Source organism: Intestinirhabdus alba, from assembly GCF_009711095.1.
Lineage (GTDB): Bacteria > Pseudomonadota > Gammaproteobacteria > Enterobacterales > Enterobacteriaceae > Intestinirhabdus > Intestinirhabdus alba.
This window is the reverse complement of record NZ_WMJZ01000033.1, coordinates 1-41,038: the sequence shown is the minus strand read 5'-3', so window position 1 is coordinate 41,038 and position 41,038 is coordinate 1. Positions and strand designations below refer to the sequence as shown.

29 protein-coding genes, 2 tRNA genes and 7 pseudogenes are annotated in these 41,038 nt (G+C 45.6%); 25 read left to right on the top strand and 13 right to left on the bottom strand.

The window, feature by feature from the left end; all coding sequences use genetic code 11:
• Nucleotides 1-101 precede the first annotated feature (101 nt).
• Nucleotides 102-178 (top strand) — tRNA-Asp (locus tag GJV78_RS18940).
• A 264-nt stretch (nucleotides 179-442) separates the two neighbouring features.
• Nucleotides 443-1,312, top strand: a complete 870-nt coding sequence (locus tag GJV78_RS23755) for a phage integrase central domain-containing protein (RefSeq protein ID WP_155109770.1) — start codon at nucleotides 443-445, stop codon at nucleotides 1,310-1,312.
• Here the strand turns inward: GJV78_RS23755 and GJV78_RS18930 are convergent.
• The 4 genes and pseudogenes from GJV78_RS18930 to GJV78_RS18915 form a co-directional block, all read right to left on the bottom strand.
• Nucleotides 1,297-3,555 (bottom strand): annotated as a pseudogene (locus tag GJV78_RS18930) (conjugative transfer ATPase); the annotation flags it as partial. The gene GJV78_RS23755 and the pseudogene GJV78_RS18930 sit on opposite strands and share 16 nt — an antisense overlap.
• A complete protein-coding gene (locus GJV78_RS18925) occupies nucleotides 3,555-3,956 on the bottom strand; it encodes a TIGR03751 family conjugal transfer lipoprotein (RefSeq protein WP_155109772.1) in 402 nt (133 codons plus the stop codon). The gene GJV78_RS18925 and the pseudogene GJV78_RS18930, both read right to left, overlap by 1 nt.
• A 115-nt stretch (nucleotides 3,957-4,071) precedes the next feature.
• Nucleotides 4,072-4,953 (bottom strand): hypothetical protein, encoded by an 882-nt coding sequence (locus tag GJV78_RS18920; protein WP_155109769.1) that lies wholly within the window; start codon nucleotides 4,951-4,953, stop codon nucleotides 4,072-4,074.
• 767 nt (nucleotides 4,954-5,720) lie between these two features.
• On the bottom strand, nucleotides 5,721-6,932 hold the full coding sequence (locus tag GJV78_RS18915; RefSeq protein WP_155109768.1) for an alpha/beta hydrolase family protein: 1,212 nt from the start codon (nucleotides 6,930-6,932) through the stop codon (nucleotides 5,721-5,723).
• Between the two features lie 355 nt (nucleotides 6,933-7,287).
• Between GJV78_RS18915 and GJV78_RS18910 the strand changes: the two are divergent.
• Both GJV78_RS18910 and GJV78_RS18905 read left to right on the top strand, forming a co-directional pair.
• A pseudogene (locus tag GJV78_RS18910) lies at nucleotides 7,288-7,512 on the top strand (helix-turn-helix domain-containing protein); the annotation flags it as partial.
• A pseudogene (locus GJV78_RS18905) lies at nucleotides 7,512-7,739 on the top strand (transposase); the annotation flags it as partial. The pseudogenes GJV78_RS18910 and GJV78_RS18905, both read left to right, overlap by 1 nt.
• Here GJV78_RS18905 and GJV78_RS18900 read toward each other — a convergent pair.
• Complete coding sequence (locus tag GJV78_RS18900; protein WP_004139060.1) at nucleotides 7,736-8,539, bottom strand: helix-turn-helix transcriptional regulator; 804 nt, start codon at nucleotides 8,537-8,539, stop codon at nucleotides 7,736-7,738. The pseudogene GJV78_RS18905 and the gene GJV78_RS18900 sit on opposite strands and share 4 nt — an antisense overlap.
• Nucleotides 8,540-8,641: 102 nt before the next feature.
• Between GJV78_RS18900 and GJV78_RS18895 the strand changes: the two genes are divergently transcribed.
• Entirely contained in the window at nucleotides 8,642-10,096 is a 1,455-nt protein-coding gene (locus tag GJV78_RS18895) for an MFS transporter (RefSeq protein WP_064371724.1), read from the top strand.
• A 317-nt stretch (nucleotides 10,097-10,413) separates the two neighbouring features.
• Here GJV78_RS18895 and GJV78_RS18890 read toward each other — a convergent pair.
• Both GJV78_RS18890 and GJV78_RS23750 read right to left on the bottom strand, forming a co-directional pair.
• Nucleotides 10,414-10,637: pseudogene (locus tag GJV78_RS18890) on the bottom strand (integrase core domain-containing protein); the annotation flags it as partial.
• Nucleotides 10,638-10,652: 15 nt separating this feature from the next.
• Nucleotides 10,653-10,931, bottom strand: a pseudogene (locus tag GJV78_RS23750) (F-type conjugative transfer protein TrbC); the annotation flags it as partial.
• A 152-nt stretch (nucleotides 10,932-11,083) separates the two neighbouring features.
• Between GJV78_RS23750 and GJV78_RS18885 the strand changes: the two are divergent.
• From GJV78_RS18885 to GJV78_RS18835, 11 genes are all read left to right on the top strand, one after another.
• Nucleotides 11,084-12,142, top strand: coding sequence for a radical SAM protein (locus tag GJV78_RS18885; RefSeq protein WP_155109767.1), 1,059 nt, complete (start codon nucleotides 11,084-11,086; stop codon nucleotides 12,140-12,142).
• Nucleotides 12,139-13,149: a hypothetical protein gene (locus GJV78_RS18880; protein WP_155109766.1), complete on the top strand. Its 1,011-nt coding sequence runs from the start codon at nucleotides 12,139-12,141 to the stop codon at nucleotides 13,147-13,149. Before GJV78_RS18885 ends, GJV78_RS18880 begins: the two co-directional genes overlap by 4 nt.
• The gene (locus GJV78_RS18875) at nucleotides 13,146-13,658 is read left to right on the top strand and encodes a hypothetical protein (RefSeq protein WP_155109765.1); all 513 of its coding nucleotides are present in this window, start codon (nucleotides 13,146-13,148) and stop codon (nucleotides 13,656-13,658) included. Before GJV78_RS18880 ends, GJV78_RS18875 begins: the two co-directional genes overlap by 4 nt.
• Nucleotides 13,645-13,959, top strand: a complete 315-nt coding sequence (locus GJV78_RS18870) for a hypothetical protein (RefSeq protein WP_155109764.1) — start codon at nucleotides 13,645-13,647, stop codon at nucleotides 13,957-13,959. Before GJV78_RS18875 ends, GJV78_RS18870 begins: the two co-directional genes overlap by 14 nt.
• A 155-nt stretch (nucleotides 13,960-14,114) precedes the next feature.
• Nucleotides 14,115-14,903: a hypothetical protein gene (locus GJV78_RS18865; RefSeq protein WP_155109763.1), complete on the top strand. Its 789-nt coding sequence runs from the start codon at nucleotides 14,115-14,117 to the stop codon at nucleotides 14,901-14,903.
• 26 nt (nucleotides 14,904-14,929) lie between these two features.
• Nucleotides 14,930-17,965 (top strand): AMP-binding protein, encoded by a 3,036-nt coding sequence (locus GJV78_RS18860; RefSeq protein ID WP_155109762.1) that lies wholly within the window; start codon nucleotides 14,930-14,932, stop codon nucleotides 17,963-17,965.
• Entirely contained in the window at nucleotides 17,965-19,089 is a 1,125-nt protein-coding gene (locus tag GJV78_RS18855; RefSeq protein ID WP_155109761.1) for an efflux RND transporter periplasmic adaptor subunit, read from the top strand. The genes GJV78_RS18860 and GJV78_RS18855 overlap by 1 nt, the downstream gene beginning before the upstream one ends.
• A gap of 2 nt (nucleotides 19,090-19,091) precedes the next feature.
• Nucleotides 19,092-19,757: an ABC transporter ATP-binding protein gene (locus GJV78_RS18850; protein ID WP_155109760.1), complete on the top strand. Its 666-nt coding sequence runs from the start codon at nucleotides 19,092-19,094 to the stop codon at nucleotides 19,755-19,757.
• Nucleotides 19,758-19,767: 10 nt separating this feature from the next.
• The gene (locus tag GJV78_RS18845) at nucleotides 19,768-20,982 is read left to right on the top strand and encodes an ABC transporter permease (RefSeq protein WP_155109759.1); all 1,215 of its coding nucleotides are present in this window, start codon (nucleotides 19,768-19,770) and stop codon (nucleotides 20,980-20,982) included.
• Between the two features lie 358 nt (nucleotides 20,983-21,340).
• Nucleotides 21,341-21,745 (top strand): hypothetical protein, encoded by a 405-nt coding sequence (locus GJV78_RS18840; protein ID WP_155109758.1) that lies wholly within the window; start codon nucleotides 21,341-21,343, stop codon nucleotides 21,743-21,745.
• A 96-nt stretch (nucleotides 21,746-21,841) separates the two neighbouring features.
• Nucleotides 21,842-22,516 (top strand): hypothetical protein, encoded by a 675-nt coding sequence (locus GJV78_RS18835; RefSeq protein WP_155109757.1) that lies wholly within the window; start codon nucleotides 21,842-21,844, stop codon nucleotides 22,514-22,516.
• Between the two features lie 962 nt (nucleotides 22,517-23,478).
• Here the strand turns inward: GJV78_RS18835 and GJV78_RS18830 are convergent.
• From GJV78_RS18830 to yafC, 3 genes are all read right to left on the bottom strand, one after another.
• Nucleotides 23,479-25,638, bottom strand: a complete 2,160-nt coding sequence (locus GJV78_RS18830; protein WP_155109756.1) for a TonB-dependent siderophore receptor — start codon at nucleotides 25,636-25,638, stop codon at nucleotides 23,479-23,481.
• A gap of 327 nt (nucleotides 25,639-25,965) precedes the next feature.
• Nucleotides 25,966-27,546 (bottom strand): alpha/beta hydrolase-fold protein, encoded by a 1,581-nt coding sequence (locus tag GJV78_RS18825; RefSeq protein WP_155109755.1) that lies wholly within the window; start codon nucleotides 27,544-27,546, stop codon nucleotides 25,966-25,968.
• Nucleotides 27,547-28,331: 785 nt separating this feature from the next.
• Nucleotides 28,332-29,225: a DNA-binding transcriptional regulator YafC gene (gene yafC, locus GJV78_RS18820; RefSeq protein ID WP_167519649.1), complete on the bottom strand. Its 894-nt coding sequence runs from the start codon at nucleotides 29,223-29,225 to the stop codon at nucleotides 28,332-28,334.
• A 239-nt stretch (nucleotides 29,226-29,464) separates the two neighbouring features.
• On the opposite strand from yafC, the gene GJV78_RS18815 reads away from it, so the two are divergent.
• The 3 genes and pseudogenes from GJV78_RS18815 to GJV78_RS23960 form a co-directional block, all read left to right on the top strand.
• Complete coding sequence (locus GJV78_RS18815) at nucleotides 29,465-30,265, top strand: endonuclease/exonuclease/phosphatase family protein (protein ID WP_167519648.1); 801 nt, start codon at nucleotides 29,465-29,467, stop codon at nucleotides 30,263-30,265.
• A 74-nt stretch (nucleotides 30,266-30,339) separates the two neighbouring features.
• Nucleotides 30,340-30,474: pseudogene (locus tag GJV78_RS23745) on the top strand (SAM-dependent methyltransferase); the annotation flags it as partial.
• Nucleotides 30,475-30,479: 5 nt separating this feature from the next.
• Nucleotides 30,480-30,605, top strand: a pseudogene (locus GJV78_RS23960) (SAM-dependent methyltransferase); the annotation flags it as partial.
• Nucleotides 30,606-30,667: 62 nt separating this feature from the next.
• On the opposite strand, the gene mltD reads toward GJV78_RS23960, so the two are convergent.
• Together mltD and gloB are read right to left on the bottom strand one after the other, a co-directional pair.
• Nucleotides 30,668-32,035 (bottom strand): murein transglycosylase D, encoded by a 1,368-nt coding sequence (gene mltD / locus GJV78_RS18800; RefSeq protein ID WP_155109754.1) that lies wholly within the window; start codon nucleotides 32,033-32,035, stop codon nucleotides 30,668-30,670.
• A gap of 68 nt (nucleotides 32,036-32,103) precedes the next feature.
• Nucleotides 32,104-32,862, bottom strand: a complete 759-nt coding sequence (gene gloB / locus GJV78_RS18795) for a hydroxyacylglutathione hydrolase (protein WP_155109753.1) — start codon at nucleotides 32,860-32,862, stop codon at nucleotides 32,104-32,106.
• A gap of 32 nt (nucleotides 32,863-32,894) precedes the next feature.
• Here gloB and GJV78_RS18790 point away from each other — a divergent pair, with 32 nt between their 5' ends.
• Nucleotides 32,895-33,617 carry a class I SAM-dependent methyltransferase gene (locus GJV78_RS18790; protein WP_155109752.1) on the top strand — a complete coding sequence of 241 codons (723 nt, stop codon included), beginning with the start codon at nucleotides 32,895-32,897 and terminating at the stop codon, nucleotides 33,615-33,617.
• Here GJV78_RS18790 and rnhA read toward each other — a convergent pair.
• Nucleotides 33,614-34,081, bottom strand: coding sequence for a ribonuclease HI (gene rnhA / locus GJV78_RS18785; RefSeq protein WP_155109751.1), 468 nt, complete (start codon nucleotides 34,079-34,081; stop codon nucleotides 33,614-33,616). The genes GJV78_RS18790 and rnhA overlap by 4 nt on opposite strands.
• A gap of 66 nt (nucleotides 34,082-34,147) precedes the next feature.
• Between rnhA and dnaQ the strand changes: the two genes are divergently transcribed.
• The 5 genes from dnaQ (at nucleotide 34,148) to GJV78_RS18760 (ending at nucleotide 40,801) form a co-directional block, all read left to right on the top strand.
• Nucleotides 34,148-34,879 carry a DNA polymerase III subunit epsilon gene (gene dnaQ, locus GJV78_RS18780; protein WP_155109750.1) on the top strand — a complete coding sequence of 244 codons (732 nt, stop codon included), beginning with the start codon at nucleotides 34,148-34,150 and terminating at the stop codon, nucleotides 34,877-34,879.
• A 133-nt stretch (nucleotides 34,880-35,012) separates the two neighbouring features.
• Nucleotides 35,013-35,089, top strand: a tRNA-Asp gene (locus tag GJV78_RS18775).
• 1,207 nt (nucleotides 35,090-36,296) lie between these two features.
• The gene (locus GJV78_RS18770; RefSeq protein ID WP_155109749.1) at nucleotides 36,297-38,801 is read left to right on the top strand and encodes a type VI secretion system Vgr family protein; all 2,505 of its coding nucleotides are present in this window, start codon (nucleotides 36,297-36,299) and stop codon (nucleotides 38,799-38,801) included.
• A gap of 94 nt (nucleotides 38,802-38,895) precedes the next feature.
• A complete protein-coding gene (locus GJV78_RS18765; protein WP_155109748.1) occupies nucleotides 38,896-39,747 on the top strand; it encodes a hypothetical protein in 852 nt (283 codons plus the stop codon).
• Nucleotides 39,680-40,801: an SEL1-like repeat protein gene (locus GJV78_RS18760; protein WP_209439269.1), complete on the top strand. Its 1,122-nt coding sequence runs from the start codon at nucleotides 39,680-39,682 to the stop codon at nucleotides 40,799-40,801. Before GJV78_RS18765 ends, GJV78_RS18760 begins: the two co-directional genes overlap by 68 nt.
• The last annotated feature ends 237 nt before the right edge of the window (nucleotides 40,802-41,038 follow it).

The window sequence follows — 41,038 nt, the reverse complement described above, 5'->3', positions numbered from 1 at the left end:
AGACCGGTGGCAGTGAGCCGCGCCCCGTGCGGGACCAGGGACTGCCAGGCATCAAATTAAGCAGTAAGCTGGTGAAAATCAGCGTTGTAGAAAAATTCGGTGGAGCGGTAGTTCAGTTGGTTAGAATACCTGCCTGTCACGCAGGGGGTCGCGGGTTCGAGTCCCGTCCGTTCCGCCACTATACAGTTTTCGGGTGTTTCAGTACGTCCGATAAAGTAAAAAAACCGTATCACTGTCAACAGGATACGGTTTTTTTTCGTCTGTATGTGTTCTCCCCGATATCGGGGAATCCAGAGCAAATGGGCCTATGAATGGGCCTACGCGCTGGCGGCGGAGATTTCGTAGGCCCATTTTGGGTTTTATGCGGAAAAACTCTCATAAAAACAGAATATTGTTCACTTCGTCACTGTCATTTTCCACTGACATTTAAGGAGTGATTTTTATGGCTGTTCTTACCCGTCCGTTATCGGCTTCCGAAGTTCAGAAAGCAAAAATCGCAGAAAAGGATTATGAACTTTTTGACGGTCAGGGGCTGACCCTGATGGTGAAAACCACCGGCAAAAAAATCTGGCGCTTTCGCTACAAACGCCCCGGTTCGACTTCCCGAACCACAATTACCCTCGGATATTTCCCGGCTATGACACTGGCCAGTGCAAGAACCGTTCACGCAGAGCATCTTTCTCTGTTGGTTAAAGGCATTGACCCACAAAAGCTGGAGCAGGAAGAAGCTGAACGGGAAAAAATGGCGATTGATGGCCTGTTTATCAATGTGGCGACGAAGTGGTTTGCTGTGAAGAGAATCAGCGGTATTTCAGAAGTTCATGCTGCCGATATCTGGAAATCTCTGGAGCGAGACGTTTTCCCGGCCCTCGGCCAGACGCCTGTTACAGAACTTAAAGCACATATTCTTATTGCTGCGCTGGAGCCGGTCCGGGCGCGAGGCGCACTGGAAACCCTGCGCCGTCTGACCCAGAGAATTAATGAAATACTAAAATTCGCCATCAATTCCGGTCTGCTGGATGCCAACCCTGCATCAACGATTGGGGATGTTTTTGAGAAGCCAAAAAAACAGCATATGGCGACTATCCGTCCGGAGCGTCTGCCGGAGCTGGTACAGCGTATTGAAACCACCAATCTGTCGCTGATGACCCGTTACCTGATTAAGTGGCAGTTGCTGACGTTGGTGCGTCCCGGAGAGGCGTCAGGCACAATGTGGTGTGAGATTGACACAGATAAAAAGCTCTGGACTATCCCGCCTGAACGTATGAAAAAACGTCGTGAGCATATCGTGCCTCTGACCGTGATGATGTGACTTTCGTCAGTAATATTGACGATGGGACGGGATAAATGCTGGTCGCGTTCGCCGAGATTGTTAATATGATTAATCAGCGAAATATAAGCGATGGCGAGTTGGGCCTCATACCCCTCGCGGGCAAAGGTCGCCAGATCCACCAGCGTGATATCGGCATCCGGCCAGCTTTCGCCCTCCCGGTTAAACAGTTCGCCCTCAAAGCCGCTACAAAACATATTCATGGATTCGGCCATTTCATATGCTCTGCTGCGACGATTCTCTGGCAGGGTCTGATCTTTCGCCAGTGTGAACAGCGCATCGCGGACATCCTGCGTCAGCGTCTGGCGCCCGGCGTGATGGCAGGTTGTCGCCGCGTCAATAATGGCCTGACGGATCATTGCCCTGTCGGGGCGGGTAAGACGTGCATCTTCTTTCGCTTCCCCGCCCGTTATCATCAACTGGGCGGTGATCTCCATTTCGCCTAAAATATCGCGCTGGTCGTCGCCCTCCTGTTCGGGTTTATCCTCGTCATCGGGAATATCCGCGCTGACTGGCTGCTCCACCAGCCGCCAGGCATCGGCAAATAAAGGCAATGTGACGCCGGAGCCGGGTTTGAGGCTGATTTTGTTGACACTCAGACCGTGGCGTTTCGCATAGTCAGTCGTGAGGCCGAAGGAATTTCCTGCTTCAACAATAAACAGACGCGGACGGTGCAGAGCCATCAGCTGTGCGATTTTGCCGTTGAGCGTGGCGGATTTCCCGGCGCCTGTCGGTCCCAGCAGTAACAGGTGTCCGTTCTTGGCGCGGTCATCCTTGTTAAGCGGATCAAAATCCAGTGGCGAGCCGCCCCGGTTGAAATAGGAAATGCCGGGGTGTCCGGTGCCGGTCTCCCGTCCGAAAACAGGCAGTAGATTTGCAATATGCTGGACGAAATTAAACCGTGTATAGAGATTGCGTTTGTCCCGCGATGGGTCAAAACTAGCGGGCAACCAGCGCAGATAACTGCTGAGAGGGGCCACTTCGTCGCTGTCCTGTACCGGCACCAGACCGCTGTTTAGCAGAACGCTGTTAAGTTCGCGCTGTTGTTTGTTCAGCGCCGGAATATCCTGAGCGGACAGGTAAAAGGCCAGCGTGCTGCGATACATCTTATGGCCGTCTTTCAGCCACGCCTTCACGTCCCGGCAGTCAGACTTTGTGTATTCCGACTCGATGTTTTCACCGATGGCCCGGTCAGACAACCGGTTGAGGTGCGCCTCCAGTAGATCCTGCGGATGCACCACCATTGTGAGCGACATGATGACGGACTCAGGTAGCAGGTCGAACAGGGCATTCACCGCGTCGCCGCGTCGATTCTCCCCCGTCAGGTGTCCGGGCTGCGGCGCACGGCGCAGGCGGTCAACCACCACCACTTTGTGCGGCAAATTATCGAAATACCATATCCCTTTTTCTGCATCAGACACCGGTTCACGAAACAGCAGATTTTCAGCAAAATCGTTCAGTACCGGCGGTGTTCCCGCTTCCGGCTCATCCGGCGCGGTTACGGTGTTATAAAACGCCTGACGGTCGTCGCACTGCGGGGCAGGATTCAGCCAGCGCACCAGCCAGCGTGAGATATCCGTGCCGTTCTGGCGCTGCGCCATGAGTCCCGCGCCAGCCAGAGCCGAGACAACTCGCTCGCAGGTGTTATTCAGCGATTGTTCGGGAGTCTGATCGCCATGCGCCGCTTTGGCAGGTAGCCAGCGATAAACGACCATTCGTGTGCGACGGATTTGGCCGCGCCATGGCGTACGGGTGACCACGTCATCAAAAAATAATCCACCACTGCGGGTGATACCGTTCAGATGACGCTCCATTTCGGCCAATCACACCTCGCTAAACGCCGAGCCTTTCGCGGCAGGCGTGACGTAATCCCGCAACTGCTGCATATAGCCGGAAAAATCATCCTCGTTCTGGCAGAAAAACTGTACTACCCACGGATAGCTGTCTGACTCATCGAAACTGTCCTGCAGCGCGTCTTTTACAACGTCGCGTATTTCCGCCAGATGCTGCTGTGAGCGGCCTTCCGTTCCCACCGGGGTAATATCGTACACGGCGGCGACCGAACGACCGTCTTCGAGCAACAGCGTCTGCGAGTCCTGCTGAAACTCGACCCACGGTAACAGGTCGGCGAATGAGGGGCCTTTGTCATACGCCGCGCTGGCTTTCTGTTCTGTCAGACTGCCAGTGCGTGGACGTGCTGCGGTTGCTTCACAGCTTGCTGTCATTACAGTGCCTCCGTGCGTTCACCGGGCAGGGCGTATTGCACCTGCGTGTGCAGCGGGAAGACGGTGGTATATCCCGGCACCGGAACGCCTTCACCTTCGGTGAGGTGCGGGTATACATACATGACCAGATCAGGATTGGGCAGACGTTTGAATCGTGTCTGAATTTCGTTTGCAGCAGTGCGGGTATAGTTCTGCTGTTCCTGCGCAGAAATCTCCGTCAGCGGACGGCGTAACTGGCTGCGCTGGTCGTGGAGCAGAGCGTTGCCACCGGTCTGGCGTCCCCAGAGTGAAAGCATAGTGGTGTTTTCGTCCACCGGCAGCAGGGTTTCCTGAGAGGTGCTGCATCCAGTCGCAACCAGTGTCAGCAACAGGGAAAAGGCCGGGATAACATGATTTATCATTTTCATCAGTCAAGTTTCCTTTTACTGGCAGATGTCTGCGCGTATCTGGGGATAAAAGAGAAGAATCAGAACCCGCGTTGCGGATTTCTATACCCGCAACGCGGATTTTTCATAACTATGGTCTGCCTCGTTTCAACGCTTTTTTCAGTGTGTCTCCACTCAGCCTGTCAGTAATACCCTCAGATGCAGCCCACTGTTCAAAAACGGATATCAGCTTATAGGGATGATCAATGAGCGAGCTGATAAGATTATTATTTTTGCAGGCAAGCCATAGCAGACGTGACAGGGGAGTAGTAATTTTGGGGGAAGTATGTGTTGTTGAAGGGAAATAGCTATCAATAAATTTTTCCAGGATGCTTTGTCTGATGACAAAACAAGCATCGTCAGGAAAATGGTATACTGGGAAATAACGCATTTCTGTATTCAATGCGTTGTTGTTAATAAGTTTTTCATGTATATGTAGTGCAGTGTCTACCGGGAGGTTTTTAAGCTTTCTGGAAATTCTGTTTTTCCATGTTGTCAGTTCAAAGACCTGATATATATTATTTTCATCCTTCACAAGTACGCCGTGATGAATATTATACAGACCCGTGACGGGGTCGGGAAAGCCCAGGCTACGGGCCAGAAGTTTTTGTAATATGGCATATTCGTGGCCATGTAAAGACGCATCGAGAATATTATGCGAGGGTGATATGTATTCCCCCTCTGTTTTTAAGACGAGGTTGTCATTATTGATAAAACATTTGTGGCATAAATAGCAGAGACGTTCAGTGATATTTTCACTGACTTCGATATATTCAGCTGTGTTATTAACAATTGCAATCCTGCGAAGCTTGACGGGAGACTGAAAATAAATAGAAAATGTCAGGTTGCCATAAAGTGCATAACGATATAAATCACTGGATTTTATTAGCGATTCATTTTTTTTACGTGAATTGATGATATTGACAGCTTCATCGATGGTAACCCAGGCTGGCATTTCTGAAGTAGTATTCATAAAGGACAATCCTATGTAAAAAAACAATTCATGCTGTATATGATTGCAGCTACGTCCGTAACTGTACGTAATATGATAAGTTAATTTCCATTGTTAAATGTTCTTGTGATAAAAAATAATTATTACCTGTCAGGTATGAACAGAAGGAGCATTAGACATATCTGAGCAAAAACTGAAGGAGGATGCATACCTTAAAAATTCATCGTGTTTAACTAAATGAGATCAGGGTATTTTTTTTAATGGCGATATAATGACTATGAGGTTATGTCATTTTTCTGATAAATCAACTACAGGGGATATTCACTATATAAAAGTTAAAAACCTGGCGACTTTAATCATTATTTCAGTGTTACGATGGAATTCTCCCATTCCGGTAAACCAACAGATAGCTTGTTTATTGAGTCATTTTACGGCAGCCATTCGGAACGAATGTCTGACATTTACTGGTTTTTATCGTTGGAAGATGCGAAGGGTTAATTCGACAACCGGCACAGGGAATACCATCACGAGAAAAAGAATTCATCATTGAATGACATGATTTCTGCTGAATTTATCCTAAGTATAGAGAAATACCAAGGTCTCAGAGTAAGCACAGCACTGAATTTGGGTCTGCGTCAGAGTTCAACGATGTTTCACATTGAAACTCTGCTGGGAGCGGTTTTATGACGCCCAAGGGAGCGATAATCAATATTTTGAACCAGATGACCCAATAGGCATGCTGGAGAGCTACAGATCGCGTGATCATCTAATTGCCAACCTAATCGAATTTATTTGACAAATGTGTCAAGATTATTTTTTAAAATCCATTTGCCGATGTCTTCAATTAACGCTTTGGATACTTCTCCTTTTTTTAGGTATTGCTCTGCGGCATTGAATTCAGGATTTATTTTTGTTAATATATGGTTAATGTCTTTGTATAATTGGAACTTTGCATTTTCTCTTTTTATTAATTCTGACTCCCATTGATTGAAATCTTTTTCAACATCAATTTGGATATCCTGATCACCTTGTGCAATAAATAGTGGTATTTTATTCATCTTTTTTATATAGTTTAGAGGGTGACTATTGTTTAGCTCTTTAAAATATTTTTTTTCAATATTTTTTAGTAATAAAGAGTGTTGTTTTTTTATATTTTCAGTCATATGATGGTTAGAATTATCTAGTTTAGATAATTGATCCTTTAACAATACATCTATCCTTCTATAAGGCATTGATAACAGAATTAATCCTATAGGTCTTAAATTTAGCTTTATCATTATTTGATGGCTGATCATTGGTGTTAAATATGCACCAAGGCTATGCCCTGCTATAAAAAACGGAGTGTTTTTATACATTTCATTACTTGTTACTAATTGAATGATATTAATTGCGTCGTCAATTATTTCATTCTTCAGATTAACTAAACTATAATCCAAAAAATCTACTTTTTTGTAAAATCTTTTATTAAATCTTACTGTGCTTATACCAAATTTTGTTAAGCCATGGGCTATTTCTTTAAATATAGCATTGTTTCCAATGCGGTAATCCATATCCTGCGGCCCAGAACCTGATAAGAGAAATAATAGTGCGCGAGGTTGAGTTCCTGCAGGGTTGCATATTTTCCCCTCAGGAGTTTCAAGGAAATTCAGTTCGGAAAAAGATTTCTCATAAAATACATTTTTTTTGTATTCAGTAACTGGGGATGGAGATGGGGTTAAATTTAAATAATTAACTATATTATTATTTGATTTTACAACAAAATCCACTCCACCATTGTATGTCCCCAGTTGGATATAATATTTGTCTTTATCTATTTTTGAGTCTATAATGCAAGAACATTGAAGGACTTCTGATAAATGTTTAATTATTGTTATATCTATTTTTTCTTGTAACTTGGTTGACGATAAAGATAGTAGCTTATCTAGATCTTCTTTTAAAAGATACTCGATATAATTTGGTATTATACCTTCGTTATTTAAAAGGAATTCTGTTATAAACATATCGCCTCCCGATTATATTTATTCCCTATTCTTAAGAATAGCATAATTCAAAGTTATGATTAATAATATCAGCAACTCTGATTAAATGGAATGATAATCCCTAAAAAATAATCTGTTAATAAGTTCAATTTTCTCGTATTCCGAACCAGGAAGACCTTTATGAGGACTAACTGCGAGATTATGGCCATTCGGAAGCAAGCCGAGACTGGAACGTCAGTAGATTAACTGTATCGCGAGTATGGTATGAACAACACTAAATAGCTGCGCGGAATAGTAGATCACGTTGAGGGAACTCAGCCCGGATTGTGCGATCTGATCAATCGCCAAAAATCACAAACCACCTGCCGGACTAGCGATGCCGATCATAGCACCCATTCCCTGTGACGAACGACGTCTGATGCGAAAATCAATCCATAAAACACGCGATAAAAATCATGTCCGCAGGCTGACTGCCATGCTGATGCTGCATAGGGGGATTCGCGTTAGTGATGTTGCCAGAACGCTCTGTTGTGCCCGTTCCTCCGTCGGGCGCTGGATTAACTGGTTCACGCTGTCGGGTGTTGAAGGACTGAAGTCATTATCCGTAAGGTCATTTACACCACGAATGCGATTGAATCAGTCCATCGTCAGTTCAGGAAACTGACCAAAACCAAAGGCGCTTTCCCGAATGAAAACAGCCTGCTGAAGCTGCTTTACCTGGGACTGATGAATGCACAGGAAAAATGGACAATGCCCATCCGGAGCTGGAATTTGACATTGTCGCAGTTAGCCATTACGCGAGAATTTTTGTCCCTGTTTAATGGCTAATCAGGACGTTCAGCGTCTTCTTCTTGTCGCGCATACACTACCAACCTCAAATGTCGGTCTTCATCCACAGTTAGTGATGTGAATTCAAAAGGCACAGGCTGTTCCTCTATCATTAAATGACGGATTCCATTGCATGGCGCGTGAACCTGATGTTGTCGCCACCAGACTTTGAACTCTGGCGAGACATGTTCCAACTCATTTACCAGTTCAGGTATATCCGTACTTTGGCTGGCTCGAGTGAAATCACGGCGAAAGCTTGACAGCATCAAGGGAGCCTGTTCATGCCAGGCAACGACACGTTTCTGAAGAGTGCAATCGGTGAAAAGTAGCCAGAGAAGGTTACGCCGCTCGGGTACATGACTACCAAAATTAAACAGTTCGTCGGCTAATGCATTAAAACCCAGAACGTCCCAGCGCAGATTGAGCACAAAAGCAGGGTGCGGAAGATCGTGCATCAGGCGCCGCACAAGGGGCGGCAGTACGCACCAGGTTTTTCCTGGTTCGGCCGGAGGACGCTCATGTGCGAGCATAAACAGGTGTCGGCGTTCAGCGGCATCCAGTTTCAGTACCCGTGCCAGATTATCCAGAAAGGTGGACGACACGCCAATATCCCGGCCCTGCTCAAGCCATGTGTACCAGGTAAGGCCGACGCCTGCAAGTGCCGCGACTTCTTCACGTCGAAGGCCTGGCGTCCGACGCCGGGTTCCGCTGGGAAGCCCTGCCTCGGCAGGTGAAAGGCGTTCCCGATGCGCCCGCAGGAAGGCTGCCAGGTCAGTACGTGATCGATTCAGGGTCCGCATCGTTTATCTCATTGCTTAAAGTAATAGTATAAACTGTTAAATTGTAATGGTTTAATGAAAAGAAGAGAATCTTTGCATACTTTCTTACATTGGATATGCAATATGAGTTCATCTCCCGGTCTTACCCTGTCTTCCAGACATGTTTCTTGTAAAACGCCTCCCTGGGCCGGTTTGTCCGTATTACTCCTTGCAGGATTCGTTACCATCTTTGATCTGTTTGTTGTTAACGTCGCCATCCCCAGTATCCAGACCGGGCTGGGCGCGAATTTTGCGCAGATTGGGTTTATTGTCGCCGGATATGAACTCGCCTTTGGCGTTTTGTTGATTACTGGTGGACGACTGGGGGACATGTTTGGTCGCCGTCGATTATTCATTGTTGGTATGGCTGGCTTTACGCTGGCCTCGGCTTTTTGTGGTCTGGCACCAGGGACAGATTATCTTATCTGCGCCCGGATTTTGCAGGGGCTGGCTGCAGCATTATTGTTCCCGCAGGTTTATGCCTCTATTCGCGTTAACTTTGAGGATAATGACCGGCGCAAAGCTTTTGGCTTGCTGGGGATGACGCTAGGGCTGGCCGCTATTGCCGGTCAGGTGCTGGGCGGATGGCTGGTACATGCTGACTTGTTCGGTCTTAGCTGGCGCATCATTTTTCTTATTAATCTGCCAGTTGGAGTCTTCGCCATTCTTGCAGCACGGTCAATTCCCGAATCCCGTGCCCCGCAGAGACCGCTACTGGACTGGACAGGCGTCCTGCTGGTCAGCTGCGGACTGGTGCTAGTATTGGTTCCGTTAATAGAAGGGCCAGTTCAGGGCTGGCCTGAATGGAGCCGCTGGGCACCAGGTCTAGCACTGGCTTTACTGGTGCTCTTTTATCGGCAACAGGAGCAACGTCGAAAGGCAGGCAAGTGGCCACTGGTAGATATGCGGCTGATGGCGAATGGCAATTTCTCGCTGGGAACAATGCTGGTGCTGTTGGTTTACTCTACCTCAAGTTCATTCTTTCTCTGTTTTGCTTTACTGGTACAGACGGGGATCGGTCTGGATGCCTTCGAGGCAGGAAGTATCTTTGCGCCCTGTAGCGTCGGTTTTGTTCTTGCATCCTTGGCTGCGCCACGACTGGTTGCTAGATGGGGAACATCTACGCTTTTTTTTGGCGCGTTAATCTATGCGGTCTTCATTGCAATAATGATTTTTCAGGTATGGACGTCAGGATCAGAATTGAAACCAGTGCAGTTAATTCCGGCACTTATTATGGTCGGTGCTGGCCAAGGTTATATTATGACGCCATTACTGAACCTGGTATTGGGTTTTGTTGAAGAAGCGAAATCTGGCATGGCAGCTGGAGTTATCTCAACAGTTCAGCAAATCGGGGCTGCCCTGGGCGTAGCCGTCGTTGGCATTCTGTTTAATGGTGCTCTTTCAAAAGCGACTGACCTGTCACAAGCTGGGCAGTATACTTCTGCGTTTGTTGCCGGGATGCTGTACAACCTCGCTGCGGCAGCATTAATCTGCCTGTTATTGATGATTTTAAAAAAAATGCAACGGACAGAAAATTGACCTGATTTCATCAGCGGCCTCCTGAGGCTGGCAGAAACGGATCGATTGGTCAGGTCTTCATAAGAATGATGTCCGCTTCACGCCCTGAGACATTTGACATGACCTACTCCCCGTTGATTGACACACGGTATTGTTAGCAAGATTCATGGCAACTCAATTACGAACGTCTGCTGATCGCTCAAAGCAGACTGTCAGATTTAATAGTCTGCTGCCAGATAAAACTGTCAGGTCAAGTCTGAGTTAATACACCTGAGTACAGTTTTCTCTTCGCTGATCACGCGTTCGGCAAATTTGTCACTGATGTAATTATCTCAGCTTTAGTTCCACGTACTTTTTGATAATTCCGTTTTTTCAGCCATCAGCCGGTACTCTTCCTCCGTCAGATTATTCAGGGATTCATGAGGTTGTTCACTGCAACATTCGCCCAGCCAGCATTCTGTGATTCCCGTGCTTCATTCAGTGTTCTGAACAGGTAAATATCAAGAATTTCTGTCCGGCACATCCGGTTGAACCGTTCGATAAAAGCATTTTGAGCGGGCTTAAGCAGGATGCTTACACCGACGTTCTGCATCAGCATGGTCACACTCGATGCTTGCGCCATCATTATTAATGCGAATTCAAGGAAGCGGACCTTGGTGATCTCCACATACCTATGGCTGGTGTAATACTCCCCGACTTTATCCAGAAAGCAGATGTACAGATAACGTCCTTTGTGTTTTTTGTCTTTCAGCGTTTCACTATCTGTGCCTTCCAGCCCGTAGCTCAAATCCTTAGCGAGGATCATACTCTGCTGCGTAACAAACATATGACCCTGCGCAGAGGTATTGTGTAAGGAGCATCACAGTATTTAAGAATAGAAATTTCAAATCGCAGATGAGATTGGTAATGAGAATGATATTTACTCTTAATTACTAGAAGGTTGATTTTGATCAATAAAATGTTTCCATTTGTAAGTAGCCTAAAAAATAGACAAAGAGGGGAGAGGCAATGATGATTTGTCCACCAAGGTTTTGGGATGAGTATCCACATACCGCAACAATAATCACAACGTACACATGTACGGCCTCTTGCAAGGACTGTTGTTTTGAATGCAGCCCGGCTTCAAAAGCTCGATTAAAGTATGACGAGATCATCAATTTCCTGGATACATTAAATAAGAACTTTAAGCCTATTAAATTAGTAGTGTTTACGGGAGGTGAGTGTTTTTTGTTAGGGAAAAGTCTTTTTGATGCGATTAACTATGCAACAAATTTAGGTTTTATGACACGCTGTGTGACCAATGGTTATTGGGGTAAAGAGAAAAATAGCGCCAGACAAATTGCTAAAAGATTAGCCTCGACTAATTTGACAGAAATAAATATCAGTACTGGTAAAGATCACGCCGAATGGGTTCCACTAGAATGCATTATAAATGCTGTAGAAGCTCTCAGTGAGTACAAAATTAAAACCTTGATAGTTGTGGAGCAAGATACTAATGAATCGAAAATACTTAATGAACTGATTAGTAATGAACGAATATCTGCTCTCATAAATAGTGAAAAAATTAAAATCCAAAAAAATATTTGGGTGCCGTTTCATAAGGATAGTATAAAGAGAAAAGAAACTAACTTTGTTGCTAACACAGTGGATAAACCTTGTGAGCAAATTTTTGAAAATATTGTCCTTACTCCTAATAATGAAATATCTTCGTGCTGTGGCTTGACTATGGAGCATATCCCGGAGATGAAATTAGGATACCATAACGGAAAACTTACTCCATTAGTATTCAAACAACAGATAAATGATTTTTTAAAGATTTGGATAAGAACCGAAGGTCCATATAAAGTTTTAAAAGAACATTTACATGGAAGTGAAATTAAAATTGATGAAATTATACATCCGTGTCAAGCATGTGTCCATTTGTATCAAAACAAGGTAATAAGAGAAAATGTTAAAAATAAATATATAGAAAATATTGGTAGGGTCATCAAACAATTTAATATAAATGAAAGATTGAAACTTGAATTAATTTCAATTGATAAACAAAAAAATAAGGATGATATATGAAAAGAAGAACCTTCCTTGGAGTTGCTACTGGTGCTGCTTTGAGTGGATTTATACCTACGGCTAGCTCAAAAGAGAACCGACTATATGGTGTTCCGCACTCAATAAACTCCCGTAGTTCTGTTTCGGAAAATGAATTTAGACTTTCTATGTCAAAAGCAAATGTGCCGATTGGCGTGTGGGAGGATATAATTGCTTTTAACAGACTCTGGGAGGATATAAAAAATGATCCTAGTTTGGCTAAAGATTATCATCAGGATAATGAGAGGATATTGAATAAATATCATATTGAAGAAAATATTGTGGAGAAGAATTCAATAGAAGAAACATTACTTCTCATCACTTATGATAAATCTTTTGTAAGTTTAGTAAATGACAATGATTATGAAGGGGTTTTTTATAAACTTAAAGATTATGGTTTTAAAAATAAAAAGTCAACCTTAAGGGAAAGAATAAGATTTTATGAGTCTCAAGATGAAAACTTGGTTGATTTTTTTAAAGGCATTACTCCCAATAACTTGGAAAATATTGGAGACGATTTTACGCATAAGAGATTGCTGGAGTTGTTTTCTAGAGATTATACGAAGGAAGGTAACTATTTAGCTGGTAATGATATAGCTCTCGCAAATGCTGTCGCTGTCGTTAATGTCGCAGCAGCCACAAGGGTTGTAGCCGCTGTAAATGTCGGTGCAGCGGTAAATGTTGTAACACAAATTAGTATAGCAACAAATTTATCAGTTTTTGTTTCAGGTGCATGTTATGCATATTTACTACCAAAGCTGAATCCATACGAGATATCATTAGGACAGGCTACTCTACATCTGGCAAGTATATACAATAACCAACAAATGGTAGATGAAGTAATTAAAGAAAGCGTTAGGCGAGAAGTTACCGCATGTATGTTTGCCGCGCACAAATGTGGGTTTCTCAAACTGCCATCCAAAAAAGAGGATAGAAAGGAAGTGATGAAAATACTAACTGATATTACCTTATCGGTAGGAATCGCATGAAAGAAGTAGTGTATTTGAATCCATGCTTTAAGATTATTATATTTAATGTCAGCTTATTTGGAATGTTGGCTGTCTTTTTCATTATGATGTCAGTGAAATTAACACATGGCAGGGTTGATTTCATTTTATCATTTATTGTTATTGGCATTTTATCAGTTGTTGTTTTTTTTATGTTTTATAATAAAGCAATAATTGATAGGGATAAAATAATTATAATATCAGGTTTCTATAGATACGAACATTCCTATGTTATATTAAATAACCCAGTTAAGCTCAAAGGCGAAAAGCTCCAAAGAACCAATGGAGTCTCCTTGCCTTTTTATATGTCAGGATATTTTCGTATGGGGAGTAAGAAATTATTTATAATCAAGTTAAGCAGTGGTGATTTACTCTGCTTTAATGATAGCGATGGAGTATCCTTGTGTATGGATGAAATATCATATAGGAAAATTCACTTAATATTGCAGCGTTCAAATGAAATAATCTGGAGGCAAAATGGAGATGAATGATATACAAAAAAGTTTTGCATTAGCAAATGAATTAGTAAATGATGCGTCTATATTCAACATAGGTGAAATGATTTATATTGAAAAAATTAAAGATATAATTGCTTTTATCAGGTCAATAAATTATGTAATGAATAGAAGTGACGATTTTAAAAGGGCATATAATCCTTTAAATGGTAAATACAGGTACATTTCAAACAGCGAGGTTGTTGTTGAAGTTAACAAACTAAACGTAAACGCTGATAAAATATTAAAAACGGCCTTTTTAAAATTTAAAAAAAAATCAATATCCCACTTGATATAAAAAAGGGAGAGGTCATAAAACATTATATATATTATAATTCCAATGGAGAATGTGTTTGGGGCATTATTGCGCATCATATAGCTATTGATTATAACGGATTAAGTAATTTAATTATTGATATTTTGGATTATTATCAGATGAAAGGCGAGCTTAATATGGAAGCTCCGTTGGAATCTTCAAAAACAATAAAAAATAGGTTGCCAACTATATTTTTTATTAACAAAGAGAATAAGGCAATTACATATTGGGATGATTATTTTAATAAAATAACTAATGAAGTATATTTTATGGTGAAGTTACCAAAGAAAGCATTGAAAATTAGCAGAAGCGTTAATCTAAAACACAGGTCTTTTGATTTTGAAGACAAAATATATTTTATATTGGCATTTGCTATTCTTGAATATCTACAAATGCATCATTTTATAAATGATCCTGTAATCAATATTCCTTTTTCCAACAGATTATATGGAAAGACTCATAAATATGAAGCAACTATAAGTATATTTCCACTAATTGTTAAAATTAACCTTCACGCTAAAATTGAAAACCTGCTTAAGCCAATTATCGATGATTTACATAGACATAGCCGTTATAGTTCTGTAAAGGTATCAAAACTTACGGGGCCGACTCAGTTAAAAATAAAAAAATTATCAACTGTACCATATATAAATATTGTTCATGAGATAAATAAAATTTATCCTGAGATGGGTGTTATAAAACAATCATGTATATCATCGGGGGCAATTAATAATTATGGAATGACTGTAAGAATAAATGATAGTTATAATATGGTCATTATAGAAATGGATTATGCAGAAGAGTTTTTTGTTAAAGGGAGAGCTATAAGCCTATTAGATACGTTTATAGATACGTATCTGTGGTTGCTTGATAATAAAACATGCAGTTTACAAGATTTTCTTGATAATACGGATTATTTTAAATAACGATGGTTTAAATATTGAGGTAATTAATGAATAAGATGATCTATAATATAATTAAATTAACTGCTGAAACGCAACCTGATAAAAAAGCAATCATTTATCTCGATGAGGATAGATGTTTCGATATTAACGCTGTATTGGAAGTTAATTATAAAGAGTTATTCATATTATTAGAACGTTATATTTATTTTATAAAAAAAACAATAAGATCCTCAAACGGTATTGGCATGTATTTGGACAGAGGAGTAGATTCCGTATTAACTTCTCTTTCAATTTACTCTGTAGGGGGATGCTTCATACCTATAAATACGGCTTATAAAAGTGGTAAGTTGCAAAGAGTAATTGACGATATAAATGTTAAGGTCATGATTTCAAGTAGGAAATTCTCTAAGGTTCTTAATGGTCTGAGTAATATTACTGTATATTATATAGAAGATATCTATTCTATTGTTCATGAGGATGAGCAAGAACATAATGATGAACATGAAGATAGAGATGAAAATGATTATGCTTATATACTATACACTTCGGGCTCAACAGGTATACCTAAGGCTGTGCCGATTAAATATAGAGCAATAAATAGTTTTATTCCTGCGATGATAAAGGCTTATGATTTAAAGAAAAATGATGTGATTTTAAATTTTAATCTTCCTTTATTTGATTCATATATTGAAGAAATATTTGGTTGTTTTTTTAGTGGAGCTACATTGGTAATTGCACATGACTTTGTTGTGAGCGATTTTGATTTGCTATTCCAGTATTGTTCATTAAATAAAGTTACAGTGTTAGATATTCCTACTAATTATTGGCATCAAATGGTATTTACAATTAACAGTAAGCTGAAAAATAAAATATCATCATTAGAAAAAGTAATTATAGGTGGTGATTTGGCAATTGATCGCGCTATAGAGTTATGGATAGCACAAATAGGTTGTGATATCGTGCTGATTAATTCTTATGGTCCAACCGAATGCTGTATAGTATCAACGTGTCAAGTAATCTCTAATGATTACATTTCAGGGAATATTGTCGGTTCTCCTCTCGAACACGTTAATCTTCTGATAGTCGATGAGAATAATAATGAGCTTCATGATAAAAAGATAGGAGAAGTTTGTATTGGTGGCAAAGCATTATTTTCCGATTATTTAAACATGTCAAGCAAAAGAGAAAGATACCTAATCAAAAATAATGGGAATTATTATTATCGAACAGGTGATAAAGGGTTTATAGATGAATTCGGGAGGTTGGTATTTTGTGGGCGCATTAAAAAGTCTAAAAAAATCAATGGGAATATGGTCGATTTTGATTTTATGAAAAGAATTTTGAATAGCTTAACTGGTCTGGATGAAATAGATATCTTTGTCAAAGAACCAAATCAGGGTTATCAATGCTTATATATATCATTGGATTTAAAATTAAGTAGTATTAATCGACATGAAATATTAAGAGAGTTAAGGGTTTTGTATCCAAAGGCTGAAATTCCCTTTATCATTTGTGATGAATCTAATGCGCGAGGAGATTCAAAACATTACCAAGACAGTTCAATATATAATGATGGTGCTTATATGCGCATTATTAACATATGGAATAACGTATTTGGAGATATTGGTGCGAATATAATTGCAGATACCAACTTTTTTGATATCGGTGGGACGTCTTTAAATGCACTAATGCTAATAAATATGATATATCATGAATTCCGTTGTAAAGTATTATTGGAGGATTTTTATAAAAAGCCTACGCCGCTTTATTTGTTTGATTTGGTAAAAAAAAGCAATGATGATGGCATAGCGTTTGAACATTCAAGGACAGAGTTAACCGATGATCATGACCAATACTATTGGATCATGGACGCTATCATTAATAATTCGCCGATTTACAATATCCCTATATATTTCTTTATCACTGGAGAACTGGATCAATCAAAACTGCATGCTGTTATCAATTTAATTGTGCGTAAATATCCTGCATTGCATTTCTCAGTAGAAATAAATGATAAGCAGAATCGTATACGAAATTGCATATCTACAGAAGAATCTTTAGAATTAAATACTATTACTCTTATAGAGGTCCAGGAACAATATAAGAGTACTAAAATAGCAAAAATAATCAACCAAATGCCATTTGAGTCTTTATTATTAAATAAAAAAAAGCCGGTTAGCGTAAAATTGATAGTTGAAAGCTGCGAGAAGTATCATTTATTAATTAATTTCCATCATGCTTTTGTTGATGGATTGTCTATTAGTACGCTCATAGATGAAATATCAATGAACTATAATAATGCTACTATGCGGGAAGATACAGAACAACCTTTAAATGATAATTGCATTTATATAGATAATCCCGGAGATGAAAAAATTCTTGCCTATTGGTATGATAATTTAATTCCATATGTCCATTCAGAAAGCAAAATTAATGGTATGGATAGTGTTAATTTGTCCTCTATAGTAGGAAAAAGAAAAAGTACATTGATTACAAAGGAGGAGCTACTTAATATTAGAAATATACAGGGTTTATTATCAATAACAATTGAACATGCTTTAATTGCTGTGTTCTTAAGGACTCTATCTGAAATGGTAGAGGAAGTTTTTTTGCTAGGGATTCCCAGTGCTAACAGGGGGATTCATAACGATTTTTCAAAAATCGGAAGCTTCGCTACTACTTTAATCATGCCTTATAAAAAAAATGATTGCTCGATAATTGATGATGTTTTAAATGTAAAGAGCTTCTTACATAGCTCTACTCCATTTACTAATTTCTCGTTTACGGCTTTAAATAAATATTTCTATGAGAAAAACAAATTACGTATACCTAATATAAAGTATTATTTCTCTTCGCAGCTTTCTTTTTCATATGCAATGGATTTAGATAATTTAACCTGCGAACTTAGAAAAATTCCTGTTGTTGTACCTAAAGGTGATTTAGCATTAGAGATATTCCGAAACGAAAATGGTATTATGCTGGATTGGTTATATAATCCGCTATATTTTAATGATGAGCAAATTGAAGTAATCATAGATTGCTTCAATAAAAATCTTGAGATTTTATTAAATGGAAATATATAATGAATAAAATAAAAATTAAGTATATTCTTTTCGTGATCATTGGATTTATATCGATTGTTTCTTATATGTTATTTAATCAACGTGAGTTACATAAAAACAACGCTAACCATAATGTAATCAAGGCTCAACAAATTGACCTTTATTTTAAAATTCAAGCGGTAGGTACTATTCAGCCGAATAAACATGTTAAAATAGGCAGTCAAATTTCAGGTCTGATAAATCATATTCATCGTGATGTTGGTGATGTAGTTAAAAAAGATGAATTAATAGTTAGTATCGATAACACATTATATAAATCACGAGTTGATGCTGCTAAGTCATATTTGTTTAAGTTACAATCCCAATTAAATGAAGAGCATTTAAATTATAAGCACTCAAAAATTAAATTAACAAGAATTAAACAACTAAAAGAACAAGGTGCGATAAGTTTAGATGGTTTTGATGAGGCTCACTATAATCTTCTAAAGATTAATGAAAAAAAAGCAGCGTTAATTCATGAGATAAATCAGTATAAACATGTTTTGCATAGCGAGGAAGTTAATCTAGGGTATACAAATATATTCTCGCCAATGGATGGGATAGTCACTGCAATTTATGTTAACGAAGGGCAGACATTAAATATAAATCAACAAGCACCTATTTTGATGGAAATTGCCGATTTGAGTAAGATGCTTGTTTACATTAAAGTATCAGAGGCGGATATTAATAAAGTGTCAATAGGTCAAAATGTTACCTTTAGAATATACTCAGATAGCTCTATTTTTGATACCGGAGTAATTGAAAAGATAGCATTTAACCCTGAAATAATAAATAATTCTGTTTATTATACCGTAATTACTAGTGTTGATAATAAATTAGGTTTGCTGAGTCCGGGCATGAGCGCCGATGTTGATGTTATTGTATATAAAAAAGAAAATGCCACAGTTATTCCTAGTGATGCTTTATTTGGTATAAAGAATAAGAAATCTTCAAATGATAGAAAAACTTATTTTTTCCGGCAGCTTCTTAATGACAGTTATGTTGTTAAGAAATTAATTATTGGGTATGATAATGGTATTAATGCTGAAGTGCTAGAGGGGTTATTACCTGGGGAAGAGATTACTGTAATGTCTAAAGGTGAATAGATATGTTATTATTAAGAAACATTCATAAAGTTTATTCCGAAGACCCCTTGAAAAGAAGTATTTTAAAAGGATTAGACTTTACTATAAATACTGGAGACTTTATTTCAATAAAAGGGGCTTCCGGTGCGGGGAAAAGTACATTGCTTAATATTATTGCCTTATTGGATGATATATCTGATGGTGAATATTATATTAATGGAGATAAGGTTATATACGAACATTCGAATGTGTTAAATGATATAAGGCGCACAACCTTTGGTTTCATTTTTCAAAATTACAATTTACTTGATAATTTATCTGTTCGGGACAATATCCTTTTACCTCTTTATTATCTACAAGGTAATTTTCGTAATAGTCAACATAAATTGCTAAATCTCTGTTCTATTTTAAATATTAAATGCTTTTTAAATAGCTATCCTAAGACTTTATCAGGTGGAGAAAAACAGAGAGTCGCCATTGCTAGAGCTTTAATCAATAACCCCTCTTATATTTTGGCTGATGAGCCTACTGGAGCCCTGGATACAACTTCCGCGATAGAGTTTATGAAGTTACTTATTGATATAAATAAATCCGGAACTGGGATAATACTTGTAACTCATGATGATAATGTTTCTAAATACGCTGATAAATCTTTTTTTTTAAATGATGGTATGATCATGACGTTATAAAGAGGTTTGTATGTTAAACTTTTTACGTGATTTTTTTGGGGTTGTTTTATTTAATTTACTTATTGTAAAACAATCTCTTGCAATGCAGAAAATTCGTGTTTTATTGACTGTTACCTGCATTGGTTTTGGCGGTGCAACAGTAATTATTATGGAAGGATTAGGAAATCAAACACAAAAAAATATCATGAACAACGTTGCATCTTTAGGAAGTAATATTATTTCTATCAAATTCGCTCCCAAAGAAATAAGTAATGGGTATAACAATGGTGAATTTTTTTCTTATAATGAACTACAATATTTAGCGAAGCGTGTTAATGTTAAGCATATTTCTCCGTATATAATTAAATCTACTTATGTAACATATAGGAACCACTCGGTTTCAGCCCAAATAATGGGGGCTAATAGTCAAATATTTAGAATCCGAAACATGTCGCTACATGCAGGTGAGTTTTTCGATGAAAATCATGAGGTTAATTCCAGTAACATAGTTGTACTAGGGTATTCTATTGCTGAGAGTCTATTTGGTAAAGGCGCTTATGCTGTAAATAATTTTATTAGAATAAATGGTTCTTCGATGCGAGTAATTGGAGTTATTGCGAGTAAGGGGGATGGTCTTGGTATCGCTGTTGATGATATGGTTTTTACGCCATTAAATTCATTTAATATCAGACTGTTCGGTTTTTCTCTACCTTCTGGTGTTCTTATTGAATCTAAAAATAGCAGTGCGATAAAAAGTATCACTAGAGATATTGTCAATGTTTTGGATAAAAGAAGTAAAAATTTTGATTATAAAATTAGAACAACAGATGAGATATTGCGAGCTTTGAGTAAAACACAATCAAATATTAATCTATTCTTATTGTTTGTTTCTTTTTTGTCATTATTTATGGCCGGAGTTAATGTTATGAATATTCTTCTGGCAAATTTGAATCAACGCCAATTTGAAGTGGGTTTGAGAATAGCTTTAGGTGCACGTTATTCAGATATTTTTATTCAATTTTTGAGTGAGTCGATTTTAATTTCTGCTCTGGGCGCATTTCTCGGCTTGTTTTTTTCATTAGTTTCTTTTTATATACTGGATGTTAATTCTATTCACGTTTCTATTTCACTTGGAAGAGTGGCTGTAATAATGTTAATAATAACCTTGATAACTGTGTGTTTTGGATTATATCCTGCTCATATTGCTGCTAAGATGAAACCAATTGATTGCCTTCGTTCCTTATAATATAAGGATCTCACTATAACTGTGTGTACCTTTAATCTTTGGAAACTAAAAATTAGAAATGGAGCTATTGTAAGCATCTCATTTAAACCGTCAGTTCGTTTCCCTCCGGCGCTGTGAGTGTAAGGTTCAGCCCAAGATCTGCCCCCAGATCTTGGGCTGGACAGTCCTACTTATAGAGCAGCATTACAGAACACTATCTATAGCAGATATTGCAACACGTCCAGGGCGAACGCCGGGGGCTGTAGCGCTGATAGCATATAAGCTGGGATGTCGCAGGGAATCATGTCCTCCCTGGACAACACAGGAAAAAGAAATTATCCGTGTACATTATGCCGGAGGTGCAGGGATATCAAGCGTCATGAAGCTATTGCCTACGAGAAGTGAGAAAGCCATATTCTCGATGGCGGAAGCTATAGGGGGAGTCAGTGGAAAACGCTGGCGTAAAGACGAACTTCGGACTCTGGAAAAATACTACCCTGAGTATGGTACAGACCGGGTTGCCCGCTTACTTAACAGAAGTCCGGAATCTGTGAAACTCAAGCCAAGCCGTATGGGGATCAGGTATCGTGGTTGTGCGATTGATGATGGTGTATTTCGCATCTGGAGTCAGGAAGAATGGACGCTGCTGGAAAAAACTATGCATTTAAGCGTTGCAGAGCAGATGGTATTGCTGCCAGGACGAACCCGCTTATCAGTTGAGAAAGCTCGTGAGTGGTTGAAAAAACGTAATGATAAAATTAAACAGATGAAGTATACCGTTTAGAACGTGTGATTCAGAGACATAACGATGGCTTTTTATGTGACGCTACAGACTGCGCCCTCACTCGCATGGATAGCGACAATACAACGTTCAGAGTGAGTGGCCTGTCATTTCATTGATGAAAAGACTCATGAAAAAAATGCAATATCAAGAAATCACCGCGCTGCATGGACGATCGCCGAACTGCGGCTCGTGGAACAACATTATGGCATTACAGGAACTGCACAAATTGCGGAAGCGCTGGGTCGTACCATTGATGCAATCCGGTGGGTTGTGCGTAATCATAAGTTCAACCTGATGGAGCCGTATCAGCCCTGGACGGAGGAAGAGAAAGATATTATCCGAACCCGTTTTGCCGCAGGCGATAGTATTACGCGCATTATGCCGTTGTTGTCGGGACGTACTCGTGGGGCTATTTATCTTATGAAAGATAAACTGAATGCCCACAGTACCCGGCGATGGAGCGAGCAGGAACATCAGATACTGGCGCAGTATTATCCGGTAGAAGGCATGACCGTGGCTGACCGATTACCGGGTAGAACGCGGGTAGCTATAAGACAGGCAGTTTATGCGATGGGGCTTCGCCTGTTGGGCAGTGAAATCAAAACCGTTCAGGCGTGGCGTCGGGAAGAACAGCAGAGGCTGGAAACGCACCAGCATCTGTCATTGGCAGAACTGGCTGCGCTGTTTCCTGAGAGAACGCAGGTCGCGGTGCGCAAGGTGCGCAAGGCGCTGGTTCGAATGCGAAACCGCCAGAAGATTCGGGTGAAGTGACGCTTTTTTTGGCAAACCGCACGTTCATTATAGATGTTGGCTGTTCAGGCATCATGCTTAACCCGCAGTGTATTGAGTTCTCTCCTGAAAAGAAGACTGGGTTGTCACGATGCTGCATCACGATCACTTTTCATCCTGTAGCGAAATAAGCTCTGCCGATGATTAATTCATCACAGAGAGTGGAGCCGTTATGGTTGGAAACGGTAAAGGTGAGTGTTTGTTTTTAGCTGTATGGAAAAAAGTCTTCACATAACGCACGAGGCGGGGCGAAAATCGTGTTGTTAGTATCAAGCGTCATCTTTCATGAAAAACGCCGTAAAGAGCGATACAGCGCATTTTTGACGTTTATCTACATAACTTAAGCGTAAGATAAGTTGTTTTAGGTTAAATAATCGCCATTCTGATGTTCGGTCCACTTTCAGCCATAGCTGTACGGGAAAGAAGTGTTTCCTTTATATAGATGAAGGATGAGGTTGAAATTGCCTGTGATTGCCTTGCTTTTGATAAGGTGAAGTTACGCGCCGTAGAATGGGATGATCGCGAGTAACGTCTAAAAATCGCCCGGTTGAACGCGGATAATAAAAACCTGCTTGCAGGTTTTGAAAATGGGCCTATAATTGGGCCTACAGTGAAGGTGAGATGAACGGTATCATTAGTTTTTTCAGAGAGTTAGACATTGAGTTCTAATTCCGTCCGTTCCGCCACTACATTATTCGAGGGTGTCTCAGCACATCCGGGAAAGAAAGCCGTATCACTTTTAAAGGTGGTACGGCTTTTTTCGTTTCAGGAAAACTGAAAGAATCTCAGAAGATCGCAGGAAAATGGGCGTAGACGCAGGTGGCAGAAATTTTACAGGCCCATCTGGCGCGCCTTGCTGAGAAGGGCAAGCCACTCTTTCATGGCTTACCCTGCTGATGGCCCATCTATGGTTTACGACAGAAACCCGCCGGACAGTGACAAAACTACCACTCATAGTTAATGGTTGCCGTAATCGTACGCCCCACGCCGTAGAAGCAGGCGGTTTCAGAAGCGCAGGACGCAACGTATTTTGTATCTGCGATATTATTGACGTTGAGCTGGACGGTGGCTCCCTTCAACGACGGGGATAGACGATCCAGCGTATAGCTCAGGCTGGTATCGTATAAATCTACCGCCGAAACCTTATAGGTATTTCTGGCATTGCCATAGCTGGTACCGAGATACCGGAAGCCAAGGCCGACGCCGAGGCCTTCGGCGGGGCCGGACCGAATTTTATATTCTCCCCACACCGAGGCGGTATGGGCCGGAATTCGCGCCGGGGTTTTACCTTGCGTGCCAACAACCGTGGTCTGTACGGTTTCTGAATCCACATAGCTGTAAGACGCGATCAGGTTAATTGATTCACTTAACGCCGAGTGTGCTTCGACTTCCAGACCCCGGTTACGAATTTCCCCGATTGGCTCAAACCAGCCAAGGCTGCTGTTATAGGTGGAAACGTTCTGCTGACGCAAATCGTAGAGCGACAGGCTTAATAAAGTATTTCCCCCCTCCGGCTGATACTTAACGCCGACTTCGGTTTGTTTCCCTGTGGTTGGGGCGAAAGGTGCAGTTCCGGGGGCCCGGGTGGTCTGCAGGTTCGGTTGGAAAGAGGTGCTATAGCTCACATAGGGAGAAATACCGTTATCAAATGCGTACAGCAGCGCCGCGCGCCCGGTAAATTTATTGTCGTTTTGCTGCACGATGGTATCTGAAAGATAATCACGGGTGCGCACTTCGGACCAGTCGTGCCGTCCCGATAGCACCAGATTCCAGTTGTTCCACTCCATCTGGTCCTGTACATAGATGCCCACCTGCTCCAGCTCCTGTAACTCGCTGGTAGATAAGGCTAGTTTACTCTTATCCACCGTCAGGCCGTAAACGGGGGCACTCCAGTCGAGCTGATAATCCGGGCTGCTGTGCCGCCAGAGCTTTGAACGGGCTTTACTCCACTTATAATCCAGCCCGGCAAGGAGCTGGTGATCCAGCGCGCCGGTGAAGAACTGTGCTTTTAACTGGTTATCCAGCACCAGTTCAGTGGTCTTATGGTCTTCCTTGTTGGCGCGCCGGTTCAATAGCCAGGTGCTGGCTGAGTCCTGATAGGTGAAATGTTTATACTGCTCATCAATATTTGTATAGCGTGCGTTCTGCCTGAACGTCAGCGTATCGTTAAAGATATGCTCAAATTCATAGCCAATGCTGTATTGCTCGCGATCTGACTGATGAAATGACGGGTCGCTGACGTTGAAATCGCGTGAAATAGAGCCGCGTTCAGTAGAGAACACCGTGCCCACAGCGGGCAGAAAGTTGCGATAACCCGCCTCAGGATCTTTCTGGAAGCTGGTTAGCAGGGTGAAGCGGGTATCGGAATTGGGGAGCCAGGTGAACGCTGGCGCAATCGCATAGCGTTTCTCTTTATAGTCACTGACCCGATCGTGCTGGGTACGGATCAGACCGTTCAGGCGATAGAGCAGCGTGCCGTCGTTATTAAGCGCACCGCCAAAATCAAAAGCGCCCTGGGCCAGATGATGATTGCCTCCTCTGAGCTGGATCTTATGTATTGGGACGGCCGTTGGACGTTTACTGGTCATGCTAACCAGACCGCCGGGATTGGCCTGGCCGTAAAGCACTGATGCGGGGCCTTTAACGACTTCGATACGCTCAAGCAGCCACGGATCGATAACGCCGCTCGCCGATCCCGCACCTTCACCAAAACTCAGGCCGTCCAGAAAGCGCGGTACATAGGAAAACCCGCGTACGAACACTTCATCATAACGGTTAGAGCTGCCCCGATACTCTGCGAATACCCCAGCGGTATAGCGCAGCGCCTGCGGTACGGAGGCGGCATCCTGAGAATCCATCTGGTCACGGGTGACCACGGAAATCGACTGCGGCGTTTTAATTAACGGCGTGGCCATTTTGGTTCCTGACTGGCTGACCGTGGCGACGATTCCTTGTAGCGGTGCCGTGGGATCTTCTGCGGTCGGTCGGGGGATGACGGTGATGGTTTCTTCCGCAGCTATACCCGACGCTGAGAGTATCGCCAGCGTTCCCAATCCCAGCGTCGTAATGATACGTGAATAGTGTTTATGACTAATTATGCTCATCCTGTGCATTACCCTGTCTGTAATAAATAGTTACAGGCGGCAATGTAGCATGAAAAAATAACAATACAAATGATAGCTATTATTATTAGCATTCTTGTTATTTCGCGGCAGGATAGTTGAAAATGCGCTATTACGCGAAGAAAAGGGTACAGATATGCCAGGAGGCGGCTTTTAGCCCGCAGTAAAATCAACTGGCGCGCGGGAGAGCAGGCCGGAACGCTAATTTCCCGTCAGATCAGAGTGGGGTTGTGAAGGTAGTTCGGCATAATCGCCGGGCCAGCCTGGGCTTCGCTGGCTTAGCGAATCCCAGGACCGTATCGTCGTACGTTATGGCTTCCCATACAGCTGAATAAGCCCCTGCGCCAGCCCGGTCTGCCAGCTCAGGTAGTCGTGGCCGCTGGCGCGCTCTGTATAATATACAGGATAACCCTTAGCCAGCAGGACATGTCGAAAATGTCGGCTGTTATTCAGTAAACCTCCGCCCGCGCCCTGTGTTTCAAATAAGCCGGCTTCAAGATAAAAGGTGATCGCTTTACGCGGCGCTACGGCAAACTGCTCGCTCAGCCATTCCGGCTTATTGCCCTCCGGGGCCCACCAGAAAGAGCCGGACATGCTAAGAACGTTGCCAAACCACTCGGGATGGTTGAACGCCGCCCAGGTTGCAGCCAGCCCGCCGTAGCTGGAGCCAGCGATGGTTACCTCACTTGCCGGCGCACGGATACCGCGCTGCTGTAGCCATGGCATCAGCTCCTGCGCCAGAAAGCGGCCGAACGCCTCGTTAGGCGGCAATTCCCGGCTGCGGGTTTCAGGGTCAATATTGTCGATTAATACGAGGGTGAGGGGCGGCAGGCGTCCGGCGGCGATCAGATTATGCACCAGCGGGATAGCCGCAACCCGTTCCTGATACTGCGCGCCGTCGAACAGGATGGCTATTTTCCGCGACTGCCCCCCGGACAAAGGGGGATCGTAGAGGGTGATGCGCCGCCGGTTGCCCAGCGCCTGGCTGATAAAAGTTTCCTGGCGCACATAGCGCCCGCTGTCGCCTGGCTGCAGCAGGGCGGCATCGGTTACCGGCGCATCCGCCAGGGCAAACATCGAGCTGGTCTGGAACCGATCGATCCCCGCCTGCGGAAATACCCGTGGGTTCAATGGATCCTGCTGCGCGGTCGCCAGTATCGCACGGCGCTGTTGGGCTGGCGGAGCGTCGATCCGGGGAACATCCGGTGCCAGACGATATGTCATCAGGGTCTGTTTCGGTAGCAGATAGCTGCGATACCAGACATCGGAATCTGCCAGACGGAACATCGGATCGTGATCGCCCGACGGCGCACCGAGAATAAATACGTTGTGCTTCGCGCCCCGCCACAGAAAAGTAACGATAACGTTGTTCGCATCGCTCTCTTCTGTCAGCGGGGTGCCGCCTCGCTGTGCTATCTGTTGCCAGAATGATGCGCTGCTTTGCCCCTGGCTCAACTGCTGACGCAGGTGACGAATCGTCGGGCTGAGATCGCTTTCCTGCCGTGCGATCTGTTGCGCCGGCGGCAGTACGCGGTTAAGGGTGAGGGTAAACGCTCCGCCGGAGGGGCCGGAAAGCGCCATGCGAAGGGGAGTCGGGTCTTCAACGACAAATTGCCAGTCGGCGCGCGTTACCGGCAGCTCGCTGACCAGTAGCTGGCGCAAATGTTCGCCTGACGCCCGCTGAACGTTCAGCACGGCGGCACCGCTGACCGAGCCGTGCACATAGCTTCCCGTCGCTAATTGCAGCTGCGCCTGCGCCTGTCCGCGTTCATTAAAATGCCCGCGCCATTCTGAGCGTTCCGCAGAAAGCGCCGCCGGCGTTTGCGCCAGCGTGCAGGGTAATAGCAGCAGATTCACCGCTATTAAGATAAAAAAACGGAAACAACGCATATATCTTTCATCATCCTGTGAAAAACATTATAAAATACAATGTGTTAATTCTTTCCGTTACCTTTATACGCTACCTGCGCATCGAAAACGATATTTTTCTTATTGGTTTCGGAATATGTTAACCGTCCTGTTCGTTATATACCCTAAATAATTCGAGTTGCAGGACAAAACGCAGCGCGTTTTGAACAGCCGCAGGCTGTCTCTCATTAATCCCCGGGAGCTTACCGGAGTAAGTGACCGGGGTGAGCGAGGACAAATCAGCTTGGCTGATTTGAGCGCCGCTGGCGGCGGCCCTTCAGGGTGAGGCCCCTGANTGGCGGCGGCCCTTCAGGGTGAGGCCCCTGAGCCGAATAAAGCCAACGCACATGCAACTTGAAGTATGACGGGTATAGACGGGGTAATAATTATCGGGAGAAATAGGTTAACGCCCGCGCTGTTTTATTTTTTAATACGCTAATATCCCCACGTGTTGTAGCAAAGCAAGGATATAAGACTCTTCCGCTCCTAAGCATCATGCTAATAACAGGAACCTGGCGTAGCCTGAAGGCGCGTTTTCTATTATTTCAGTGAATGAGAAATAGCGGAAAAACGCCATTATCTGCGGTTGATTAATAAGCCGCACTGGCCATCGACGCCGGATCAGCGCGGCCGTTGCGCAATAACGCCTGGTATGACGTTCACCCGGCTACCGCGTCAGCGGGGCAGAATACCACGATCGCCAGGCAGATCGCCGATTCGTAAATAAGGCCGTCTTGCGACGACAGGCTGCAGGGCAAGTTATTACCTTAGCCGGGAGCCGCCGTATGCTCGCTCAGAAAATCAATAAATGCCCGAATACGGGTGCTGACCGCCCGATCGCTGTAATAAACCGCGCTGAAGGGCATTTTTACCGGCAGACGTATATCCTTCATGAGTTCTGTCAGCTCTCCTCGCGCTATCTCTTTATCAATCATATAGTCGGATAAACAGGCGATGCCGTTGCCGCTCAGGCAGAGCTGTTTCAGCGTTTCACCGCTGTTAGAGGATAGCCCGCAGGTAATTTCATAAAGCTGGCCGTCGTGGCGGGCAATGGGCCAGGTATTAAGCGATGTGGGTTCGGTAAAGCCCAGACAGAGATGCCGCTGCAGATCTTCTGCCGACGCCGGGGTGCCGAAGCGTACAATGTACTCCGGCGAGGCCACGAGTTTTCGGTAGCTGGTAAATAGCGGGCGGGCGCGCAGGCTGGAGTCGGTCAATGTACCGGCGCGGATGGCGACATCCACCTTGCGCTCTATCAGGTTAATAAAGGTTTCGGAAGAGACCAGCGACAGCGTGACCTCCGGATAACGCTCGCGAAAGGGGGCGATCAGCGGCATCAGGAAGTGCAGCACTACCGGCGTGGCGGCATCAATGCGCAGCAGGCCGCACGGCGTCGTGCGGCTCTCTATAATTTCCGTCTCGGCGGCGGCCATCTCCTGCAGAATCGCCTGCACACGTCGGAAATATCGCTTACCCTCTTCCGTCAGGCTAAGCTGGCGGGTAGTGCGATTAAGCAGGCTGACGCCGAGTTTCATCTCCAGCTTCTTTACCGCCCGGCTGACCGCAGAGTTGGCTTGCCCGAGCCGTTCGGCGGCGCGGCTAAAGCTCCCGCTCTCCACGACCGAAACAAAAATGGCGAGTTCTTCTGAGGTGGCTTTCACTTTTGCTCCTGGGGCAACGCCGTGTTTCTATTATGCTGAATTTTGTTATTAAAGCATTTTTAATACTGATGTTCATGGGATTGTTGATAAATAAGTGAAATATATTATTTAAGCGGCAGGGAGGGCGGCGACGTAGAGGGGATTCGGTAATTGTTCATTGAAAGTGTGAGCTAAAATCCCTATAACAAAAGAATCCTCCGACTGCGGATGGATTGACGTTACAGAGGTTTAAAAGTCAAGTGCGAAAAAACACCTATGCCATGCGCTATGTTGCTGGACAGCCCGCAGAGCGGATCCTGCCTCCCGGATCCTTTGCGGGTATCGGCCAGGCCTTGCCCGCCGGCGTCCCCTTGAGCAGCGATGAGCGCATCCGGATTCTGGTGTGGAATATTTTCAAGCAGCAGCGCGCCGAATGGTTGTCGGTACTGAAGAACTACGGCAAGGATGCGCATCTTGTTCTGCTGCAGGAGGCTCAGACCACGCCGGAGCTGGTGCAGTTCGCAACCGCTAACTATCTGGCGGCCGATCAGGTTCCGGCCTTCGTGCTGCCGCAGCACCCTTCCGGTGTGATGACCCTCTCATCGGCGCACCCTGTTTACTGTTGTCCGCTGCGCGAGCGTGAGCCGATCCTGCGGCTGGCGAAATCTGCGCTGGTGACCGTCTATCCGTTGCCCGATACCCGCCTGCTGATGGTTGTGAATATACACGCGGTGAACTTCAGTCTGGGAGTGGATGTCTACAGTAAACAATTACTTCCCGTTGGCGAACAAATTGCCCATCACAGCGGCCCGGTAATCATGGCCGGTGATTTTAACGCCTGGAGCCGCCGACGGATGAACGCGCTGTACCGTTTTGCTCGTGAGATGTCGCTGCGCCCGGTGCGCTTCACTGACGATCTGCGCCGCCGCGCGTTCGGGCGGCCGCTCGATTTCGTTTTCTACCGCGGGCTAAACGTCAGCGAAGCTTCGGTGCTGGTTACGCGCGCCTCCGATCATAATCCGCTAATCGTCGAATTCAGTCCCGGTAAACCTGAACAGTAAGCTGTAAAGGTCTGCCGTCGGGCAGACCTGCTATGGTACTGCCCTTTCTCTGGTAAATAAAAAAGGACAGTGCAATGGCCACACGCTCCCATCATGACAACGTTGAAAAGCAGTTTAGTTCTCAGGCGAACGCCTATTTAACCAGCGCGGTGCACGCCTCTGGTCGCGATCTGCAGCGGCCAGGGGAGCGCCTCTCTGCTTTCCCTGAGCCAACGTGCTGGAGGCCATCCGCCTGTACCAGCAGAGCGCCTCCGGAGAGGTAAAAGCCTACTTTGCCTTACAGGACGAGGGCTCGTTCACCAGCGATATCATTATAGTTGAAGCCCATAAGGCGGCCTGAGTTAACGCGATAAATAAAAAAGGCACCGGAGAAAACGGTGCCTTTTTTGTCTGTGCGACTGATTATGACTCTGGCGTACTGCTGTTTTTTACAAACAGCGTCAGCCGATCGCCCGGCTGCAGGCTCGCCGCATCGCTGTTCCAGCGCATCACATCTTCAATATCCACCCCGTGACGCTTCGCAATACTTGAAAGTGAATCGCCTTCGCGTACGTGATAGGTGATACTGTCGTTGTTCTTCGCCAGCCGCTGCGCGCTACTGCCCGCGCCGATGGCCAGGCTCTGACCAACCTGCAGTTTCGTACCGCGTAGATTGTTCCACTGCTGCAAATCGCCGGAACTTACGCCAAGACGCGAGGCAATGCCGGAGAGCGTATCGCCGGAGCGAACGGTATAGCTGCGGCTGCGTAGCGGCTGGTTATTCGCGACCAGCGTGGGCTGAACGGCAGCAAAATCACCGGATGCCAGCGATTCACGCAGACGTTCTGCGTGTTTTTTGGGCACCATGACGTACTGCGGGCTGCTCACGCCCAGCGTCGAGCCTTTCACGCCGGCATTGAAGGTCTTCAGCTTGCTAATGGGGATGCCCGCCATGTCCGCAATCTGCGCCATCTCAACCGGACTATTCAGATGAACCCGCGCCAGAGCGCGGCTTTCGTCGGTTGTCGGCAGGCGCACGCCGTAGCGTTCGCTGTTCTTGAAAATGTCGCTTAACGCCAGCATCTTCGGCACGTAAATTTTTGTTTCATACGGCAGTGATAGCGACCAGAAATCGGTGGGTTTACCACTGGCTCTGTTTGCCTTAATCGCCTTCATTACCCGGCCTTCGCCGCTGTTGTAAGCCGCAACGGTCAGCAGCCAGTCGCCGTTAAACATTTTGTTAAGGCGCTGCATGATATTCAGCGCTGCGGTGGTGGAAGCCACCACATCGCGGCGCGCATCATAGCTGCGGGTTTGCTTTAAACCGTAGTTGCGCCCCGTGCTCGGAATGATCTGCCAGATGCCTGCGGCATTGGCACCAGACGTCGCGTGAGGATCAAAAGCGCTCTCCACTATGGGTAGGAGTACCAGCTCCATAGGCATGTTACGTTTTTTAACCTGCCCGGCTATCCAGTACATATACGGCTCTGCCCGTAACGTTACATCGTGGAGATAGCTCTTATTGCGTAAATATTTCTGTCTTTGTTCGCGAATCCGGGCGTTTTCCGGAATTCCCATCTTTAGCTCGTCGCCAATAAAAGCCCATAAGTCCTGATCTGACGCGACGGACGTCCCATCGTTCATCCATCGCGCCTGACTGGCAGACTTTTCAGCTTTTGTTTGACCAGCCGCAGAAAGGCTCTGTGCAATCTGCTGAATGTTGCCCGTATTCTGAGAAGACTGGCAGCCTACAAGCAGGACAGAGGCGAATAATATCGCTTTTGCCTTCATGTGTGTGTCAATAGTTGCTTAAAAGACGACCGATCATAACGGCGAAGAGGTCAAAAGGCAACCTGCAATTATGAGAAGCTGTCTTTCTTTGACCTTAACCATGCAAAACGCTGTTCAGGTTGTTGCAATAATGTTTCTTTGTTGATTTCTTTAATTAAAACAGGGTCTTCTGTTCTTAAGAAAATATTATTATGTCGCTCATTTTTCAGAATTACGGGCAGGGTCATTTGGTTTTTCAGGCGTAACTCTTTCACTTCACGATAATAATCATTAATGAACGAATCGTGCGGAAGAATGCTTTTGGCAAACGTTAAATTGGTTAAAGTATATTCATGGGCGCAACAAATTAACGTATCGTCCGGCAGGGCGCTTATTTTTTTAAGTGACTGATACATTTGGGCGGGTGTTCCCTCGAAAAGGCGTCCGCAGCCGCCGGAAAAGAGCGTGTCGCCGCAAAACAGGTAAGGGTGGCTAAAGTAACAGAGGTGTCCCGCAGTGTGGCCCGGCGTGGCAATCACGGTAAACTGCTGCCCTAAAACTGTGACGAAATCGCCATCTTTAACGATGTGCGAGACTCCTTTATGCAGGGTCTCGGCCGGCCCGTAAACCGCCATTTTCGGAAAGTGTTGCAGTAGCTCTTTGACGCCGCCAACGTGATCCTGATGATGATGGGTAAGAAAAATCGCTTCTGGCCGCCATTTCTGTTTCGCAACGGCGGCCAGTATCGGTCCGGCATCGCCGGGATCGACGATCAGGCAGCGGCCTTCGCTGTTGCTCAGTACCCAGATGTAGTTATCCTGAAATGCAGGAATGCTGTTAAGATTCATAAATTGTCTCACAATGTTAACGGAAAGTTGCGATGAAGCCGGCAAGGAAACCTCAAAATATCGTCGTGCCTGAACGTTGGGGCGATTTGCCCTGGGGCGACTATTATCGTGAGGCGCTTGAGCGACAGCTTAGCCCGTGGTTTGCCAAAATGTACGGTTTTCACCTGCTGAAAATTGGCAATTTAAGCGCCGAAATCAACCTGGAAAAGTGTGCGGTTGCGCACCAGGTGAACGTTTCGGTTCGCGGTTCGCCGATGCAGGTACAGGCCGATCCGCTCCATTTGCCCTTCGCCGATAAGTCGGTCGACGTCTGCCTGATGGCCCATACGTTGCCCTGGTGCGACGATCCGCACCGCCTGCTGCGTGAGGCCGATCGGGTGCTTATTGACGACGGCTGGCTGGTACTGAGCGGTTTTAATCCGCTAAGCCTGATGGGCTTACGGAAGCTGCTGCCGGTATTACGCCACGCCTCGCCTTACAACAGCCGAATGTTTACTCTGATGCGCCAGATGGACTGGCTATCGCTGCTGAACTTCGAAGTGCTGCACGCCAGCCGCTTTCACGTGCTGCCGTGGAAAAAACAGGGGGGAAAGCTGCTGAGCGCCCACGTTCCTGCGCTGGGCTGCCTGCAGCTTATTGTGGCGCGCAAGCGAACCATCCCGCTAACCCTCAATCCGCTAAAGCAGAATAAAAGCAAAGCGCGGATCCGCCAGGCCGTAGGCGCGACCCGCCAGTATCAAAAACCCGACGCCTAAGCACTGGCCTGATAGCCGATATCTTCGTGGACGGGATTTTGCGCCGCCGTCCTCGCCAGCTCATCGCAGCGCTCGTTTTCCGGATGGCCGGCATGGCCTTTAACCCACAGCCATTTAATGTGATGCTGGCCCAGCGCGGCGTCCAGGCGTTTCCACAGGTCGACGTTTTTAACCGGCTTCTTATCGGCGGTTTTCCAGCCGCGCTTTTTCCAGTTATGGATCCACTGGGTGATTCCCTGGCGAACGTACTGGCTGTCGGTGCTTAACGTCACTTCGCAATGCTCTTTTAACGCCTCCAGAGCGACGATCGCCGCCATCAGCTCCATGCGGTTATTGGTGGTGAGCCTATAGCCTTCGCTGAAGCTTTTCTCGCGGCCGCGATAGCGTAAAATTGCGCCGTATCCGCCCGGACCGGGGTTCCCCAGACAGGAACCGTCGGTGAAAATTTCTACCTGCTTAAGCATCTCTGGTAGACTTCCTGTAAATTGAAATTGAACCGTAAAACGACAAGTCTGACATAAATGACCGCGATGAGCACAGCAATTACCCGACAGATCGTCCTCGATACCGAAACCACCGGTATGAACCAGATTGGCGCGCACTATGAAGGCCATAAAATTATTGAGATCGGCGCGGTGGAGGTGGTGAACCGGCGTCTGACCGGCAATAACTTTCACGTCTACCTGAAGCCGGACCGGCTGGTGGATCCGGAGGCATTTGGTGTTCACGGCATTGCGGATGAGTTTCTGCTCGATAAGCCCGTCTTTGCCGATGTGGTCGACGATTTTCTGCAGTACATTCGCGGCGCGGAGCTGGTGATTCATAATGCGTCGTTTGATATCGGCTTTATGGATTATGAATTCAGTAAGCTAAAGCGCGATATTCCCAGGACCAACACCTTCTGCAAGGTGACCGATAGCCTGGCGCTGGCGCGGAAGATGTTCCCCGGAAAGCGCAATAGCCTCGATGCGCTCTGCTCTCGCTATGAGATAGACAACAGCAAGCGAACCCTGCACGGCGCGCTGCTTGACGCCCAGATCCTCGCAGAAGTTTATCTGGCGATGACCGGCGGCCAGACGGCGATGACCTTCACGATGGAAGGGGACGCCCAGCCGCAGCAGGGAGAGGCTACGATCCAACGTATTGTCCGTCAGGCAAGCCGCTTACGTGTTGTTTTCGCCACTGATGAAGAGGTAGCGGCCCATGAGGCGCGTCTCGATCTGGTGGAAAAAAAGGGTGGAAGCTGCCTCTGGCGGGCCTGATTCACTTTACTCAAACGCTAAAATTCGCCTGTCGGATGATTTTTACAGCAAACGATTTAAAAGGTGTGAAAAAGCGTTGACGAGGTGCAAGGCAATCCGTAATATTCGCTTCGTTCCCAAGGGAACATAGCGCGGAGTGGTAGTTCAGTTGGTTAGAATACCTGCCTGTCACGCAGGGGGTCGCGGGTTCGAGTCCCGTCCATTCCGCCAGTAATTTATCCAGGGGGCCTGAAGGCGTCCCGGAAGTAAAAAAGCCGCATCTCTGGTTACAGGATGCGGCTTTTTTCGTTTAACACGCTCTGCATCAAAAGCCGTCCGTGGCCGGCTCCCGAAACCCTGCGCGATAGCTAACGCGCCTGGAGCAGGAAGCGCAGCGGGCAGGTCTGCGCATCGCGGCCAATCATCTCCCGAAGCTTTATCCTGTTATGGCGCGCCCGGGGATAGCGCTGTGCATCCGCGCGATAAACCGGCCGCCTCCTCTTTTTTACGCCTTGCCCAGTCGCCGTGAGCCTCTCTGCATTATTGTGAAAGATGCGCTTTTATTTATTAACCTTTTAATTATTAGCGCTGGTGTATTTCATTAGCTTACCCGATTTAATTATCCGGAAGACCTGTCGGGACATCAGTGGATATAGTGATAAATGAAAAGTTATTATTATTCACGGGATATATTTATTGCTTTGTGAATGGCGGTTGTCTTAATTGTTTTCCCGATATTTCCGACTATTATCCTGTTATTATCGTATTGATAGCGAGTATTAACTGTTGTCAGCGCTGTTTTTTTATTTTTTTGATAAAGCTATTTCTGTCACGGTTTTTATCTGTTTTTGTTGGCGTCGGGCATAAATTTGAGCCGTAAGGTTGCTTTAAATTATCGCTATACTTTAACATCAGCCTGTTTCTGGATTTATCCTTTATATATACCCTAAATAATTCGAGTTGCATGACAAAACGCTGCGCGTTTTGAACAGACCCAGGGCTGGCCCCGAAGGGGTGAGGCCCCAGGGCCGAATAAAGCCAACGAACATGCAGCCTGAAGTATGACGGGTATAAAACGTTTCAGATTATGGCTGAACCACTCTTCTGAATTGAAGCCTGGCATTGTGGATGCGGCGGCTAAAAACGTTATTTATGGAACGTATTTATTCTCCCCCTAAGGAACGTCCGGGCCTGGCCGGGTGGCGAAGAAAACGATGGGTAAGCTATCGCCAGTATCCTTCAGCAGTCGTGCGAGGGCAAAAGAGCCGGATAAGTACATATTGGGCCACCTGCCTATGTGCTTTGGCAAACAGCGACGGGCGGTAGCGTGTCTGTTGGAACGGTAAACCGTAGCGGAGAGCGCTGAACAAGAGACAGAACATTGATGCCGGGAACGGCCGACGCGGCAGCGGGACTTAATACAAGGAGACATTACTAAATGAGCGAAGTTCAGTCATTGATATTCAGCCACAGCCACTATCTGCTGAGCGTGCATGGCTGCCCGGCACCGCTCGACGTGCTCTGTTTCGACGGGCATGAAGCCCTGAGCGAACCGTTCAGTTATGCCATCGAATTTACCAGTGCCGATAAGTCTCTCTCGCCGCAGCAAATGCTGCTGCGGAGCGCCTCGCTGACGCTGCAGGCTCCGCCTGTTCAGGGGCACAGGCTGCAGCAGCCGGTGCGCACGATTCAGGGCGTGGTGACCGGCTTTGAGCACCTCTCTACCTCGAAAGATGAAACCCGCTACTCCCTTACCCTGCAGCCCCGGCTGGCGCTGCTGGCGCGTTCGCGTCAGAACCGTATCTATCAGGATATGTCGGTGCCGCAGATCGTGGAGCATATTCTCAGAACCCGTCACGCCATGCGCGGCCAGGATTTCGTCTTTACGCTGGCCAATGAATATCCGCGCCGTGAGCAGGTGATGCAGTACGGCGAGGACGATCTCACCTTTATTTCTCGTCTGCTTGCCGGGGTGGGGATCTGGTTCCGCTTCACAACCGATGCCCGCCTGAAGATTGACGTGGTGACATTTTCCGACGCCCAACGCCACTATGAGCAGGGGCTTATTCTGCCGCTGGCGTCGCCATCCGGGCAGTCTGATACCGGCCGGGAGTCGGTCTGGGCGCTGGAAAGCCGGCATCGGGTGGTGGAAAAAAGTGTCTTTACCCGCGGTTACAACTACCGCAATGCGCCGGAAGAGATGAGCCTGAGCATTGATGCCACAAGAGGGGGGGATACCACCACTTATGGCGAGGCGTACCACTGGGCGGAAAACTATCTACGGCCGGGAAAGGGGGAGCGGCACGACCCGAAGCCGGAAAGCGGGGCGTTTTACGCCCGTCTGCGGCATGAGCGCTATCTGAACAGCCAGACCAGCCTCAGCGGGATAACCAACTGCGCGGCGCTGACACCCGGTCAGGTGCTGAAGGTGAACGGCGCTCAGGCAGTGACAGAGGCGTCTTTTCATCAGGGGGTGGCAATCGTCAGCATTCACAGCAGCGCCCGGCGCGACAGAAGCTTCATGGTCGCGTTCCGGGCAATCCCGGCGACGAAAGAATACAGCTTCCGGCCCGCGCCTGTAGCCCGGCCGACAATGGCGGGAACGCTGCCGGCCAGGATCGCCAGCACCACCAAAAATGATATTTATGGACACATCGATCGCGACGGGCGCTACAAAGTTAATTTCCTGTTCGATCGCGACAGCTGGCCGGCGGGAGAGGAGAGTATGTGGGTGCGTCAGGCGCGGCCCTACGCCGGGGACACTTACGGTCTGCATCTGCCGCTGCTGGCGGGAACGGAGGTGGCGATAGCGTTTGAGCAGGGCGATCCGGATCGTCCGTATATTTCGGGCGTTTTGCACGATTCGGCCCATCCGGACCACGTCACTATTGGCAACTATCGGCGCAATGTCCTGAGAACACCGGCGAACAATAAGCTCCGCCTGGACGACACGCGGGGAAAAGAGCACATCAAGATTAGTACGGAATACGGCGGTAAAAGTCAGCTCAATCTTGGCCACCTGGTGGACGGGAAAAAAGAGCGGCGCGGGGAGGGGTTTGAACTGCGCAGCGATAGCCGGGGAGCAATACGGGCCGGGAAGGGGCTGTTTATTTCAGCGGACGGTCAGCCAAAAGCGCAGGGGGCGGTGCTGGAGATGCAGCCGGCGCTCGGTAACCTGGAGGCTGCTCGCAAGCAGATGCATGACATTTCTGCGGATGCGAAAACGGCGGGAGCGGATCCGGCGGATCTGCAGGCGCAGGTTAACTGGCTGGAGCAGCAGGTCAGAGAGCTGGAGGAGGCGGTGATACTCCTGAGCGCGCCGCGGGGCATAGCGTTGAGCAGCGGGGCGCATCTGCAGGCCTCAGCGGCGGAAAATCTGATTGTCACGGCCGGTAATAACGCCGATATCAGCGTGGTGAAGAATCTGTTTATCGGAGTGGGGAACGCCCTGAGCATGTTTGTCAAAAAGGCGGGGATCAAACTGATAGCGAATCAGGGGGCGGTACAGGTGCAGGCGCAGAACGATCGGCTGCAGCTGAAGGCGCGCGGGGGGGTAGCCATCACCAGTACGGAAGATGAGATCAACATTATTGCCCGGAAGAAAATTACGATAAACGGCGGCGGAAGCTATATCGAGCTGGACGCCAATAAAATAGAGTCCGGGACGCTTGGGGAGTATCTGACCAAAGCGGGATATTACGGGCGCAGGGAGCGGGCGTCGCAGCAGCATGAGATGATGGTCTTTCCGCTGATTGAGACAGGGGATTATCACCTGCAGTTTCGCTTTACGGATGATGATGGCGTTCCTTATTCCAGTACGCCCTATATCGCTTACTTTACAGATGGTTCTCAGAAGGAGGGGATGACGGATGGAGATGGAAATACTGAAAATTTCAGAAGAGAGCGCGAGGAAGACATTATCATTCACCTTGTAATCGATTGATTATGGGTGCGCTGCAGTGAAATATTCCTGATGACAGACAGTCATGGAAGGTCTTCTGTTACTTATCAAAAGCTTAAGAATAAGGTGTCACATAATGACGAAAGGTAAAACGAATGATAAACCCAATAAAAAGTCTTCTGCCGGGGTAACAAAAAAATCACAGGAACCGAACGTCAAAACTGTAAAGATTACTCGTGCAAAACGGCTTGATATTATGCTGGTATATGGTGGTGAAGATGGTTATAAGGAAATGCAAAAGGCCGCAGATTTTAAATCTAAAAGATTACAAGAAAAACATAAAACTCATGAGATAAAAACGTATGTGTACACTAATATTAAAAGCTTTAAACAGATCTGGACGGAGATCTATAAACTTACGCAAATGAAAACCTCCTCAGGGAGCGCCTTGTATAGTCTTCATGAGATGCATCTTTTCGGACATAGTAGTAATAAGATGCTTTATCTGGTCGGCAAAGGTGAGAACATAACCATATCAATGGTAATCGAGCTTGAGAAGCTAGACTGGCATAAAAAAGAAGGCTGCATCATTTTTCATTCCTGTCGTTCAGGCAGGTATGAAGACAACACTGATAAGAAAAACACTAACTGTATCGCCAGAGAATTCTCAAAATGTCAGAAGGTTATAACGGTAGGGCAGATGGTTTATGCGACTTTTAATACTGGTGATGAATTAAAAGACTGGAGGAAAAGGAATAAACAACTTTCTAATAAATTAAAAGTGGATCTGCTGGGCTTTGACTCACTGGTGCTGTGGGGGTATAAATCTGAAAGAAAGGTCAAGAAATATTACTCTAAAGATCCTGAATATTCGCTCCTCGAAGACTGGCAAATCTGGCCTGCCAGGATGTTCATTAGCGGTGAAATTAATCTGGCACGGATTTGTTATAAAGGAGTATACAATAATACCGATGAAAAATATATTTAGTAAGCTGATTATATTGTTTGCTTTATTCGCGCTGGTTATTCTTTACTTTTTTGAGCATACGGGAGTTGGAATGAATGTAAAAAAATCAATGCTGTCCCAGAGAGAGCTGTGGCCAATAAAATATTCTTATAAAATAAAAGAACGCGCCTGGGATGGCAGTATTAAGGACCAGGATGCTTTTTTAGCGCTGGTAAAGCAGGCCTGGCAATGGGATAAAAATGCTATGGTTCATTATGCTTTTATTTTGTATGAAGCCGAAGAACAGCCTGAAGATAGATATATTACACAAGAAATTAATGACTTTTTGACTAAAAATAAACGCCGTCTGGTTGATGCTAAGGGTAACCTGTTAGAATCGCCTGAATTATTTGAGCAACCGCTGTATTCTGTTATTGCACTACTGGCGGACGCGGGCTATCCCCTGGCCTCAAATTATATGCGGAGCAGAATAAGATCTAACGTCGATCCCGACACACTTGCTTTTCTACCTTTATCAGAAGAAAAACGTGATTTATTAGTTCGTTACACAACGAATGCGCTAAAAGGCGGCTTTAAGCTGGAGCTTGAGTTAAATGACGAGATCCTTTTTCCCGGTGCCAGTGGCTATGTTGATGACAACTTTAGTCAAATGGTAAGGCTTTCAGAGCATATTGAAACGCTCTCGCAGGCCGATCTGCAGGCGGCTTTTAATCGATTTAATGCTCACGCGCTGCATGGTTCATCCTATGCGATGATAAGAATGTGTGAGGCTTATCTGCATGGTGTAGGGATTAAGCAAAATGATGAGATGGCGTATGTCTGGTGTGCATTAGCGGATAAATCGTATGCTGAACATCGCCTTGCTGAACGTGACGCCGCAGGCTGGACGGAAGAAGCGGCAGAGACGACGCTACAGAATTACAACCAGGAATTGTTAAAAGCGATTGCGCTACGTCTCGATTCGCAGCGTCAAAAAAACGCGCTGTTATTATTAAAGCAACAGGAGGCTGAAATAATAACCTGGGACTATGCCAAATGGGTTTCCACTCTGCTTGACGTACCTCCGCAACCTTAAACAATTGCGGCTGGTGCGTTTGTATCCACCAGCGCTCAGGCGGCATGTTGGTTGCCCCTTCACGTTTTGGCATACAGCGAAAAGCTAAACCGCCAGGATATCGCCCGGCCTTCAATAGGGCAGGAAGAGACGTTAACGGCGTTCTGGCAGCGTCGCCCGCGCGTGAAGAGCGCGATTAAGAAAAAGCCCCGCCGCAGCGCTGAGGGATCCCCACAAACTCAGCGCTAATAAACCAGC

Bases quoted from the DNA above. Each gene is read 5' to 3' on its own strand.
- GJV78_RS23755 (WP_155109770.1), top strand. From the start codon at position 443: ATGGCTGTTCTTACCCGTCCGTTATCGGCTTCCGAAGTTCAGAAAGCA.
- GJV78_RS18925 (WP_155109772.1), bottom strand. From the start codon at position 3,956: ATGATAAATCATGTTATCCCGGCCTTTTCCCTGTTGCTGACACTGGTT.
- GJV78_RS18920 (WP_155109769.1), bottom strand. From the start codon at position 4,953: ATGAATACTACTTCAGAAATGCCAGCCTGGGTTACCATCGATGAAGCT.
- GJV78_RS18915 (WP_155109768.1), bottom strand. From the start codon at position 6,932: ATGTTTATAACAGAATTCCTTTTAAATAACGAAGGTATAATACCAAAT.
- GJV78_RS18900 (WP_004139060.1), bottom strand. From the start codon at position 8,539: ATGCGGACCCTGAATCGATCACGTACTGACCTGGCAGCCTTCCTGCGG.
- GJV78_RS18895 (WP_064371724.1), top strand. From the start codon at position 8,642: ATGAGTTCATCTCCCGGTCTTACCCTGTCTTCCAGACATGTTTCTTGT.
- GJV78_RS18885 (WP_155109767.1), top strand. From the start codon at position 11,084: ATGATGATTTGTCCACCAAGGTTTTGGGATGAGTATCCACATACCGCA.
- GJV78_RS18880 (WP_155109766.1), top strand. From the start codon at position 12,139: ATGAAAAGAAGAACCTTCCTTGGAGTTGCTACTGGTGCTGCTTTGAGT.
- GJV78_RS18875 (WP_155109765.1), top strand. From the start codon at position 13,146: ATGAAAGAAGTAGTGTATTTGAATCCATGCTTTAAGATTATTATATTT.
- GJV78_RS18870 (WP_155109764.1), top strand. From the start codon at position 13,645: ATGGAGATGAATGATATACAAAAAAGTTTTGCATTAGCAAATGAATTA.
- GJV78_RS18865 (WP_155109763.1), top strand. From the start codon at position 14,115: ATGGAAGCTCCGTTGGAATCTTCAAAAACAATAAAAAATAGGTTGCCA.
- GJV78_RS18860 (WP_155109762.1), top strand. From the start codon at position 14,930: ATGAATAAGATGATCTATAATATAATTAAATTAACTGCTGAAACGCAA.
- GJV78_RS18855 (WP_155109761.1), top strand. From the start codon at position 17,965: ATGAATAAAATAAAAATTAAGTATATTCTTTTCGTGATCATTGGATTT.
- GJV78_RS18850 (WP_155109760.1), top strand. From the start codon at position 19,092: ATGTTATTATTAAGAAACATTCATAAAGTTTATTCCGAAGACCCCTTG.
- GJV78_RS18845 (WP_155109759.1), top strand. From the start codon at position 19,768: ATGTTAAACTTTTTACGTGATTTTTTTGGGGTTGTTTTATTTAATTTA.
- GJV78_RS18840 (WP_155109758.1), top strand. From the start codon at position 21,341: ATGAAGCTATTGCCTACGAGAAGTGAGAAAGCCATATTCTCGATGGCG.
- GJV78_RS18830 (WP_155109756.1), bottom strand. From the start codon at position 25,638: ATGAGCATAATTAGTCATAAACACTATTCACGTATCATTACGACGCTG.
- GJV78_RS18825 (WP_155109755.1), bottom strand. From the start codon at position 27,546: ATGCGTTGTTTCCGTTTTTTTATCTTAATAGCGGTGAATCTGCTGCTA.
- mltD (WP_155109754.1), bottom strand. From the start codon at position 32,035: ATGAAGGCAAAAGCGATATTATTCGCCTCTGTCCTGCTTGTAGGCTGC.
- gloB (WP_155109753.1), bottom strand. From the start codon at position 32,862: ATGAATCTTAACAGCATTCCTGCATTTCAGGATAACTACATCTGGGTA.
- GJV78_RS18790 (WP_155109752.1), top strand. From the start codon at position 32,895: ATGAAGCCGGCAAGGAAACCTCAAAATATCGTCGTGCCTGAACGTTGG.
- rnhA (WP_155109751.1), bottom strand. From the start codon at position 34,081: ATGCTTAAGCAGGTAGAAATTTTCACCGACGGTTCCTGTCTGGGGAAC.
- dnaQ (WP_155109750.1), top strand. From the start codon at position 34,148: ATGAGCACAGCAATTACCCGACAGATCGTCCTCGATACCGAAACCACC.
- GJV78_RS18770 (WP_155109749.1), top strand. From the start codon at position 36,297: ATGAGCGAAGTTCAGTCATTGATATTCAGCCACAGCCACTATCTGCTG.
- GJV78_RS18765 (WP_155109748.1), top strand. From the start codon at position 38,896: ATGACGAAAGGTAAAACGAATGATAAACCCAATAAAAAGTCTTCTGCC.